Here is a 57,671-nt window from a genome sequence, read left to right as displayed (position 1 = left end):
GACAAAGTATTGTCAAATGTTGTAGCCAATCAATTAATTCACAATCAATACGGAGGTGTTGTTCCTGAATTGGCTTCGCGAGCGCACCAGCAGAATATTGTACCAGTTATAGATGCTGCACTTCGTAAAGCAAATGTACAAAAAGAACAGTTAAGCGCAATCGCTTTTACGCAAGGTCCAGGCTTAATGGGGTCTTTATTAGTTGGGACTTCTTTCAGCAAGTCTTTGTCTCTGGCTTTACAAATTCCGTTAATTGCTGTAAATCACATGCATGCCCATATTTTAGCCCATTTTATTGATGAAGAAGGTTATGACAAACCAGAATTTCCTTTTTTAGCCTTAACGATAAGCGGCGGACATACGCAAATTGTACGAGTAAATAGTTTTTTTGATATGGAAATCATCGGAGAAACAACAGATGATGCTGTGGGTGAAGCATTTGATAAAAGTGCAAAGATTTTAGGACTCCCTTATCCGGGCGGACCTTTGATCGATAAATATGCAAAAGAAGGAAATCCGAAAGCATTTACATTTACAAAACCAAAAGTGCCTGGATTAGACTTTAGTTTTTCTGGACTTAAAACAGCTATTTTATATTTCATTCAAAAAAACAAACAAGCAAACCCAAATTTCATTGAGGAAAACCTGAATGATATCTGTGCCTCAATTCAGCATACGATTATCGAAATTTTAATGGATAAAATTAAAATGGCGGTAAAAGAAACTGGAATTAAGCAAATCGCAATTGGCGGCGGGGTTTCTGCAAATTCAGGAATTAGAAGCACATTAAAAGAAACCGAAAGCAAATACGGCTGGAAAACTTTTATTCCAAAGTTTGAATATACAACAGATAATGCCGCAATGATTGGAATTGTGGGCTATCAAAAATACTTATCTAATCGTTTTGAAACTTCTGCTGTTGTTTCTAAAGCAAGAATTCAATTTTAATCATGCAGTTATTTTTCAATCCTAATATAGACGAAACAACACAAAGCTTTTCTTTTGATAAAGAAGAAAGCCGTCACATTATAAAAGTTCTTCGAAAAAAAGATTCCGACATTCTACATGTTACAAATGGTTCAGGATTATTATTTGAAACCCAGATTACATTGGCTTCAGACAATAAATGTATCGTTGAAGTACTTTCTATATCCAATGCCGAAAAACCAAAATTTCATCTGCATTTGGCCGTGGCGCCAACCAAAATGAATGATCGTTTTGAATGGTTCTTGGAAAAAGCAACTGAAATTGGAATTCAAGAAATAACGCCAATTTTTTGTGATCGTTCTGAACGAAAAGTAATCAACAAAGACCGTTTTGAGAAAATTATTCTGTCGGCGATGAAACAGTGCAACGAAAGTTTTCTGCCAAAATTAAATGAAGCTATTTCGTTTAAAGAATTTGTCAAAAAACAGCATCAAGGCTTACAATTGATTGCGCATTGTGAGGAAACAGATAAAAAATCTCTTAAAGAAGTCTTGCAGCCAAATGAAAATGTCACGATTTTAATTGGACCCGAAGGCGATTTTTCTGAGAAAGAAATTGCACTGGCTTTAGAAAACAATTACAAGCCAGTAACTTTAGGAAATACACGTTTAAGAACCGAAACAGCCGCTATTGTAGCTTGCCATAGTGTTGTTTTTTTTAATGAGAATATCTAGGTGATTCATTACGTAAAATCTTTGTCAAAGTTTCGAACTTTGACAAAGGTAGCTGCGGAGTTTCTTGCGAAGATTTCTCCTCTGTCGAAATGACAAAAACTGGCTTGACAAAGATTAAACACAATCTTGTCATCCTTGAGGAACTAAGGATCACACTCTATTAGATAAAGATTGTCGACAAATTTTGTGGAGTTTCTATTATGATCCTTCGTTCCTCAGGATGGCAAACGGAGACTTAAATCAAAAAGAAAAACGACTAGATAATTATAGTTTATGAAAAAAATATCTTACTTATTATTACTTTTTTCAGTTTCTTCGTTCTCACAAGAAATTGCTTTGCTTAAATACAGCGGAGGCGGTGACTGGTACGCCAATCCAACTTCTCTGCCAAATCTAATCAGTTTTTGCAATGCCAATATTTCTACCCGTATAAAAAGTAAACCTTCGACGGTTGAACCAAGCAATCCTGATTTGTTGTCCTACCCTTTTGTACACATGACAGGTCACGGAAATGTAGTTTTCAGCGACTCGGATGTAACTAATCTTCGAAATTATTTAACAGCCGGCGGTTTTTTGCATATTGATGATAATTACGGAATGGATCAGTTTATTCGAAAAGAGATCAAAAAAATATTCCCTAATAATAGTTTAGTCGAAATTCCAGCCAATCATCCTATTTTTCAAAAACCTTTTCCTTTTCCAAACGGATTACCAAAAGTTCATGAGCACGACGGAACTCGTCCGCAGGCATTTGGTATTTTTGTAGACAATAAATTGGTACTGCTTTACACGTACGAATGTGATTTGGGCGATGGCTGGGAAGATGCAGAAGTCCATAATGATCCTGCAAATGTTAGAGACAAAGCACTAAAAATGGGTGCCAACATTATCAATTATATATTTACTAATTAGTCACTAGTCTGTAGTGATTAGTGATCACTAATTACTAGTTACTAATTACTATTCACTTTTCACCTAAAAAAATGCAGCTTACTCACGAAGAAAATCAATTTGAAAGAAAAACTTTTCCCATAACTTTAGTTTGTGATCACATTTACTTTCAACAGAATATTGGTTCATTATTCAGAATTTCTGAGGCTTTTGGGGTTGAAAATATTATCTTTTTCGGAAAAGATATTCCGCTGACACCTCGTAAAATCAATAAAACTTCGCGCAGCACACATCTTCATGTGCAGCATTCTGTAATTGAAGATTATACAGAACTTCAATCTTTTCTAACGGACAATGATTTTGAAATTATTGCTTTAGAAATAGCTTCAAACAGTAAACCGCTAAAAGAAGTCATTATTCCAGAAAACAAAAAAATTGCACTACTGCTTGGAAGTGAAATCAATGGAATCTCTGATGAACTCTTAAAACTTTCACACCAAATTGTGCATATTAATATGTTTGGCAAAAATAGCAGTATGAATGTTGTGCAGGCGGCGAGCATTGCGCTTTACGAACTTACTTGCAGATAAAAAATTTACTTCTTAAGATTATTTCTAACCATTTTCCTGATTTTAAATAATTTGATTTCTCGAAATAATCGTTTAACGTACAAATATTTACGACTAAATACATTTAAAAAAATAAAAATAAAGTAAAATCTTGTTAATATTTTAAACTTACTTTTTGTAAGAACCAGTGTTTGTAAGGCACTGTAAAAATTCTCACAAAATATTCTTTATAAAATTTTTCTGTAATTCAATTTTGTTATAAAATTGCGCCAATGTTTAACTAATCAACATTTTTATAACAAAAACCCAAATTATTATGAAAAAAGTTATTATTACCGCATTTGCAACATTACTATTGTTTGCATGTCAAAATGAACAATCTGATGCCACTAATTCAGATGCACTTGCCGCTTCTCGTCGCGGATGCGCTACACAAGAAGTTTTAGAAGCTCAATTAAAAGCAGATCCGATGATGGCAATCAGGATGAACGAAATTGAAGCTTTTACTTCAAAACACGCTCTTACTAATTTTACAGGCCGTTTGGTAAATGGAAAAATTGAGATTCCAGTTGTAGTTAATGTTCTCTACAGAACGACTGCACAAAATATCTCGGCAGCACAAATTCAATCACAAATCGATGTATTGAATAAAGATTTTAATGCTTTAAATTCAGATTACAATAATGTACCAGCATTATTTTCAGGAGTTAAGGCGAATATAGGAATTACATTTGTTTTGGATCAGGTTATTAGAAAATCTACTACCAAAACTTCATGGGGGACAAATGATGCCATGAAAAAAACAGCTCAAGGCGGTATCGCTCCTACTTCTCCAACAACTAAATTAAACATTTGGACTTGTAACATTGGAGGCGGTATTTTAGGCTATGCGCAATTCCCTGGAGGTTCTTCTGCTACAGACGGCGTGGTTATTGACCCTCGTTACTTTGGATTATCTGGTTCTGCAAATGCTCCATTTAATTTAGGAAGAACAGCTACTCACGAAGTAGGACACTGGATGAACTTACGTCATATCTGGGGAGATGCAAATTGCGGAAGCGATCTTGTTGCCGACACTCCTACTCATAATGAAGAAAACTATGGAGTTCCTGCATATCCACATTACAGTACTTGTTCTGGTACACCTGTAGAGATGACTATGAACTATATGGATTATGTTGATGATGCAGCAATGTACATGTTCTCAACAGGACAAAAAAACAGAATTTCTGCAATTTTTACATCTGGAGGCGCAAGAGCTTCATTTGCACAATAAATGATACTAAAAATAACCGACAAAGCGAGATGGATTTCATCTCGCTTTTTTTGTTTAAACCTATATTTTAAAAAGCTTTTCGCTATATTTATAGTCTAAAATTAAAACATGATAACGTCAAAAACTATTTCGAACGGAATTTTAAGAGCTTTAGCAACAATCTTAATAATTGGCATCGTATTATACTTCTTATATTCAATTCAAACCGTAATTGTATACTTATGTATTTCATTACTACTATGCCTGCTCGCAAATCCGATGATCTTATTTTTTAAACAAAAACTTAAATTTGGTAATTCGATGGCTGCTGCCACAACGATTATTCTTTTTGTTCTGCTTCTCGTTGGTTTTATCTTTTTGTTTGTGCCGTTAATTATTTCCCAAGCCAATAACTTATCATTGTTAGACACCAATCAGCTGCAATCCCAATTCATGGAAACAGAACAGAGTATTGAAGCTTATTTTAATATTCAACATGTTGATTTAAATAAAGTTCTAAAAGATTCTAAGATCACTTCAATGTTAGATTTCACCTATTTTACAGGCTTTCTAAATTCAATCATAAATTTTATGGCTGATATGGGAATGGGATTAGTTTCTGTTTTCTTTATTACTTTTTTCTTTATAAAAGATCAGGATAATTTTAAAACTACAGTAAGAGAAATACTTCCAGACTCTAATGAGGATAAAATCATCAATTCGGTTATTAAAATAAATCATTTTTTAACTCGCTATTTTATTGGTTTATTGCTGCAATTAACTGTTGTCTTTATACTATACCTAATTGTACTGGTAATATTTGGAAACAAAAATGCATTTGTAATAGCATTCTTGTGTGCTATTTTAAATATCATTCCGTATTTAGGACCAATTATAGGAACTATTTTAGCAGCACTTTTAACAATGATCAGCTTAATCGGACAAGATTTCAGATCTGAAATTCTGCCGACAACTATTTACGTGGTAATCGGATTTTTAGTCGTTCAGGCGATTGATAACAATATCAGCCAGCCAATAATTTCATCAAAAAGTGTAAATTCGCACCCGCTGGAAATATTTCTAATTATTTTAATTAGTGGAATTACTTTTGGAATTGTCGGAATGATTATTGCCGTTCCTCTTTTTACAATGGTAAAAGTTATTTTAAAAGAATTCTTTCCTGACAATAAAATTATATCCGTTTTAACCCAAAGAATTTAGCTTTGAACACTTCTATTTTGCGTCCAGATATTCATGAATTTATAATTCAAAATACTGGTGCAGACATAACGAAATTAGCGTTGCAAAAAAATCCATTTCCCGATGTGGAATGGATTTTAATTTTAAACCAAATTGAGGCGAGAACAAAAGCAAAAGAGAAACTGCCAACTTGGTTTTCGGCTTCTAATATTATTTATCCAAGCAAGATTTCAGTTGAGCAGACTTCATCTGAAAAAACGGCTGCCTATAAAGCTGATTTGATTTCAGGTGAAACTTTAATTGATCTTACCGGCGGATTTGGCGTGGATGATTATTATTTTTCGAAGAAATTTAAATCCATAACACATTGCGAAATCAATCAAGATTTAGCTGCCGTTGTAAAGCATAATTTTAATCAATTAAAAGTTGAAAATTGTACTTTTCATGTTGGAGATTCTACTCATTTATTAGAAGAATCCAATCAAAAATACGATTGGATTTATATTGATCCGTCAAGAAGAAACGATGCAAAAGGCAAAGTTTTTATGCTGAAAGACTGTCTGCCAAATGTTCCTGAACTTCTTGATTTTTATTTTGAAAAAGCAGATTCTATTTTAATTAAAACTGCTCCGATATTAGATATTTCGGCTGGATTAGCTGAATTAAAAAATGTAAAAAACATTCATATAATCGCTCTTGAAAATGAAGTTAAAGAGCTGCTTTTTGAAATTCATAAAAATTATTCGGGAGATATCACCATAAAAACAGCCAATCTTCTAAAAGAAAAAACAGAAACTTTTGAATTTGTTTTAGGCGAAGAAATGTCATTTCCTATATTTGATTTACCCAGAAAATATCTTTACGAACCGAATGCCGCCATAATGAAATCGGGCGGATTTGACGAAGTGAGTATTTCCTTTGAAATTGATAAATTACACAAGCATTCACATTTATATACTTCAGAAAATTTAATTGATTTTCCAGGGCGCAGATTTGAGATCCAAAAAGTTATTTCATACAATAAAAATGAAATGAAACCCGAACTTGCTAATCAGCAGGCTAATATAACGACTCGTAATTTTCCTGAAACAGTTGAAAACATTCGTAAAAAATGGAAAATAAAAAATGGAGGGAATTTGTATTGTTTTTTTACAACAGATGTAAAAGATAACAAAATAGTTTTAATTTGCAGCAAAATAATCTAAACAATGAAACAAGTATTTACTCTAACTCTTTTTTTATTAACTATTACCGCATTTGCCCAAAAACCATGTGAATACAGCGTAAATGTAAATGACTCAATTGGAAGTTATAAAGTTACCAATGAATATTTAATGAGTGAAAAATATTTTGGAGGCAGCTTTAATTATATTTTCTTCTCTCTGGCACAAACAGATGGTTTGCCAACACTGAACCTGCAGTCGATACAAAAAAGTAAAGACTTTATTAAGGCTAACTGTTTTGACAAAAATTCAAAAATATTTTTACAATTAGAAAACGGAAAGATTGTAACCTTAATGCACATTAATCAGGAAAACTGCGGTACATTAATTCGCGATGACAAAGGTTTTGATAACCGTGTAAATACAGGGATCTTTATGTTTATGAAAGATAATTTTGAAGAACTAAAAAAATCACCGATTTCGATCATGCGAATTAAATACCTGACTAATACCGAAGATTATATCGTAAAAGCAGATCTAACTTCTGAATTAAATGGTAAAGTGACACATCCTAATACTTATTTTATCGAAAATATTCGATGTGTTGAATAGTTAATCGCATTTCCATTTTTGATTGGCAACTTTATCTTTTAGACCTGTTTTTAAATTATAATGCCACCATTCTGAATCAAATGAATTAAAGCCGTTTTTAATCATCACTTTTTTCAAATAGGCTCTTTTGGAAAGAATTTCTTTTGAAAGCTGTTTGAAATTATGACTGGCCTGAATTCCGAAAAAATCGAAAGAAGTCCCCATATCAACTTCTTTTCCTGTTACATCAACTAAAGAAATATCTACGGCTCCTCCTCTGTTATGGATGGAGCCTTTTTTTGGATCTGCCACATATTCTGGATTCGACACAATCTCCCACATTTTTTTCTGAATGTCTAAAGGACGGTAACAATCATATAATTTGATTCTGTACCCTTTTTTTAGAAAATCATTATTGGCTGCAATCAGTGCTTTAACGGTTTTTAAACGAAGCATACATTCGGCACAATCGTATACTTTAGCTTTCAAAAAATTGTCTTCCGTTGCATATTTCATATCATATATAAAATCATTGCTGTAATCTCTTAGTTTTACAAATGCAGTGTCTGCAATCTGTGTTTCTGCAGGGGTTATATATGCTTCATTTTGCGCTTGTACTAATGCTGTACAAAAAAGAAAACCGAATAAAATTTTTGAAAAACAATTCATTGTTAGCTAATTTTTTAAAAAATGAAGTTAAACAAAAAAAACTTAATAATGCTTCTTCTCTTAAAATGATAGAGTTATACAAACGCCTCTAATTCTTTTCAAAACAAACATTATTTTAATATCTTTATGTAAATTAGACAATTACGACATCATAAATTCAATTATTAATTCTAAAATCAATTACTATGAATTGCCGTACCAAATCTATTTCTCTAGTAATATTGAGTATTTTCGTTTTGATTTCCTGCAAAAAAGAGATAGTTAAAAGTGTTCCTACAACAGATTCAACCTCTATAATTACACACGCCTTAAAATCAGATTCAGCCATAATTAATCCGACAGATACTCTAAATGATTTGGTTGACAAAAGTGTTATTGGCACTCAGTTTTTAACAAAAAGCAGTCTTGCGCCAAGATTAAAAAAATTATTAGGCCCAGATTACGATCAGATGATTGAATACTGGAATACAGAAACTCCTTTTGAAAAACAGGAAAATATACTTCATGCCTGGGGCTGTAAACAACATGACTGCAGTACGTATTCGTATGATCTTTTTATTGATGTAAAAAACAATAAGATTAATGTCTACAAGTTTGAAAAATCTAAACTAACTGTTTTTAAAGAAGATGATTTTGAAATCGAAATTAAAGATGTGTTTCTAAAAGATCTGGATGTTAAAAGGCAAAACGCTGGTGGTTGATGGCTGATGGTTTATGGTTCGTGGTTAATGGCTATTTTTAATTTTTAATTTTTAATTTTTAATTTTTAATTTCTAATTTCTAATTTTAGCCTAAATCTCTCCCATCCTTAAAATATTTTCTTTTACACCTTTATTCTTCAGCATTCTGAAATGCGAACGTACGGCGTGATAAAAAGGATATGAAGTATAGGGAAGATTATATTCTTCTGCGTAACGTCTTATAATTGGGGTGATGTAAGGATAATAGGTATGTCCGACGCCAGGGAAAAGATGATGCGCTACGTGATGCGTAAAGCCACCGTATAGAAAGTTGGCCAATTTACTTTCTGTACTAAAATCTTTTGTGACAACCATTTGATGCATAGCCCAAGTATCAGAAAGATTGCCTTTTTCATCAGTATTCGGAAAATTTGCATCTTCATCAACATGAGTCGAAACCAGCGCCACAACTCCAATTATGCTTCCAAACATGTGCATAGAAAGCCACGCAAAAAGAACCATATACCACGGCTGATTTAAAAGTACCATTGGCAGGAAAAGTAAATAAAATAGATTGACGATCTTGGCTGCAAATAATCGATAGATTTCCTGCTTTGGGATTTTTTTAACTATTTTCTTGACATAATTATCTTTAGTACCAAAAAAGTCTTTAAAATCTCTGATGTAAATCCAATTAAGGCTGTAAAAGGGATAAATGAACCACATATAAATGTGTTGGTATTTATGGTACTTCAATAAGGGACTGGTGGGAAATATTCGAATAATATCACTTTGTTTAATATCGACATCCCAATCGGGAACATTTGGATAAGCGTGATGCAGACCGATATGGCGGCGCATCCAAAGCCAGTGATTACTGCCAAAGAGTTCTAAAACATATAGAAACCATTCGTTATGCTTTGGCTTTTTAAACAAAGCTCCATGTGCCGCATCATGAAAGGCATTTATAAATAAAACAATCATAGTAATTCCAGACAAAATGTAAAAGAGAAAGAGTAAATAAGTCTGGTTACCAAAAGCTAAAATACAGCCGTAAAATAAAAAGAAAACTACTAAAAGTCCTAGAGACTTTACAACATTCAATACGTATAAAGATGAGTTCTTTAAGACGGTTTCATTCACTTCTAAACGCATCTTTTTAAAAAAATCATCAGTTCCAGGTTTGACATAAACCGGTCGTTTTAATTTTTCCATGTGGTCACTGCTAGAAATTGTCTATCAAATTTACTAAAAAAAACTTAATCTACTACAGTACAATTCTTTAGAATCAATTTCATTAAAATAAAAAGCCGTTCTTGTGGAACGGCTTAAGTTTTATTAATTTTTGTGGTTGTTAGATATTCTGTGGAAAGTTTTTAAACTACTCCTCAAACTTTTTCTCTGCCAAGCGCAGCCTGATATCATGAATACGATCTTCTATATCTTCTAAATCGTTTAGAATATCATGTTTTTCATAAACGGCTCCCGCCTCATTAACCATATTCTGCTCATTTTCTTGAGCAAAAAGGTCATTTAAATCTACGTCAGGAAAATTTTTACTCAAACTAATAATAAATTCGGAACCAATATTAGCTGTACCGTGTAAATATCTCCCAATCATTGCTGGACTAAATCCTAAAATCTGCCCTACCTCTTTTTGCTTTAATCCTTTATCCTTAAAGAATTTGCTTAATTTTTCGTGATACATCATTATTTAAAGTCAAAACAAAATGTAGTAAAAATATATTTTTTAACATTAAAAAGAATGAAAAATATAATATTATTCCTACATTTACTTTTTTATAGAAATTACAAGTTATAAATAGCAAATATATGTCAAAATTAATCAAAAATAGCACTTTTAAAGAAGATAATTCTCACAACATAAAAGCTTATGAATTTATAGACAAGTATTTACCGGCTACGTATGTCGATCTAACGATTGACTGTATGATAAAAAAGGGGCAAACGCCGCCAAGTAAAGCTTTAATTAGAAATGTAAGGAACAAAACAATAGTAAGAAATGATATTTTATTAGCGTTAGTAGAAGTGTCGACTGAAAATAAAGAAATGGTTGAAAGGATTAAACTTTTGACTTCTTAAAATATAGGAATTAAAATCCTTACATTAAAATTTAACGACTATGAAAGACCAAAATAAAAATATGGCAGAGAAATACCAAACCAATTTTGGACAAGATCAATTTGACATTAAATCTTCGAATCTAGAAACTTTTAAAAACCTTCCCAACTTATACGGAATGACTCTCGAACAATATATAGAAGGAGCCGAAATTCATTCCAGATGTTTTGACCAGTTAAAAACAATAAGCGCTGCATCAAATAATTAAACTAAAATCAAATGGGGCAGCGGTTAAAAAACCTTTTTTCTGCTGCTTTTTAAAAAATTCCCATGCCGTCTGGTTTGATTGTAAATCCCAGACGAATCATACTTTTATGCTCCTGATAATCGATTAAACTTTCTGTATAACCCACAAACCATTGCAGAGTGATGTAATAATTCTCCTCTTTATACGGTTTCCAGTTTACTTGTGTCTGCAAAGATCCATAATTGATAAGGCCGCTTCCTTTCCTGAAAAGAACGTCTGCGCTCCATCTTCCCGGCTGGATCTGATAAGTTGCACTTGCTTCGCCATATCCGACATATTTGGTAAGTCCTGGATTATCTTCTTTATCCACCAGTGGAATCCATCCTCTAATTCCTACTCTCCATCTTGGCGAAACTTGCGATTTTAAGGAGAATGCAAGCATATTCCAGGTTCTTGAATAAATAGAATCTCTTCCGTTTGATTCGTGTTCAAATGAAATTGTTCCATACGTCAATCTTCCGCCTTTCAAATAAAACGGACGGACGATCGCGACACCGGGATTAAAATTAATTTCTGAAAATGGTTTTGAACTGGCGTAAATATCCCAAAAGGCTTTTTGAGTATACATTAGATAAGGGAAAAATCCGCCCCATAAAGGTTTTGAATTCAGACGAAGTTTAAAACTTACTTGGTATTTTACATCGGCAGAATTTCGGGTAATGGGATCACTCAACGGTACACCGGTTAAAAAATAATTATCTCTGTGAACAGAGAAGCTATGTTCCTTTAAAAGCGAATCTGCTGCGCGGAAATTCTTTTTCTCTTCTACAATTTGTGCATTCGCTGTAATTGAAAATAAAACAAAACAAGTAAGTAGGTATTTAAAATGCATTTTTATAATTTAAGTTAAAGCTTAATCGGAAGCTTCAGTACTAATGTACGCTATTTTCAATCACCTTGAAAATCGATTATTAGCTCAAAAAAATATTTTTTTAACTGTGTTGTATAATAATTCTTTACAGCTAAAAAATCAAACTTAAAACAGACTTAATAGACCAAAAACTGGGCTTTTAGCAATTAATTTAGTACCTTGGAATATCTTTTTTACACTTTCAGCGGTGTAATTCTTTTTACTTATCCAAAAAATGTAAATCCACAAAACTGTATTTATGAAAAAAATACCTCTAATATTATTTCTTGCATGCTTACTTATTTCATGTGAAAACAAAAAAGAACTTGAACTCCAAAAGAGAGAAAAGGCTTTAAATTTAAGAGAAGAAAAAATAGCCGGAAAAGAGTCAGATTATCAATTACTGGTTTCTTTTCGCGATAGCATTTATGCTTTGAAAGATACTGTTACCAATAATCCATCATTGGTAGTAAAAGAATGGCCTGATGCTATTAAAGGTATTTGGAACAGTAAAATGCTGTGCCGTGAATCCAATTGCAGCCAATACGTAATAGGTGATCAACGCAATGAATCTTGGCAATTTTTATCTGATTCTACAGGGATTTACACGAATGTCTTAAACAATAAAAAACTGACCCGCGTTTTTACAGCAAAATATATTGAAGATAAAATTATGCTCGAATTTAAAGGTGACAGTATTTCTAAAAATAATGTAAAGATGAATGTGGTTCTTGATGATATAAAAGCTAATGTCATTAAAGGAACTCAGACTATAACGGGACAGGATAATTGTTCGGCCAGATTTTCTGTAGAACTTACTCTTCCTCAAAAAAAATAAAATATGTTATTAAGTATACAACACCTCAGCCTGCCTTTAGAAGATCCGCTGTTAAAATTTCTTATCGAACTTATTATAATCTTATGCATTCCGCTATTATTAAATAAGATAAAAGTACCTCATCTTTTAGGGCTTATTATAGCTGGAGCTGTAATTGGTCCAAACGGATTTAATGTGCTTGCGCGAGACAGCAGTGTTGTAGTAACTGGTACTACAGGATTACTTTACATTATGTTTCTGGCCGGTCTTGAGATTGACATGGGCGATTTTAAAAAGAACAAATGGAAGAGTATTACTTTTTCAATCTACACTTTTATAGTGCCGTTTGTACTTGGACTTATCGGCGGTTATTATATTTTACATTTTTCGATTTTAACTTCGGTGTTGTTTGCCAGTTTATTTTCTTCGCATACACTTATCGTATATCCTATGATAAGTAAATTAGGAATTGCCAAAAAACTGGCCGTAAATATTACTGTAGGCGGAACGATGATTACAGATGTGCTCTCACTTGTTGTTCTGGCGGTTGTTGTAGGAATGTCACAGGGAGAAGTAGGAACTTCATTTTGGATCAAATTATCGCTTTCTATGCTGGTATTTGCCTTGATGGTTCTATTGGTGTTTCCTATTATTGCACGCTGGTTTTTTAAGAATGTCGAAGATAAAATTTCGCAATACATTTTTGTTATTGTCATGATCTATCTTGCCGCTTTACTGGCAGAATTGGCGGGAATTGAAGCTATTATTGGAGCCTTTTTTGCCGGTCTTGCCTTAAACAGACTTATTCCGCATACTTCGTCATTGATGAACCGTGTAGAATTTGTTGGAAATGCTATTTTTATTCCCTTCTTTCTTATCAGTGTCGGGATGCTTATAGATTTTAATGCTTTTATTCAGAGCTGGGAAACTTTGGGCGTGGCTTCTATTATGCTTATAGCTTCTATTGGAGGGAAATATGCAGCAGCTATTTTGACTAAAAAAACATTTCGTCTTACTAATGATGAGGGAACACTTATTTTCGGAATGAGCGCAGCTTCTGCAGCTGCAACACTGGCTTCGGTAATGGTGGGTTATAATATTATTTTATCTGAAACGGATGCAGGAGAACCTATTCGTCTTTTAAATGAACATGTCCTTAACGGAAGTATTTTACTGATATTGGTTTCGTGTACTATTTCATCATTCGTTTCTATGGCGAGTGCACAAAGAATAGCAGATTCTGATAAAGAAGAAACTGTTGCGGGGACAAGTCACGAGAAAGAGAATATTCTTATGGCATTAAACCATGAAGATACTGTTGAAAAAATAGTTAATCTTGGTCTTCTGATAAAAACAAAAACGAATAAGGACGGCGTTTTTGCATTGAATATTATTAATGAAGAGAAAAGCGAATCTTCGTCAAAAAATGCAGAAAAACTACTTGGATCGGCTGTAAATATGGCGGCTGGAGCAGATGTCAAAGTGAATCCAATTACCCGACATGATAATGATGTCGTGTCTGGGATAAATAATGTCGTTAAGGAACAGAATATTACAGATCTAATTATTGGTTTAGAAGAAGACAAAGGTTTTTCATCCTCCTTTATTTATAATCTTTATAATGGATACTTGCGCAACAAGGAAATAAATGTGATTATATATCATGCTGTTCAGCCTATCGCTACCATAAAAAAATATACCGTTCTTATTCCGTTTAATGCAGAACGGGAACCTGGTTTTTTTCATTCTTTATTAAGAGTATGGAATATCGGAAAAAACTCTGGAGCAAAAATGAGCTTTTATGCCAACAATAAAACAATTGAAGTTTTAAAAAGCATCATTAAAAAAGCAAATATTGAAGCTGTTTTTAATAGTGTAACTTCATGGAATGAAGCGCAGGAAGCGGCTCATAATTTAGAAACAGATGAAGGTTTGATACTTTTAATGGCAGACAGAAACATGCATTCTTATTTTTCGCAAATGCAGAACATACCTGAACTTTTAAATAAGAACATGAAAGATCACAATTATATTCTGATTTACCCTTTTACAAAAATTGATAAAACTGTTATGGAAAAAAGAGCGGTAAGTAATCTAGATGATTTTGCAGATATTGGAAACATTATCGGAAAACTTTTTAAATAAGATATACTTTTTTGACGAACCTAAAATAAAAAAGCCGCTCAATAGGGCGGCTTTTTGCGAACGCAGAAGGATTCGAACCTCCGACCGTCCCGATTAAAAACCGGGGACTCTATCCAGCTGAGTTATGCATTCGTTTTCTTATATCGGTTTCATTACATCATAAAATATAAAGCTCTTTGAAGAACTTCCAGCTGTTTTTTTTGCATTCTTGATTTTACGAATTTCTTCTGGGGCAGTTTCGGGATTAAATTAGATGATTTTTCGAAACACACCTTTAAATCTTCAAAAATTTCGTTTTTGCTTTTTGAAGCATCTATCAAAATTAAATCCTTTATTTCTTCTATTCTTGTTAAGCTGTTATAGAGATGTTTACTAAATAAACAAACCATAAAATTTGTATTGATACCTTCTAATTGAAAAAAATCTATTAACTCTGAATACTCATATACTACAAATACAGAATGATCAAAACTAGTTGATTTATTCTCATTTTTAAGTAAAAAGGAATCTTCAGAAAAATCAAAGTCAGCTTTGAACTTTCGTTTAAACATTTTTAGAAAAATACCTTTATTATCACGAACCAATACTTTTTCTTTTTTAATCATCTCTTAAGAGTTTGCATTTATCTTTTTAATGGATTACACTTTGATAACATCGAAACATTCTTAGTAATAAAGAAAACTCAGATAGCTTTATCTGGTTCTTTTATTAGAAATAATACAATCTCTTCTTTGTATTGGCATCTTTGTATTAGTCGATTTAATAAACTAAACAACTAATAAAAAAGCAATTCAGGTAAGAAGAATTTGTAATAAAACGGCTCAAATTGTTAAGCCAAATAAGATTGGGGCTGTAAAAAAGTGTAGGAATAAAATTGGATATATCTATTTATTAAATAATATAATAAAGAGATAAGATCCTTAGATAAAGGGATTATTTAAACAAAAAAGAAATTTTATAATTAATCATCAAACTGGAATGATGATTTTTAATTTTGAAAATTCTACTGAATTTCAACACAGGCATGTAATCAAGGCAAATGGAATAAGCTCGATGTATATCGAGCTTATTCCATTGAAATATCTGACTTATTAATTTTTACAAATTAAAAAGCTTTCTAGGAAATTCAACTTAAAAAATCAGTCTTAAACTCCAACATTAACGTTGGTAGTTCCTGAAGGACTATAACTTTTCAGTTTTTTAATTTTATCGTTCAATTTTAGAACACGATCTAATTGTTTTTGCTGAATAGTATATTTTGTATAATATTTATACCATTCTTTTCCAATGAAAAAGGTTGTCACAGAAACTCCTGTGAGTAAACCTATAAGGTAATTAGTAATATCCATGATTATCTGTTTATTAGTTTATTTTTAAATTTATTTTTGGTTTATTTTTCTATTATTTAAAAAGCATTTTTATCTCCTTTTAAGGTAACTATAACTGTTAAGAAACAAATTTTAACATCTTTGATTAAGCTCCAGCGCTGTACATATTCGATATCTGTTGTCACACGGCGTTTCATGTCTGATACTTTTTTTGTTTCCCCTCGAAGACCCGAAACTTGAGCCAGACCAGTAATTCCTGGTTTAACGAAATGACGTACCATAAAATTATTAATATGGTCATTATAGTCTGACGTATGTTTAATCATGTGCGGACGTGGTCCTACGACACTCATATTCCCTATCAAAACATTAAAAAATTGAGGCATTTCATCTAAACTGGTTCGGCGTATAAATTTTCCTATTGGTGTAATTCGGCTGTCTCCTTTTTGAGCCTGTTGGGTTTCGTCTCCAACATTTGTATACATGCTTCGAAATTTATAACACCAAAAGTGCTGATTCTTTTTGCCTGTTCGCATTTGTTTGAATAATACCGGCCCTTTACTTTGTTTTTTAATTATTAAAGCCAATAAAGGATACAGCCATGATAAGATGAAAACTATCACAAAAATGCTGAAAGCAAGATCAAATACTCTTTTTGCCAATCTGTTATAAGCATTTTGTAAAGGCTCAAAACGGGGCTTAATTACATGAAAATTATTTAAATGAGTTGAGTTAAAATGCTTTTTTGAAATGGATGAGAAATCTGGAACAAATTTCAAACGCATACAATGCTTATCACCAAGCTCAAAGAAATAATTCAAATCTGAAATAAAATCAGGTTTTGTAACAATGTATAATTCATTTATATTGTTTTCAGAGGCATTTTCGATTGCATCGAAAAGTGCAAAAGTAAATTCCTCATTAGTTGTGTATTCTATCGATGAATTTTCATTCAGGATTCCAACAAAATTGATAAAGAAGGAATTGTTTTCTAAATGAGAAGCCAATTCTATACTTGTTTTGTTAAAGCCCCAAATTGCAACAGTATATTGTTTAAAAACCCAGCCTTTTATTTTTCCTATTACTACGGTAAACAAGATTCTGGATAATAAAAAATAAGACAGTAAAAAACTCAGCTGAATTAAATTGGCTTTACTGCCAAAAAAATACAAAACATCGTCCTGAAAAATGAAAATGTAACTATGCCATAGAACTCTTTGTGTAAAGAAAGCACGCCAGCTGTTGCGGAAAAATTCATCTAAACTAAAAAGAACGTCTACTCGATACAGTTGAAAATAAGTAACTGAAAACAGCCAGCTTAAAATAGTGATCGGAATCATCTTATTGAGAAACAAGCCATTCCAGCCCATATTCTCTTCTGTCGCAAAATTCAAAAATAGTACAGTACCAAAGACCATCGCGATCATGTCTACTATAGCACAACACATTATGAAAGTAAATTTATGTCTGTTTCGCATTTTTTAATTTTTTCAATAGATTGTACCCTAATGCTCCTGCTATACTTCCGGTAATTCCATAAAAAACATCTGCTAAATCAGGACTTCTTCTTTGAATCACAAATTGCCCGCCCTCAGCTATGCAGACAATTATTGCTGCAAAAACTATATTTTGTATGAAATTCAATTTTTTATTATTATTTAATTCATCTAAACTGCTGTGTTCCGTATAAACTTCTAACAGAAAACCTAAAGCTAAAAATGGAACAGCTGTACGCAAATTATAATATTGATTACTCCAATTTAAAAGCCATCTTGGTAAATAGGTTTCTCCTGCAAAACCTGGATCTGATAACCACGAAAAATAAAAAACAGCTACAATAACTAAGAATAATAACAATAGAACTATTTTATGAAACATTTTATATTATTTAATTTTAGTAAATACACTCTGTATTTCTCAGGCCTCTTTTATAGCAACATTTCTTTTATACCAAGGCTTTTTTACTTTTACTTCTTGATATTGATAACCGTAGCTAACTCCATAACCATATCCGTATGCCGTTTTCATATTTACACCGTTTATAACAACTCCAACATTTTTTAACTGTTCTTTTTTAATTAAATTACTTACCTGCTCTAAATTGCTCTTATCGGTGTAATCGTATTTAACCACAAATACTGTGACATCTGCCAGATAACTAAAGTTGAGTGTATCAGACACTATTTGTACTGGGGCGGTATCTAGAATTATAAAATCATAAATATCTCTTGCCTCTTCAATCAATGATTCAAAATTAGAATTAGTAATTAATTGAGAAGGATTTGGCGGAGTTTCTCCAGCAAACAAAACATCAAGATTTTTAGAAAACTTCGTGTCTGTTTGCAAGAATTCTTTCCAGTCGTCACTTTTATTGGCTAAAAAATTAGAAAGACCTAATCCTTTTCTGTTTACACTGAAATAGTCATGCAATTGAGGATTTCTTAAATCGACCCCTATTAACAGTACTTTTTTATTGAGATTACTAACCGTTATAGCATTATGAAAAGCGCAAAATGATTTTCCTTCTCCTTGAATAGATGACGTAAACAATATTACACTTCCTCTACTGTCCTTTTTCCTTGGCAGTAAATAGGAGATATTTGAAACTAATGCCCTAGAAGCTTCCGCTATCAAAGAACGAGAAGTAGCTGTATTGTCTAATTTTTCGCTGACATTTATTTTAGGAATATGTCCTAAAATAGGGATATCAGTAAATACTTTCTGAATATCTTCTTCATTATGTATTTTGGTATCCAAGTATAAACGAACATAAGTGATTCCAAAAGGAACCAGTAAACCTAACAAAAATGCACCCAGCATAAATGCTTTTGGCTGTGGGAAAATTGCAGAATAATTTGTTTCAGGCGCGTTTAGAGTTTTTAAGTTTGACTCTAAAATAGCACCATTTAAAACTGCTTCTTCTTTCTTTTGTAGTAATGCTACGTAAGTTTCCTCTTTTGTAATAAGGTTACTGTTTATGTTACCCAGCACTTTATCTTTTGTCGGAATACTTTTTACCTTCGCATCAGCGATACTCTGCTCTGATCTATTGGTTCTGCTTGTTTGATTTAAAAAATTTAAATAACCTTCCAAACTATTTAGTATTTCTTGTTTTTGGATCTTTAATTGGGTTACTAAACTAATATATGCCGGATTATTACTTTGCGCCCTTTGCAGGATCAATTGGCTGTCCATAAGTTTTGCATTGTAATTTACAAGCATCTGATTGACTGTAGTAGATTCCAAATTGTAATTTGCACCTACACTTTGAGTAGGACCAGATTGTCTAATATCATTAATTGCAAAATTGGTAAGTGCTATTTGTTTTTCGTTGAGCATTGAGCTCTCCTTTTTCTGACTTCTATCGGAGGTTTGCTCCACAATATAGTTGTCCATTACACCAATATCATTATTTTGCAGGTATTTTTCTTTTACGCTTTCAATCGAATCTTTTTCTTTTGTGAAATTTTTTATCCTTTGATTTAAATATGAAACGGTATTTCTAAATACTTTTTGCTTATTGCTGACAATACTTTTATCTAGCTGAACAATGATTTCGCTCAATATCTTTCTGGAACGATCTGGACTTGATCCAATATGTTTAAGTTCCAGCACTCCTTTTGCATTTTCATCAGATAAAACAACAAGAGATGCTTTTAATTGTCTTAAAGCTTCAACGGTAGACTGAAGACTTACTTTATATTCATTGTCAAAATAGTAAGCTGGATTTTTCTTTGCTTTAGCAGATAATTCAATCTTAAAAGGTAAACCAAAAACAGCTTCTTTTCCTTCATAACCTTTTACATTATAAATTCTTTCTGTGTCTGGGTTAGTTATGATAAAACCGCTTTTATCTATTTTAATTTCATACGAAATCTGCGGTAATGAATCTTTAGAAACAGTAGGTATTAAAACAAAGGGAACTTCATTTATATTATTGTTTTGTACTGTAAATACTTTTTCATAATAAGTGAAATTTAAATTCAAATTCTTAACTACATCCAGCAAAAACTCATTGGATGTTATTAGTCGAATTTCGTCTTCCAATTTATCTTCATTACTTTTTTTATCTGTACTGATAGTAATTATCTTCGTTTGGTCTTCTTGTTTTTTGTCCAGAAAGATCGTAGCTGAAGTTTCGTATGTTGACGGCACTACTTTAATAAAAATAAACGCAGCACCAACAAACAAAATCAAGCTCAGCAAAAACCAAGGCCAATATTGAAAATACTTTAAAAATTCTTTTTTAAAATCCATAACTATTTAATTAATTAAATACAGTTGCTTTACTGCCAACAAGTATATTTTCAAATCCAAAACGGAACTATTTATATACTTTATTTTACACTTTTGTCAATTTTTAATTTGCAATCACTATAATAAGAGCTGCAAGAGAAGCTACTATCCCCAGCAATTGCAATGGATCTTTTATTACTCCTCCGCTATTTACTTTTAGTTTATTTGGGGTTACGACAATAACATCATTTTGTCTGATTCTAAAATTTGGATTTGACATCCAGGAAGCCGTGGTCAAATCAACATGGTAAACCAAACGTTTTCCATCAACTTCTCTTATCAGTTTTATATCTTTTCGAATTCCAGAATAGGTTAAATCTTTCGCCAGTCCCAGCGCATCAAGTAAGCTTATAGATTCTTCTGTAAAAGAAATTACTCCAGGAGCATTTACTTCTCCCAAAATCGTAAATTTATTATTCAAAACTCTTACCTGTACCGTAGGATTAACGAGATAATTCTCGTTAATCAAGCGTTCTTTAATTTTGATTTCTGCATTAGCTGGCGTTAAACCTCCTACTTTAACTTCATTTAAAATAGGCATCATAATAGTTCCTTGAGGATTAACTAAATAGCCTGACAGTTTCATCATTTCTACAGAGCTTTGCTGCGCACTTGTACTACTGGTAATATTAAAAGGTGCCGCAACTAGTGGATTAAGATCACCAACATCAATTTTCAAAATATCGTTAGGTTGTATTTTAGGCGAAGTATAATTTATTGTAGAATTTGTATAGCTGTCCAAATCTTGTAAATACAACATTTGCTTCTTTGTGGTACAAGATTCGAGCATCAATAAAGGCAGTAAAATTATCAAAAGGAAAATTTTCTTCATGTTAATTGTGGTATATATTAGTATTCTTTAATCACTTTAAATTCCGCGAATCCAAATTTTACTGATGCTTTATATACTTCTAAAAAAACGATAATTACAAAAATTAATCCTTTCCTATTAGTGAACTATATACTGTTTCAAGGCAATTGTTTTTTTTAAAAAGACAGTTCCAATTGCAGCTAAGCCGTGAAATTTATAAATTCTATAATCTTCTTTTAAAACCTCAAAAGCCCTTTTAAAACTGGTACTCATGCCTCCCATTCTCATTTTAACTATATAAGAATTGATGTAGCTCATTCTAATTTCGTATTTGTACAAATAACGAAGCAAAAACTCGGTATCAGAAGCTATTTTAAAATCGAGATTATAAAAACCATTTTTATCAATTATGCTTTTCTTTAGGTAGACTGTAGGATGCAATGGCAGCCAGCCTTCTTTAATTTTTTTCAGACTAAAAACACCTCCTATCCTATCTCGAATCAAGCGTTCATTTTTATCATTTGAAACATAAACTCCATCGCCGTAAACTCCGTCTATACTGGGGTCAAAATTAAAACGGGCTGCGATTTTTGAGATGGCGTTTTTGTCATAAAATTCATCATCAGAGTGCATCAAACCAATTACATCTCCAGTAGCCAATTTTAATCCTTTATTTATCGCATCGTACATACCTTTATCAGGTTCCGAAATATATTGGCTTAGCTTATCTTTATAAGTTTCAATAATTTCTTTTGTTCCGTCTGTAGAATTTCCATCAATAATAATATATTCGATATCATTATAATTTTGTTCCAGCACGCTTTTGATTGCTTGCTCAATAGTATTCTTGCGATTGTAACAAACCGTGATTATAGTAACTCTCATAATAATTATTTTTTAAATGATAAATATTTTTCATAGTCTACTGTCTTTCACAATTTCAAGTTAAAATTAAAACAAAGGTGTTTTACTAAAAAATGTTCTCGACGAAGCACCACAATACTCGTTAAAAGCACAAAAACGAAGGCTTGAAATTAGCGGGTGCAAAAATCTGTTTCCTTAATAAGGAAATTAGGAGAAATAAACAGTAGAAATAAATGGTGTATTTTGTAAAAAGAAGTCTACTATTGGTTTAACAATAGTTTGTCAAAGTAATTAATTGTGGTTACCAAACCTTCATTTAATTGTATTTTAGGTTCCCAGCCATTAAGTTTGTTTTTTGCCAAAGAAATATCTGGCTGTCTTTGTTTTGGATCATCTTGAGGCAGATCCATATGAATAATTTTTGATTTTGAGCCTGTCAATTCAATAATTGCCTGAGCCAGCTCAAGCATTGTAAATTCATTTGGGTTTCCAAGATTTACTGGTCCTAAAAATGAAGGATCAGAATTCATCATTCTTACCATCCCTTCTACTAAATCATCAACGTATTGAAAAGAGCGGGTTTGTAAACCATCTCCAAAAATGGTAATATCTTTTCCCTGTAATGCCTGTACAATAAAATTAGAAACTACTCTTCCGTCTGCCGGATTCATATTAGGCCCATAAGTATTGAAAATTCGAATTATTTTAATAGCCACTTTATTTTGATTGTGATAATCCATAAACAAAGTTTCGGCGCAGCGCTTGCCTTCATCATAACAAGAACGAATTCCTATTGGGTTTACGTGTCCCCAATAATTTTCGGTTTGAGGATGTACAAGAGGATCTCCGTAAACTTCACTTGTACTGGCCTGCAATACTTTAGCATTTACACGTTTTGCCAATCCGAGCACATTAATGGCTCCCATTACAGAAGTTTTTATTGTTTTTATTGGGTTATACTGGTAATGTACGGGAGATGCAGGACACGCAAGATTGTATATTTCATCAACTTCAGCATAATATGGTTCTGTAATGTCGTGTCTTACCATTTCAAAATAAGGATTATCCAATAAATCAATAATATTAGATTTTGCTCCTGTAAAGTAATTGTCCAGACAGATCACTTCATTACCTTCATTCAATAATCTTTTGCACAAATGTGAACCTACAAATCCAGCACCGCCAGTTATCAATATTCTTTTCATATTTATTCTATGTTATTTTTGATTGAATTTACTTTAGTTTGAATTTGAAAAAAGTAATGTGATTTAAAACGTGCCAGATAAAAACCTTCTTTACCGTCTAAAAATCCTAGTTTTAAAAAGTAAGCTCCCATGAAATAGACTGCTGGAAGTAAGCCCGTATTAAGAAGACTATATTTAATTTTTTGATTGAACGATAAATGTTCGTTTTTGGATTGTTTTAGCTGCAGATACCTTTGAGCTTCCCAAGTAGAATAAGCATTGTGTTTGGCTATATAATGTTCTAAGTTTTTAAAATCTTTATGAATAACCTTTGCTTTTATAATTCCAACTTTTCCTTCTATAATAGGATGTTCATGAACTTCCATGTCTAAATGACTCCACAAATCTTCTTCAATTTTTTCGTATGATCCTTTGGATTTCTTAAAAAGAGCCGACTTTTGGAATCCATATCCATACTTAAGTTTTCTGCCCATAAAATAGTTTTCAAACTGTATGGTGTAGCCATTATAAGTAGGATCTTGGGTTTTAAATCCCACTTCACTAACAAATTCTTCGGTAACAAATTCATCTGCATCCAAAAACAAAATCCATTCGTGGCGAAGGTTTGCATTTTGGAGTGCCCAATTTCGTTTTTTAGGAAATTTACCGTTCCACTTAAATTGAAGTACTTCGGCTCCTTTAGCGACAGCGATAACTGGAGTATCATCAGTACTTCCAGAGTCTACCACTATGATTTGATCAAATCGCTTTAATTTATCCAAACAAGATGGCAAATTCAAAGCTTCGTTTTTGACAGAAACGATTACAGTAATTGGAATTTTATTCAAAGCTTCTAGTTTTTATAAATTTGGCAGGATTTCCTGCAACTATTGTATTTTTATCGACATTTTTGGTAACTAAACTTCCTGCACCTACAATAGCATTTTCTTCTATTGTTATTCCCGGCATTACAATGGCTCTTACACCAATAAATACTCCTTTTTGAATTGTTATTTTTTTTGTTATTAAGTTCATAGCAGGATTCTCAAATGCATGGGTTCCTGTACATAAGTATACTTCTTGTCCAACAGTGGCGTGCTCAAATATTTCTATAACTCCAAGTGTATAAGCGTTGGCTCTATCTCCCAAACAGGCATGATCATGTAATATTAAATTCCACGGAATTTGAATTCTTGCCCTTTGATGAACAAATGGCTTTCCATAAATTGTGCATCCAAATAATCTGAGCCAGAACAATCTCCACGAATTAGCTGGTTTTGGTGTCCAGCTGCAAAACAATAACCAGACATATTCCCAAAGCAGCATTTTTACTCGATGAGATATAGTCCATGGTGAATCATAAGGCGAATTTTGGCTGTATTCTATAGTGGTACTATTCATTTAATACTGATTGAAAGTCATCAATAAACATTTTGGCTATTTTAGAAGTAGAAAAATCATCAAAAACTTTTCTTCCGTTTAAAGAAATTTTTTCACGAAGTTCTGAGTCAGTCATGAGCCTTATTAATTGGCTGGTAAGCTGTTCTATCTGGTCTTCATTGCTTTGATTAAATCTTAGACAGTTTATTTCGTCAAGAGCATATTCATTAAAACAATCGTGATTAGAAAGAATGGTTGCGCATCCGTACGACATTGCTTCTCGAGGAGCTACGGGACCCGCATCACCAGTTCCGTCCTGTATCGGGTAACAAAAAATTTTAGAATCAAAATAGAATTTGGATAGTGCATCTTGATCGTAAACCGAACCTGCAAAATTTACATTTCCTTTTTTGTTTTTTAAGTTTTGATAGTAAACTAAACCTCCCCCGCCTTCTGCTGCTTCCCAGGGACCTACAATATTTAATGTCCAATTTCTAGAAATATGCTCTGGAATACTGTTAAAAGCATCTATTAAAATATGTACGCCTTTTTCTTTATCGAGGCGCCCAACAAATAAAATACTGTTAGTCTTTTCGGTCTTAAAATCTTTTAATTGAAAAGGAACAGGATTTGGAATGTAAGAGACTTTGTTATGATATTCAGGTTTAATTTTTTCTTTAACTAAATCAAAAATCATTGGAGAGCAGGCTCTAAATTTACTCACGTTTGTATAAAATTTCATCTGCCATTTTGGTCTTCGCTCTACACTGACATAAATTTTACCTTTTGTTTTATTTCTAAAAAAAATAGGCAGCCAAAACGTATTAGACACTACAATGTCACTGTTAATATGTTTTAATGTTCGTAAAGTATATATTAAGTCATAAAACTTTAAAATCAGTAAACTTTTTGGTGTTGAAAAACCTTTAACTCGAATATGTGATACCCCGTTTATGTTTTCTTTATCTTCTAATGATGGATGGGTTCTGCTGATATGTATTACTTCGTGTCCCAAATTCACAAATTCCTGTCCTAACTTAAAGTATATTTTTTCGACTGCTCCGCCTAATATTGGAGGAACTGGTATAAAAGCGCCCTGAACTATAGTTATTTTCATGTCTTAAATGGTATTATATAATTCAATCATATTTTTTCCTATTGCTTTTATGTCGTATTTTTCTTTGACTATATTTTTACCATTACTTCCCATTTGCTTCAACTCATCTATCGATGTATTAAAGACGTTTAATAATGTTGCTTTTAAATTTTCAACCGATAAATCAATCCACCAGCCGCAATTGTAATTTTCCAAATCCTGCCAAGGTGTTCCCGTTGTTGTAATTACTGGAACGCCTACTGCTAATGCTTCGGCTACTACTATACCAAAATTTTCACTATGTGTTGGCAGAACCATTACATCTGCCGAACGGAGAAAATTCCATTTTTCTTCTTCATAAAGAGCACCAACAAAACGTACATTTTCAAGATCCTGAGCGCTCTGGATTAAACTCACTATATAATCTTCGTCTCCGTTCCCGGCAATTTCAAGGTTCCAGTCTTTAGTGTCACAATTTCGCCAGGCTTCTAACAATATTTCAATGCCTTTTTTGGGATGAATGCGAGATAGAAAAACCATTTTACGAGTTCCGTACTCTTCTTTACTGCTTACTGATTCACTTAAATCAATGCCATTAGGAATGATTGTAATATTGTTACTAAATTTTAGTTTTCGAATACTGTCTTTTTCCATCTGGGCAGTGGCATGAATATGGTCTACTTTCTTAATTGCCTTATTCTGAAATAAGAAAAGTGCAATTTTTTTTTTCAAAGGATTGTGCTGAATTATCCAAGATTCTAGCATACCGTGAGGAGACAAAACAACTTTTATTTTTAACTGCTGTGCTGCTTTCTGAAAACCCCAATTTTGCGGGCTCCAGATTCCATTAATATGTACAACATCTGGTTTTTCATTTTGAAGGAAAACACGAAATTCTTTTATTAAAGAAAACCAACGCAATAAGTTTCCATCGAAAAACTTTATCGAAACTCCATCTATATTTATAGGCTGTTTAGAAATTCCTGTCGCGATTATAAAGGAGGTGTCTTTATTTAAAGCTTTACTCAAAAGACGCATATACTCTGTGGTGCCGCCACCGCTTTTATCAATACTGGCTATATAGTGAACTACTTTCATTTATCTTGTAAAATTTCTTGGTAAATGGCTTCTATTGAATCAACAAAACCTTGTGCTGAAAATTCTTTTGAACGCAAAATTGATTTACAGACAGCGTCTCTTCTTTCTTTTGGACTAAAATGAATTACTCTTTCCAACTCTTTGGAAGTAATCATTTTCCAGTCTAATAATTTTTCTGAATCATTAGGTTTTTTTGGAATATAAAAACCTGCATCTGCAGCTACTTCTTTCATTGGGTCTTCATCAGTTGTAATTACTAAACTTCCTGAAGCCATCGCTTCCACTATAGGCCATCCAAAGCCCTCGTATAATGATGGAAAAAGCATAACAGCAGCGCCTTGATATAACTGCTGCAATTGCAAATCGTCACTATTATTTATAAAATAAATAGATTGAGATGCTATGGACTTTTCTTTAAAGGCAATCATTTCTTTTGTAGGAGATTCTCCAGCCAAAATCAATGGTATTTCGACTTTAAAATCTTTAACCAATTGGTCGTAAATTTCAAGAACTCCCAATTTATTTTTATAAAAAGCATTACCGCCAACATGCAGAATATATCCTTCAGATAAATCGATATTATATTGATTTGACAATTTCTCTCTCACAGTATGATAGTCTTTTGCCGGCTCAAAGTTTTGATTCATTCCATTATATACCACTCTGGATACTTCTGGATTTTTTTCTAATAAAGCGTGTAAGTCAACTTGCGTTTTTTTAGAAATTGATATAAAGTTTCTCGCTTTTCTATATCCCGAAAAAATAAATTTCTGATAGTATTTTCCAGTTACTCCTGTTTTATTTTCCTGTAACAGACCAAATGCTGATTTTTGCGCCAAAAAATCATGGCAGTGTACGACATGATATCTTTTTTGTACCAGAGGCACCCATGGCCCCAAAGCATTGTCCGAAAAAACAAAGAGTGTTTCTTTAGAGCAATTCAATAATCTCAATTTGACTTCAATTGGAAAAATAACATACTGATCCATATAACCAAACCACTTTTCGAGAATTGGCTTTTTAAAAGAAAGTTTGAAAAAAAAAGCTTTTGGACTCCATACTGTCAAGTCGTGTCCTTTTTGTTTCATTCCCGCAGTAATCATTTGAGCAAATCGAGGCATGCTTTTATGACCTAAAAAAGACGGATGCGTAAATAATATTATTTTCATTTTTCTGTTTTCAAATTCATATTTAAACTCGCCGCTAAAAGACCTACTGTAAGAACAGAACAACCTAACATACTTGGCTGTGCCCATTGTCCTAAAACAATTAGATACAATGCTGTTCCACAAAGTGTTAATGGTAATATTTTATCTTCTTGGGGCAGTCTTATCGATTTTAAAAACAAATTAACTGCCAAAACCAATCTTAAGAAAATTAGTCCACCTCCTAAAAGAAGACCTTGTTCCCCGCCGACTCTTCCTAACTCATCTTCAGCAATTAAAAAAGTATTGCTTCCAGACAACATCTGCGCACCTGCATTAGTACCCATTCCTAATTTACCAACAAACAATGGCAGGTTTAACAGGTTTACTATTGGCCTAACAAAATCGCCAAGAATTCTTGAGAAGAAAGACTCCTCAAATCCACCGCTTTGACCGCTCGCAGTATCAACCCTGCTCATAAAAACCTCTGTTCCTAAATTAAAAACTGTTGTGGTACTTTGTAAAACAGCGAACAAACCAAACAATACAACAATTGTCAAAACCACTTTCATTATCTTCTTAAAACTTGTTGCAGAACCAATAAAAGCAAAAACGCCTACTAAAATAACTCCTCCAACGGCAGTTCTGCTTACTGTTAAAGGCAGACTGAATATTAATGCTAGTGTACTGGTGTAAAGCAGAATCTTAGAAACAGGCTCTTTTGATAACCAAAAATAAAAGACAAAAACGGAAGCTGTAATGTAAAAAGAGGCAAGTCCTGTAATAAATGAGAAAGTACCCGGAGGCCTAAAATATCCCATTGCACCCGAAAAGCCAGCGCTTCCTTCTCCTCCTATACCTCTATTTATAAAAGCCGTCTGAGGACTTATAAATTGCAGGTAAACAATTACTGTCATCGCGATATTTGCTGCTAATAATGCATAACCCATTTTTAGAATATCTTGTTTTGTAAAAACAGCGCCAATAATAAAAATTAAAGGAAAATGAAGCAGCATTATACGTGCGCCATAAACTCCGACAAACAAATTACCATGACCAAAAGTAAGTGTGACAATTAATGCTAGAAGTGTTATGATGAAAGAGGAAACTACATATCCATTTAAAAATTTCACATTTAGATAAATAGCTCTAGCGATTATAAATATTGCGATAGGGTCACGTACAATAAGCAATGGAGTCGCTAAACTCGGAAGAACCCATTTACGCAGTGCTCCTTCAAAAATCCACAAGAAAAAATACAGCCATATCGCTATTTTTATCGAGCCCAATTTTTTACTATTATTGCTGTTATCTTTCATTTCTAACTAATTGCTTTTAGAGCTTAAAACATTATAAATTTTATCGGCATAGCTGTCCCAGCTGTAAGTATCTGCTAGTTGTTTGGCATTTTTACCCATTTGAAAAATTTTATCTCTATGTTTTAAAAACCAATTTATTTTTTCTGCAATAGCTTCTGGATTTCTAATTGGAACCAAAAAGCCTGTTTCTTCGCTTATTACTAAATCTTCTGCTCCTGTATTTGCTGTAATAATTATTGGCAGACCTTGACTCATTGCTTCTTGAATTACTAAAGCCCTGCCTTCAACAATAGAAGGAAGACAAAAAACATCACAGGATTTCATCAATTCTAAAACTAGATCATGTGATCTTGTAGGCTCATAAGTAAATTGTAACTGGTCGTCATAAAAAGAAAGCGGTGCGGCTAGTGAACCTAGAACTACTAATTCAACTTTTGAAGAATCGACTAATTTTATCGCGTCAAATAAATCACTTAAGCCTTTGCGCTGCGTCATTGAACCTACAAATAAAACTCTGAGTTTTTTGTCAGCGTCCTTTTCTTCCAAATCAAATTGAACGGATGAAAATGGAGTTCCAAAAGGAGATTGGATTATTTTCTTTCCCTTTGCCCAATTAGGAAGTGATTGCCGTACAAAATCACTTGCAACAATTATTGTGTCTGCTAATTCTAATTCTTTTCTTTTTCTTTCTAATTTTTGAACGCTATCATTAATTCCGCCGCCCAATGTAAAAGCCCAATTTGGTTTTCTAGCAGCTTCTTCACGCAATAATTCTTGCAAAAGAGTATGATAGGCAATTGGTAAATCATAAATACATTCTAAGCCTAATTTCTTAGCGGCAGTAAAAGTTTCTAAAGCCCCATCTTCATAAGCATAAACAGCAGTTAATCCATTTTTTTTTGCATTTAGAAGTTTTTTTGAAATTTTTTTATCTAAATTTTGATAGATTCTGTCTACACAAAAAAAACCAGTTTCTGATTTGATTAAAGAACTTAGGCTTAATTTGGAAGCTACCATTCTGCCCAATTCTTGTATCGGATAAACTTCTGTATAAGCCTGTAATCCAGAATCAAAAGAACGTCTTCTTATATCTCCCAAACCTTTTAAATTTGCTATTTTATGCCAAAAATTATTGGGAAAAACAGCAATTGAAGTATGAAATTGATATAGAACCCCCTGAGTTAAAAACCCTTTTGCAATAGCACGTACATTACTGTTTCCTGAAGGATGATAAATAAGAATTTTCATGAGATGGATATTGATTTTATAAACTGATCTGCCAAAGAATTTAAATCAAAAACTTGAACCGTAATTGGGTTTAATTTCAAATTGTTTTTCTCGTATTTAATAATGTTTGGTACATTGTAATGTCCTTTTGTAGGTGTCCATTCGCGAGAAACACAAATAGTATTTAACTGATGTTCTTTGTACGCTGCAAAAACACCGCTTTTTTCGGTTTGGAAATAGGGCGTTGTCGATATTCCGAAATCGCTGTCAATTAGTACCTGAGAAATTACAGTTTCAGGCTGTATACCCATTACTTCGTATTCTATACCTATATTTTCTAATATATTTATATAGTTAAAAAGTTCAGCACCATTTTTTCCGATAAAAACAAATTTTATCGGTTTGCCTAAATTGCTTTTAAGACTTGCTACATCACTTATAAAATCTTTAAAAAAAGCGCCTGGATGAATTGTCCCGAACAATACTAGTTGAGTAAATTTATTCTGTTTACTCTTAACAGCTGTAACAGGTATGTTGCCGCAAATGGGTAAAATGTCTGCCTCTATATTATGAGATTGAAGAAAATACTGGTAAAGCTTATTCTGTGTATTCACATAGTAAGGATTGGTACTGTTAATTACTTTTTTGACAATCCACTGCTGTACTTTACCAATACATTTATGTTTAAATGAAGACTCGGTATCAATTCCCAGCCATAATTCATGAAACATAATATGCCATTTGTGATTTCCTTGTAATTTTTTTAAAAAAGATGGAAGCCAAAAAGGCAGTCCTTTTGGATTAAAACTATAGGGCACATATTGTAGAGAAATCCATTGTGGTTTAAAATTATTTACAACATGTTGCGTCAATTTTAGTCTTTGGAGATTTGTAGCTGCCAAAGGAATTCGATTTACGCTGACTTTGGTTCCTTCAATTTCCTGAAATTCTGACAAAAAAGAAACAGCCTGATGATCACACAACGATAATATGTTTACTACATGTCCTATTCTAATAAGTTCCCCGCATAAGCGGCGTGCATAATCTCCGACACCATCTTTTCCTGGTTCGAGAGATCCACAGATGAAAAGAATTTTCATTTTATATATTTATTTTTATAATATCTCAAGAGATTCCGAAAATGAAAAGGTTCAAAAAACCTTAAATACTCAATTAAATAATCACGATAAGAAAGGTCGTTTCTTAAAGCATGTAATTTGGCTGCCGCATTTGAAAGGAAATGAAACTGATTTTCAAATGACATATATTTTTCGTAGTTCTTTCTTGCATTTATTCCCAATTCCAAACATTCTTCTTCTCTGCTTTTAAGGATATTTTCAATTTGATCTACGTCTTTTTCTTTGATTCGAATAGAACAAGTTTCCCAATCAATCTCTTCACATTCTACCCATTCATCTGAAATTATTACTGGGGCAATTCCCATTTTCATACTTTCATATTGTCTGTAAGAACTTGGACCGATACCGCGCGGGCATAATATGAATTTACTTTGAAATAAAATTTCAGCGTATTTTTCAAAATACTTGTTGCGGTCTTCCTCGTTTAATTCCCAAGAATTGTAATCTTTGGTATCATGTATATTTTCATCTCCATTAAAACGCTTAATTATTTCTTCTCTTACTGCAGGATAAGTTCTGGAAGCTCCCATAAAAGAAAATAAATATTTCTTTTTGTCTATTTTATCAGGAATATATTGAATGTACGGGTTTGTCGAAATCTGCTCCAAATAATGATAGGGATGATGCATTTTTTTATTAAAACTCGAATTGCAGACTGATGGCGAAATAGTTGGCATCAGCGTTAAATGTTCATCACTATCATGATACAAATAGCATTTCTTTTTATATAATTTATATATTGGGTGTTTTAATACTTTAAAAAAATAAGGGTCATCGCCTGGATGGTGTTCGACAAAGATTATAAGATCTGCTGACTCAGGATTATCTGCTAAAACATATTTTTTAAATGGATCGTACTGGCTCGATTTTTTTAAATTTTGAAATGCAAAATTATACTGGCTTTCATCATAGGCGGATAAAATATATACTTTCATAAAATATATTTTTGTTAAATCAATTTATAAACACAATATTCTCGAAAGAAGGTATTCTTTTAGGCTTTATAAAATCTTCCGATAAACTTAGCTGCTTTAATACTTGCCTTTTTTTGACTAATTTTCCATTTAGAATGTGCTGTTATCGGACTGTTTGTATTTTCCCAATAAACAACATCTTCTTTTCTAGGTATTCTTCCACTTAAGGCTCTTACAAAATGTCTTGTTTTCCAAGGTTTAGGACTTCCTAATGCATGATACATTGTTATATGTTTCGATTCAAACCCCATTCCTTCTTTTCCGAGATAGCTGACGTTTTCGGGATAGGCTTCAATAGCAGCATTAAGAGCATCTTGATCTGATTTATCAAAAATGGTAAAACCTTCCATTTTCAATATTGTTGAATTGTAACTTTGATTTGAAAATATAGAATTCTCTAAACCTCCTATTGCAGCTGCCATATGTTTTTGAAGCTGCACCCACAAAGTCACAAAATTAATGTCTTTTTTAAGAAGGCCTATAAAACCACCATTGACATATATTTGATTTTTATATTGTAATTCGATGTTGTATTTTTTAAAGTATTTTCTCCAGCCCATTCTTCGGGGATGAAATTCCTGAAAAGGAGAATCAACATCTTCACAAAGTGCTACACCGCAATTAACCCATTGTTCAAAACAAGTCCATGAATCATTAACCACAATATCTGGATCAAAATAAAATAATGCTTCAGCGTTTTTAGCGGGACCTTCCCATAAATCCAGCATAAAATCTGGTTTATAATTTGTTAGACTATATGTAGTATCTAAGAGTAAAAAAATAAGCTGAATACCTTCAGTTGGAATGAATGTAACTGCTTCTTTCCATTTTCCAATAGATTCTCGTCTTCCATTTTGTGCCCAATTAGGTAATTCTCCACGATAACCTACATAAATGATTCCACGAAATCCTTGATTATACAGCGAATTTGAAAGTGAAGCAACTCCATAATGGTAATGTCCCTCGAATAAGGTGCAAATAGATGAAACCATATTTTATATTCTTTTTTTTATGAAACGTGCGGGTACTCCCGCCCAAACTTCATTCGCGGGTATAGATTTATTTACTACTGAACCTGCCGCTATTATAGAGCCTTTACCTATTGTAACTCCTTGTAATATAACGCATGAAGTTCCAATCCAGACATCATCTTCTAAAATTACTGGTTCGCTGGTTGTTGGCTGCGTATTAATATTGGCATTACTTTTATATTCATGTCCAGTATTATTTATAGTTGTTTTACTTGCAATGAGACAGTTGTTTCCAATTATGATTTTTTCATTGCAGACAAATTCGCAGGCATGACCAATAAATACTTTATTGCCTAATTTTATGTAACAATTATCATTAAAAGGATGCCATATCCTAAAATCGACACCCTTTTGTATTTCACATTCACGACCTAGTAATAATTTGTTGGGCCAATTGCAGGTAACACTTTCTATTTTTGAATCCCTCCCTCCCTGCAGTCCTCTAATTTTCAGGAGAAAAAACGAGAATGAGTAGCTGATACTACTAATTTTATTATAGATCAACGCGACTTTACTGGGATGCTTCGTATTATTCATTTTTGACAAGAAGAATATTATAGGTACAAAACAAAACTGTTTGAATTAATGCAACTAATCCTAAAACAATATTGAAATACAAAACACCTCTCAAACTACCTAAATCCAGCATACCTGCAGATATAATAATGGCCAGTAAATTAATAAGTATTAGTGCAATAGGCGACATAGCCCAGCCTCGTGAACTGTATAAGTTAAAAACAATTCCTCCTAATAATCCAATGCAGCTGCTAACGATACTTAGTAATAGTTCAAATGGAAGTCCTTTGTAAGCATCACCAAGCAGCCATAAAATTGGCGTTGGCAATAAATAAACTATAAGAACAATTATACTTAACAGAATAATCAAAAGTCCCATTATTTGAAAAAAACGTTTCAGTAATAGATATTTATTTGATGTTAATTTTGCAAAACGAGGGATAATTAATGTTGCAATTATTGCACTAAAAATAGACAGCATTACGCTCAATCTGCTCAAAGCGCCCAATTGTGCCAAGGAAGTTGTATTTCCAAAAATAGAAATCAACCAAATAGTAATCTGCCCAGATAGGCAATAATAAATAGAGGTAGGTAAAATACGTTTTACTAAATGTATAATTTCTTTTCTAACTTCTATATCCGTTTGTTGCTCTTTAGCAGCCATAGTGTAAACAATTTTTCTTAAACCAATATTTCCCCAAATTCTAGGGATTCCTGCAGCTATAACAGCTATGAAGGCCCACGGAAAAATAAACATAGTTAAGCCTGATAATATTAATCTTCCAATTCCGACTTCAATTTGATTTCTTTGTAAAGGCAGAATAGTTTGATTTAATTTTGGAATAATTTCCAATAACGAATCGGACAAAGCAGCATAAAAAGCTGGAATCAATGCTATTGCAATAAGAACCGAAACCATCCAGCTTGCTCCATTATGTAATAAGAGATAAAATAGAATTGGCACAGAGACTAATAAGCTTGCAATTGCAAACTTTTTTCTTAAATCTAAACCCGTTGCTAAAACAATTCCCATTTTTTCTTTATCATCCCAAACTTTTCCTCCTAGAGCCATAACTCCTGTTGTAATACCACCATCGGCAAGAACTGTCATTGTTCCTAACATAGTATTGGCTAAGGTGTAAAAAGCATACTCTTCAACAGGCAGTAAACGGATTATTAAGATCCCAGAAGCAAAACCTAGGGCCTGTATAATAATTTGAGCGCTTCCAGTTATCGAAATTAATTTTCCCCAGTTGATGAACGTATCATACTTTGGATGCTGTTTGAGTCTTATTAAAATATTTTTCAAGTAATGGACGTAAATTGATTAAAAAATAGATTCTTTTTACAATAAATAAGTTTAACCTTTTCCGATTCCTTTAATCTGAAAACCAATTGACGCTAATTTTTCAACATCCAAAATATTACGTCCATCAAATACAAATGCAGGTTTGTACATATTGATATAAATCGAATTCCAATCGTAAGTTTTAAATTCATCCCACTCTGTTAAAACAGCAATTGCGTGCGCTTGATGAACAGCTTCTGTTGGTGCTTGATAGACAAAAACTTGTTTTAATTTTGATTCAATTTTCTGATCTGTAAGTCCTTTTTCTTCCCACAAATAACGCATGTCGGCTTTTATTTTTTCTTCAGAAACTTTAGGGTCGTACACATGAATTTCTGCACCATCTTCTATTAGATGTTCTGCAACATAAATTGCAGCAGATTCTCGAGTGTCGTTAGTATCTTTTTTGAATGCCCAGCCCAAAAATGCTATTTTTTTTCCGCTGACGGTATTAAAAAGGGAAGTAATAATTTTCTTTGCAAATCGGTATTTTTGATAGTCATTTAGAATGATGATCTGTTCCCAGTAATTTGCCACTTCGGGTAAATTAAAATAGCGGCACAAATAGACTAGGTTTAAAATATCTTTTTGGAAACAAGATCCACCAAAACCAACTGAAGCTTTAAGAAACTTAGAACCAATTCTACTATCAGTTCCAATAGCTGTGGCAACCTCATCTACATCTGCTTCTGTGGCTTCGCATAAAGCTGATAGTGCATTAATAGATGAAATTCTCTGCGCTAAAAATGCATTCGCTGTTAATTTTGATAATTCTGACGACCATACATTGGTCGTTAAAATCTGTTCTGGTGAAAGCCAATTTGCGTAAATATCAACTAAAGATTGAATTGCTTTTTGGCCGCTTTCCGTTTGTTTTCCACCAATTAAAACGCGATCAGCATTCAATAAATCATTAATAGCTGTTCCCTCGGCTAAAAACTCAGGATTAGAAAGTACTTCAAACTTGTAACCGTTTCCTGTATGATCTAAAATAGTCTGTAAAGTCTCTGCTGTTCGAACAGGAAGAGTTGATTTTTCAACAATAATTTTATCATTCTTAGCAATTCTGGCTATTTGTCTGGCGCATAATTCTACAAATTTTAGATCTGCGGCCATTCCTTTGCCTTCTCCATAATTTTTTGTTGGAGTATTAACTGCTATAAATATCATATCTGCAGCTTCAATAGCACTATCAACATCAGTAGAAAAGAATAAGTTACGACCTCTCGCTTCGTGAACTACCTCGGCTAATCCGGGCTCATAAACAGGAAGATTATCCAAATCTTCTTCGTTCCAAGCTGCAATACGGCTTTCGTTTAAATCTACAACAGTTACCTTAATTTCTGGACATTTCAATGCAATAACAGACATTGTTGGCCCGCCAACATAACCAGCACCTAAACAGCAAATATTTTTGATTTTCATTTATTTTTTAATTAGAAGGAAAAAAATGTTTGTTTTTAGTCATTTATTTTAATCTGTTATTCGAAGTAATTTAAAACAGTAAAACCACATTCTTTTAAAAGCTGCTCTTTTCTCATCAGCTTTAAATCTGACTGCATCATTTCTTGTACCAATTCAGATAATTCATATTGGCATTCCCAGCCAAGTTTAGTCTTTGCTTTCGTAGGGTCTCCTATCAGCAAATCTACTTCTGTAGGTCTAAAATATTCTGGATCTACTGCTAGAACTTCTTGACCTAGTTCAATCTGATAATCGGGGTTACTGCATGATACTACATACCCTTTTTCATCTATACCTTGACCTATAAATTCTAATTCAATACCAACTTCTTCAAAACTCATTCGTACAAATTCTCGAACAGGAGTAGTTTTTCCAGTGGCAATTACCCAATCTTCAGCTTCTTCGGCTTGCAGTATCATCCACATCATGCGGACATAATCTTTAGCATGTCCCCAATCACGCTGTGCATCCAGATTTCCTAAATATAATTTATCTTGCAGTCCCAAAGCTATTCTTGAAGTAGCTCTTGTAATTTTACGTGTCACAAAAGTTTCTCCTCGAATAGGTGATTCATGATTAAACAAAATACCGTTGCAGGCATACATCCCATAAGCTTCCCTGTAATTTACAGTAATCCAGTAGGCATACATTTTTGCTACAGCATAAGGCGAACGTGGATAAAAAGGAGTGGTTTCTGATTGAGGTACTTCCTGCACTTTGCCATATAACTCTGAAGTTGAGGCTTGATAAATACGAGTCTTTTTTTCTAATCCAAGTAAACGAACCGCATCTAAAAGACGTAATGTTCCTAATGCATCTACATTTCCTGTATATTCTGGCGTTTCAAATGAAACTGCCACATGACTCATAGCTGCTAAATTGTAAATCTCATCAGGCTGAATTTCCTGAATTAAACGAGTTAAATTCGTACTATCGGTCATATCCCCATAGTGCAAAATGAAATTCCTGTTTTTTGTATGAGGATCTTGGTATAAATGATCGATTCGATCGGTATTAAATAAGGAAGAACGTCTTTTTAATCCGTGTACTATATAGCCCTTTTCTAATAAAAATTCACTCAAATAGGCTCCGTCTTGTCCTGTCACTCCCGTAATGAACGCTGTTTTTCTTAATAGAGTCATAATCTAATTATAAGGCACAAAGGCATTATGCTGCAATGTTGCAATGTTTTATAAAGTCTTAACTGTAAAGTTTTTTTGGAGATTTCCAGATTAAAAGAATAACTATTAATAAGTCTTTTCTTTTAAATTTTCAATATTTTCTAGAAACCAATTGTAAGTTTTTTGTATTCCATCTTCTAAATTCACTTGGTGTTTCCAGCCAATATTGTGCATTTTAGAAACATCCATTAATTTTCTAGGTGTTCCATCAGGTTTGCTGTCATCCCAAATAATATCTCCCTTGTGGCCTACAATTTTTTGTATTGCAGCTGCTAAATCTTTAATGGTTAGATCTTCTCCTGTTCCTACATTGTATAAATATCCTGGAAGTCGATTTTCTAAAGCAAAAACTACTGCTTCTGCCATATCATCTACAAACAGAAATTCTCTCATAGGTTTTCCTGTTCCCCAAAGTATTACTGAGGCATTATTGTTTTCTTTGGCTTCATGAAATTTGCGAATCATGGCCGGCAAAACGTGAGAACTATTCAAATCAAAATTGTCATGAATGCCGTATAAATTGGTTGGCATTAAACTCACAAAATCTTTTTTAAACTGTTTACGAATAGCCTGGCATAATTTTACACCAGTGATTTTTGCTAAAGCATACCATTCGTTGGTGCTTTCTAGAGAAGCTGTTAGTAAATACTCTTCCTTTAATGGCTGAATTGCCAATTTTGGGTAAATACAAGAACTTCCTAAAAAGATAAATTTTTCAACACCCAGCTTATGAGCTTCATTAATCAGGTTATTTTGAATCTGCATGTTTTCCATCAAAAATTGATACGGAAAATCATTATTGGCTAAAATTCCGCCCACTTTTGCAGCAGCGTCTATAATGACATTAGGTTTTACCTCTTGAAGAAAATTGCGAACTTCATCTTGTTCTCTTAAATCTAATTCTTTGCTCGAAGCTCCAATAAGATTGTTATAACCTTTTGCTTTTAAGGTTCTCCAAATGGCACTTCCAACCATTCCCTTGTGTCCAGCAATATATATTGCAACATTTTTATCAATCATTGTAGGCACTTTTAAATTTATAGAGACTTCAGATTTTATCTCTTAAGTAGTTCTTTTTATAATAATGGAGAAGCAATAGATTCTAACTGCTGGTAAACTTGTTTTACCTCTTGAGAATTTTCTTTTTGCAAAACCATTAAAGCATCAGTAGTATAAATCAATATGCAGTTTTTAACCCCTATAAAAGTGGTATGCAATGAAGTTCCTATGGCAATGTTTTTATTTGCATCGATTGGATGGCCTTTTTGAACTAAGTAATCGTAAACTGATTCAAAAGATCCCAAATCAGACCATTCAAAATGAGCAGGAACTACTTTAATATCATTACTTCTTTCCATAACAGCGTAATCAATACTTATAGAAGGAATATTCATTGACAAATCGTAATCCAAAAAACCATCTTTATTTACATCCCAAACTGCTTTTGAAGCCCAATAAACTTCAGGTTCCTGCTTTTCGAGCTCAACTAAAAACTTAGCTGCTTTGAAACAAAAAAGACCGCTGTTCCAGAAATAATTTCCTTTTTTTAGATAAGTCTCTGCTGTTTTCGAATTTGGTTTTTCATGAAATGCGATTACATTTTCTTTCTCAAATTCGATATAGCCATAGCCCGTTTCTGGTTTTGTTGGTTTGATTCCAAAAGTTACGAGGTAATTTTGATTAGCCAAGGATATGGCTTGCTGCAGAGCTAGTGTATAGGAATTTTTACCTTCTATTATATGATCTGAGGGAGTAATCAATAAAATATCTTCTGGATCTGATGCAAATGCTGCAAATGCAATCGCTGCCGCCGTATTGCGAGGAACCGCTTCAACAATATGAGTAAAGGGTTTACTGAATTTAGACATAATGACGTTACTCATTTTGTAATTTTCAATATTCCCTACGACTATCGTTTTATTAGAAACATTTATATTACGAACCACCGTTTTTTCAAAGAGTGATTCGCCTTCAAAAAGCTCGAGATATTGCTTTGGCAGTGTTTTTCTGGAAAGCGGCCACAATCTGCTGCCAATTCCACCAGTTAAAAGGACATGAGTAACAGTACTAATTGCCATTCGAATGCATTAAAATTTCTTTTTGATACACTTCATTACGAAGATTAGTGCTCGAAAAACGATGATCTCTAGTATTGAAATACAATTCGATTCCTTTTTCTTCGCAATAAGTTCTACCCGTAAAATCTCTATCCTTATATTCATCACCTACAATACGTACGTCAAGAGTAAAAGATTTTAAAATATCTTCTAAATCTTGTTCTGTAGCGTAAGGAACAATTTCATCAACAAACCTGCATGCTTTCAACTGTATGTAGCGTTCTACTACAGTTTGTGTTGGTTTATTTTTTGTCGGACGATCCAACGTTGGGTCTGTTTGTAGACCAACAATTAAGTAATCACAATGTTGTTTTGCTTCTTCCAGCATTTTAACGTGCCCTGCATGTAACAAATCAAAAGCACTAAAGGTTATTCCTGTTCTCATCTGCTTAATGTTTTAAATTAAAAAATATGTTTGTTAATGTAGAAATGTCTGCGTAAAAATTAAAAACCATTTTATTAGGGTTTCTAAGGTTTTTTTTAAATTTTGAAAAAGGGTTCCCCGTGAATAGTTACACTTTAACTACTCAAAAAAGAAAATTTAATGGCATAAAAAACTAAAATAATTATGGTTTTAGAATATTGTAAAAGACTAAAATTGGCTTGCTTAAAAACAATAAATCTTAGTCAATTATCTGATTTTTCTCTAACAATAATTTAAGATAAAATTATGACAATACAGGAGATGAGAAATTGCATTTTTGTTGCTAAATGTCCTTAATAAGGAAATTTTAGGATAAAAATCGATACTAATTTTAAATGCTCAGAATTAAATTTACTTCTTAGTTTATGCATGAAACCATCTACTACTTTTAATGTGGTTTTCTAGAAACTTACTAATATAATTTACCAGAAAAAAACGCTCCTCTTAATAGAATTAAGTGTTACAATTATCCTTAATAAGGAATGATTTTTTTGAAACAAGAATGAAAAATTTGAATATTTTAAAAAAACTATTTACAAATACGATAAATAAATTAAGGATTATGAAATGGTATGTAGTATATACAAAACCTAAATGGGAAAAAAGAGCAGCAGAACAATTAACTAAGTTTAATATCAATTGTTATTGTCCTGTAATTAAAAAAGTCCAACAAAGATCAGATAGGAAAATAAAGGTAGAAGTGCCATTATTTAATCATTACATATTTGTACAATTGGCAGAAAAGGATCGAAATCTTGTATTTCATTCTCCTGGAGTAGTACGCTTTTTATTTTGGCTGGGAAGACATGCCGTTGTAAAGGACCATGAAATAGAAACCATCAAAGAATGGCTAAATACTGGAGATACTTCTTCAGAAATATCAGTAATGCAATATCAGATTGGAGATCAAATACATTTAAACTCTGGTCCCTTTTGTGACCAGAAGGCCGTGATAAAAGATATTACAAAAACACATTATGTTTTGATCTTAGAATCTTTAGGATATGTTTTAAAAGTAAAACATAAGTCGTAAAAAGAAAAGAGTTTTTTTTTAGACCTTAATCTTAAATAAGAACTCTTTTTGAAAATGATTTGTTGTGAAAAATACTAATTACCTAATTGAAAAATTTGGCTTTTTTTGATTCCTAAAATCTTAACTAACTGATCTAGTTTCGATAATTTGAGATCTACCATTCCTTGTTCAATTTTTTCATATTTCTTGACACTAATTTCCATTTGAATAGCCACATATTCAGGGGTGTGATTATTTTGCAATCGATACTCTCTAATCTTTAAATAGTAACTTTCCATAACTAAATTTTTTATTACTAATTCTAATTTATTTAAGTTTCATTAATATAAACTTTCAATTACCTGAGGGAATTTTTATCTGGTTTCACTAAAAAAAACTGAAACATCGAATTTAAATATGAACTCAATTGAGACTTCTAAAACTTTTGAAATTTCGATTAATTTCGAAACCGTTAAATCGACATCGCCTCTTTCAATTTTACCATAACCACTGGTGCTCATTTTTAACTCAGCAGCTACATACTCTCTAGTGAAATTTTTTAATTCTCTTATCTTTCTAATATTTTCGTATACACTATATTTCATAAAAAGTAAAAAATTTAAATAATTCTTTATTTTAAAATTATTGCAGCAAGATGAATCAATCTCTAAAAAAGAGTAATTTCTATTTTTTATCTTATTTGTAAAAAAAACATCTTTTCACTACAACTATTCAATTATTAACAAGGTTTAAAGCTAAATGACTGTTTTTCTTTATCATTCATTTTAAATTTTGATCAAAAATATATAATGTTTCGACTAATTAATAATAAATCTGTTCAACGGATTTTAAAATCGATAAAATACAACATGTTACATTTTAAGGCTCTCAGATGTGTCTTAGAATGTCATGAAAACCTTATTTTATAAGATAATAATCACGTATTTCTACTTGTTTGCATGGCCTATATTAGGAGATTTCACCAAAAATGAATAAGAAATTTGAATTGTTTGAAAATGAAGTCTTATAAACTTAAAAAAAAGATTTTAGTACATTTTGATAAATAGATAATAATTCTATAAAAAAATAAAGGCTCAGAATAGTTAAACTAATCTGAGCCTTATATCGATGTTTTTATTTTATTTATTGCGTTACCAAAAGCTGCGGATATGCATTTGAAGTTGTATTAATAATAACAGTTGGAACCCCCGCTTTTACATTAACCAATAATTTACTAAGATTTTGATTGGCTAAAAACGTACTGTTTACATAAACAGCAGATTCTAGTCCGTAACCTTGATTCGCTGGAATTACAGTGACAATATTCCCTGTAATTGTTGAGTTTACGATATGATTGTTTAAAGGATTGAATAATACCGGCGAAAATGGCGGAGTATTATCCAAAAATTGACATCCTTCAATATTAGTACTAATTGAATTTATTGTTGAACCAGTAATTCTGTTGTTATATATATTAGAGTTGTATAATGAGAATACATTACTTGTTATAATATTTACTCCAGTATAATTAGTAAAATCACAATTGGCCGCTAAAGGAGCGTTTTGACCTCCTAAAGCAAGTGCTATTTTACCTCCATCAAATTTACAATCTACCCATGCATCTAAATTATCTGCTCTAGTAGCTAACATAGAAACTGCCGTACCGCAGTTAATGAATTGGTTTTTATAAAACATGGTTTTGTCGACAAAACTTGAAGTATCAATATCATTTGCATAAGGAGTAAGAGGATTTTGGAAAAATCCAATATTACAATCAACAAAACCTAAATTATCTAGGAAGTTATTATCAAATCCTCTAATTTGTTTTAACTGTATAGCGTAATTTTGGTTTCTAAAGACAACAAACTTAATGTTTTGATAAGACATGTGCTGTGTTCCATAATCTTGAGATGAATATATTCCAACACTTCCACCCTGAAGAGTCAAATAACTTAATATAAAATTAGCATCCTGACCTCCTGTTAGAGATATTAGAGGAAAATCATCTGTTAGGCCAACTATAACTGTTTTTCCTGTTCCTTGACCTACAATTCCATGATTAGAGTCAATAGGAAGTTTCAATGTCGATCCAATATAAAAAACACCTTCTGGTAATTCCGCAACTCCTTTAGTATTAATTAGATTTTGGATATAACTTGTCTGATCTGGTTTCCCCTCTCTTTCTGCTTTCCAGTTTGCACCTAAAGGGTTTGGTAGTGTTTCCCAAGTCGGCCTATTCCAAGGTGTAAATTTTGTTCCTAAAATAGAATTTGAAATAGTGTTAACCGCTGTACTATTTGACATAGCAGTTGTTTGATCTACTCCATTATACCTTACAGTGTTACTAGCATTTAAATTAGCCTGAAGGTCAAATCCTGTAACTGTTCCTGATTTTCTAACATATGTTCCTCCTCCATTTACCACAAACATATTTGCTCTTACGGATAATGCATCTGTTGGAAGATTCATAGATTTATCTAAGAAGAAAACATTTTCGGCGTCAATATCAAAAGATGGGGTTCTAACAGCAGAATAACTATTCGCGCCATTAAAATCGGTTATTTTTACATTACCAATATTAGTAGCGGTAATCATAGCCTTTGTTCCTTCACCAGTAAGATTCCATCCTTCGGCATCTAAACCAACAAAAGTAAGTGATCGCAAACCATCAATATCCGTTGTATTTCCATGAGGAGTTAAAAAATTGGTATGCAGACTCACATTTCCATAACTAGGAGTACCGCTATTTCCTTTTAAAACAAGCATATTAGAACCTCCTTGCGACTGATGTTTAATTATTTTAGTATTTCTTATGTATCCTGACTGACTGCAGTCAATGCGTATCGGTCCCATAAAATTTATAAAAGAATTATTCTCAAGCGTTACATTTGTGCCTACTAAGGTTGCCCACTTAATAGATTTGAAAGTACAATAAGAAATTACGCCTCCTGACTGCAATGTTATTGTCTGATCTGCTGGAAGCAGTGATTCTAAAACAACTCCCGTACTTCCTGCAGCTATCGTAATATTTGATACTTTATTTAAAGATGCATGTCCATATAGCTTTTGATTACTTTTCATGACAATGTTCACTCCCGAATAATCTCCTTTTTCTAATCGTACAGCTCCGTATTTATCTAAAGCTGACTGAATAGTAGCTTTTTGCGTAAGAGGTAATAAGTACGCTTTAAAATATTCAATCTCTTCAAGCTGGTTATTTACGCCTGGTGCTTCAGGAGTTGTCACAGCAACCTCTTCAATTGCATATTGATAATTTTGCGAAAAAACTGATGTCGAAAAGAGTAAAAAATAAATTAGATGTTTCATTGTCCAGAAATGATATACGAATTTGTACCTATTTTTCTAAGAAATCCAAACCTTACATTCCCAGCTGCACTGGTAAATCTGGCACTTGCACCAGCATTATAATTAATAGTTACGCCAGAAGCAGCTTGTATAGTTAAGATTGCACCATTGTGAGCCTCCAAATTAATAGTCTCACCCACCACCATATTTCCAAAATCAGAAGTTAGTGTTAATATGGCCGATGAAGTACATTCAATTGTATTGTTTATATCTCCTGCCGCAATATTTCTTGATGAAGTAAATGAAACAATTGCAGACCTGAACGGCGTAGATGACGTTCCTCCTGATGTTTTTGCATACAAAGCATAAGGTACACTCAAAAGCTGTGTAACACCTGTAATATTATAATTGGTCCCTCCCTTAACATCCACTTGTGTTTCAATATAATAAGGTCCTTTATCCCAAGCAATTTTACTAAAATCTCCCGTGGCAACTGTTCCTGTCCCAAGTTCAAGAGAAACCAAACCATTAACATTTGTAGTAACAGAATGCGTTTCTTGATAAACATTTGTACCCGTTGCTGCGCCTTGATGAACAACAACTTTAAGGCTTATCCTAGAGTTAACAACTAAGCTATTATCTTGAGCTCGAATAATGGCTTGATAACTCATTTTTTCAGGTGCTTGTGCAAATACCTTAAACGTAACAGTCACAAATAATAATAATAAAAGGGTATGTGCAAGTTTCATTAGATCTATTTTTTTAATTTTTTATTATTTTAAACGATTTCAAAATTTTATTATCATTATACACTACAAGTATATAAATGGATGGACTTAGATAATTAAAGCTCACTTGTGCTTCTGTTTGATCAATTGTATTTTGTTTTAAAAGCCTTCCTTGAATGTCATAAAGCTTATAAGATCTTTGTCCGCTCTCTAACTCTAAACCAGTCATACTTATGGTAACAAAATCTATTGTCGGATTTGGGAAAGCTAATATTTCTGTTGTAGGTGTTTCAACTTCGGGTGTTCCTAAGTTTCCATCTTTTTCTTGATGCTGTATTCCTTGGGCTACATTATAAACTGATTCTACTCCAATATAAGTATAAAATACTTGTCCAATTGAGTAGGTAACTGTTCCAGAACTGCCTGTTGCATTACTTCCAGATGTAATTATGGTCTCCATAATATCGCTGGACTGCGTCTGACTATTCCCTAAAAAAGGAAAAAATAACATCGTAATTATAAGTAGGTTAATGTATTTTAATCTTAGATACTTCACAGTTTAATTTCTCTATATTTGTTATACTGCAAAAATATTTAATTTCAAAAAATAATCGATATAATATAGTTTATATCCGATAAAACACATCAAATGTAGTATTTTAATGACTTTTTACTTACATTGAAAAAGTTAATTTTTTTTATTGTTTAACATATTATCTAAGAAAACTACATTATGTTATAATAAGTGACAATAAAAGATGAAATATGATTGGTTTTGCAATCTAAACAATGGTTATCCATAAAATAACGCTGATATACTTCATAAATTATCTGTGCCCCTCATTTTTACCTATTCTTCAATTCAGCAGCCCAAATTACTATTATTTCATAATTGTACGGCATCAAAAAAAGCAAATCTGTTATTTTAACAAGCTTTTATATTATTGATTTTAAATCAATTACACCATCGAATAAATTATTTTTTTTATTTTAAAAATATAATAATTACTGTAGATTTTTTGAAAAAAGATAGAGTTTCAACTTTCGCTGATCTATTTTAAAATAAAGTAAAAAGAAGTTAACGAGAGAAAATTAACTCTAAATGACTATCAACAATTATAAACAAAATTTGTCTGATTCAATTCAAAATATGCTTTTCATCGATAATAATAGCTTTATACAGAATATGCAAGTATTACTGAAATTTTTTTCCTTTTTTTGATCAACTTATTGAATAATAAGCTGTAAATATTATTTTAATATAAAGACAAAGTAAAGGCTAAAACCAATCAAAATTCTTACATCTATTTATTTTTCAAGAAGCTCCATAAATAAAAAGTGTAAAATTCCCTACTAACAAACTATAAGCCAGTATTTTAAATTCTTTTCTTTTTAGCACAACGCTAATATTATCATATTATTTTGCTCAACTTTAATTTTAATACAATTTAAAATGAAAAGACCTAACAACAATAATCTGGAAAACAAAATAAACTGGACAAAAATGAATTATCCAACAAGTCCGCTGCATGAACTTTTTTCAGAGCAGGCTAAAGCATCTCCTGATTCAACAGCTCTTGAATTTGAGAACCAAAAAATCAGTTATGCAGAATTGGATACACTTGTAAATAGAATGGCTAATTACTTTTCGCTACAAGGTTTATCTTCTGGACAAATTGTTGCTGTATCAATGGAAAGAAGCCCAAATTTAATTGCTTCTCTTTTTGCAATTTTACAATGCGGTGCTGCATATCTGCCATTAGACCCTAAATTTCCTGCTGAACGTTTGGAATTTATGCTTATAGATTCTGAAGCAAGTTTTTTATTAACCACAAAAGCCCTTTCAGATTCATTACCCAATTCTTCCAAAAAAATAGTAATAGAAGATGTAATATCTTCACTTGATGAATATCCTGTTTTACCACTTCCAAATGTTGTTTCCAATAAAGCTGTTGCATATATGATGTATACTTCTGGATCTACAGGAAAACCTAAAGGAGTTACTGTCACTCATAAAAATTTAGTAAACTTTCTTTATAGTATGGCAATTGAGCCAGGTATAAAAGCAGCAGACAAATTATTATCAATTACTACAATCTCCTTTGATATTGCTGGATTAGAATTGTTTCTGCCATTAATAAAAGGTGCCGCAGTAGTTTTTGCAGATTACGAAACTACCCGCGACGGTCAGTTATTATTAAATCTTTTAAAGAAAAAAGAAATCACAATAATGCAGGCTACACCAACCACATGGCAATTGTTACTTGATTCTGGATGGGAAACACCACTGTCTTTAAAAGCACTTTGCGGTGGTGAAGCGATGCCATTGAACCTTGCACGCCAGCTCACTTCACGATGCGACTCGCTTTGGAATATGTATGGGCCAACTGAAACTACTGTATGGTCTGCCGTAAAACAAATTTTTGCTGATGATGATTTAATAACCATTGGACATCCTATTGCAAATACACAAATTTATTTATTAGATGAACAAGGTAAAATTGTTGCACCAGGAACAATTGGAGAAATAGTAATTGGCGGGGATGGAGTCGCAGAAGGTTACTGGAAACGCCCCGAACTTACAGCTGAAAAATTTGTACCAAATCCTTTCTCAACTGAAGCCAATTCTATTCTTTATCGAACTGGTGACTTAGGAAAATTATTGCCAAATGGAGAGTTTCAATGTTTAGGACGTATAGATCATCAGGTAAAAATTAGAGGTCATCGTATTGAGTTGGGTGAAATAGAAGCCGCCTTAAATACTTTGCATGGAATAAAACAATCTGCAGTTATTGTCAGCAATCTTTTTGGTAATGAAGACAAACTTGTAGCTTATTTAAAATCTAAAGAAGAATCACAAGATGAAAAATTAATTCAGGAGGCTCTTTCTAAAATACTTCCTGAAATATTAATTCCTTCAAAGTATATTTGGATCGATGATTTTCCGATAACACCAAATGGAAAAATTGATAAAAAGAATTTACCAGTTCCCGAATATAATAGACCTGATTCTGCTCCTCTTTTCAAAAAACCTAATACGCAATTAGAAAAAAATATTGCAAAAATCTGGAGCGAAGAATTAAAAATATCAAGTATAGGTATTGATGATGACTTCTTTGATATGGGAGGCAGTTCTGTATTGGCACAAAAAGTTACTACCTTAATGAGACAGAATTTATCTAAAGATATACCAGTTTCTAAAATATATATTCATCCCACAATTAGAGAACTTGCTGCAACTTTAGAAGAGAATATTAATGATGAAGATTTGTTTGCTTTTAAAGAAACGAATAACTACAAAACAACTTCTGCAGATATCGCTGTAATTGGAATGGCAGGAAGATTTCCTGGTTCCGATACAATTGATGAATTATGGGAAAATCTAAGAGATGGTAAAGAAACCATTTCCCTTTTCACAAAAGAAGAATTAGACAGCAGTTTACCCGAAAGCCTTCGTAAAGATCCACTTTATATAGGCGCTAGAGGAATATTGCCTTCTGCCAAAACATTTGATGCCAACTTCTTTGGATTAAATCCACAGCTGGCCGCAGCAATGGATCCGCAAATACGAATATTTCTAGAAATTTCATTCGAAGCTTTGGAACAAGCTGGGCATCTTCCTAAACATTATAAAGGAAGCATCGGAGTATATTCTGGAAGTGAAATCAATTCATATTATGAAAACAATATTTTTTCCAATAAAGAATTAAAAAGCTCAATAGGTGACTTACAAATTTATACCGTAAACGGAAAAGATTTTATTGCTCCTCGTACTTCCTATCATTTAAATTTAAAAGGACCATCTGTCAGCGTACATTCCGCCTGCTCTACCTCACTATTGGCAGTTGCAGAAGCGGTGAAAGCAATTAGAACTGGAATGTGTGATATTGCTCTTGCAGGAGGTTCAAGCGTGACAGCTCCTATAAATAGCGGTCATCTTTATGACGATGGCTTTATTAAAAGTCCTGATGGCTCTACAAGGTCTTTCGACGCTTCGGGAAAAGGCACCGTTTTTAGTGACGGAGCTGGAGTAGTTTTACTTAAAAAATTAGAAGAAGCCGAAAAAGATGGTGATATAATATATGGTGTAATTAAAGGTGTTGGGGTCAATAATGACGGAGGAGATAAAGGAAGTTTTATGGCTCCGAGTCCTAAAGGTCAAGCTGGAGCAATTATTAATGCATTTAATGATGCTCAAATATCACCTTCAACAATCACTTATATGGAGGCGCATGGTACCGCAACTCCAATTGGTGATCCAATAGAGATTGAAGGACTAAAAATAGCTTACGGGAAACAAGAAAAAAACAATTATTGCGCATTAGGCACTATTAAAAGTAATATGGGCCATACCACAGCAGCAGCTGGAGTTGCAGGTTTGATTAAAGTAATGCTGGCAATGCGATACAAGCAAATACCGCCAATGGTAAATTTTACCAAACCAAATCCAAATATAGATTTTGACAACAGCCCTTTCTATATCAATAATACATTAATTGATTGGAAAGCAGATGGTATAAGAAGAGCCGGTATAAGTTCTTTTGGTATAGGAAGTACCAATGTTCATGCTATTGTTGAAGAATATGAAGCAAAACCAAAACAATCTTCCAGCGGTCGACCTTTTGAAATACTAATGTGGTCCGCAAAAAGTCAAAATAGTTTACTGGGTTACGAAAATGCACTAGGTCATTTTATTGATAAATCAAAAGATATTGCATTAGCAGACATGTCATATTCTTTGAATACGACACGAGATGATTTTAATCATAGAAGTTTTTTAATCGCTGATTCTACTAAAAGTGCTGCCGAAAAATTACTTTGCTTAAAAACTAAAAGTTCTAAAAGCGCAATATTAAAAAGTGTACCAAGTGAAATTGGATTTCTTTTTCCTGGACAAGGAGCGCAATATTTACAAATGGGTAAAACACTTTATGATAACGAAAAAGTATATCGTGAGTCCATAGATAAATGTGCCGATTTATTGATGGAAGATCTAAAAATGGATATCCGAGATATAATTTATCCGAAAAATAATTCTACTGAAGCCGAAGAACTCCTAAAAGATACTCAATTAACACAGCCTGCTTTATTTGTTACCGAATATGCATTATCGCAATTATGGCTGAGCTGGGGAATAAAGCCAACTTTTCTTTGTGGACATAGTATTGGTGAATTTGCTGCTGCACATTTAGCTGGAATCCTAAGTCTAAAAGATGCATTACATATTGTCGCCATAAGAGGAAAATTAATAAGCGAACTTCCTGGCGGATCTATGTTAATTGTTCGAGTATCTATAGATAAACTGAAAGAGCTGCTTCCTGACACACTTTCAGTTGCTGCTATAAATGCAAATCAGTTCTGTGTTGTTTCTGGGACAAAAGAAGACATTGTAGCCTTTAATGAGAAACTTGACACTCAAGAAATTCCAAATAAATTACTTAATACAAGCCACGCATTTCACTCTTTTATGATGGATCCAATTTTAGATACCTTCAAAAATGAGTTAGAAAAAATAACGCTGAACATTCCTCGATTACCAATTATTTCAACAGTTACAGGAACATGGCTTACAGACACCGATGCTACAGACCCAATGTACTGGGTTAACCATTTGAAAAACACAGTTAGATTTGCAGACGCAATGGATACTGCATTTAAATTAGAAGATTTTATTTTACTGGAAGTTGGCCCTGGTCAAACGCTGACAACTTTAGCACGTCAACAAGCTGCTGGTAAAATTATCTCGGCATTCCCTAGTTTAACTTTTCCAAAAGATGAGCAAGAAAATGAATATTTTACAGTACTAAATGCTTTAGGCGATTTGTGGATGCGAGGTGTAAATCCTGATTGGAAATCTTTTTACAGTGAACAGCAAAGACAAAAAATTGAATTACCTAGTTATGTATTTGATCGTAAACATTGCTGGATTGAGCCTTTAGAAACAAGAGAAACAGCAATAATTCAAAAAGCATCAGTATCAGAAAGCCCAATAATTTCAATAGAAACTGAAAGTAAAAATGTGCATATTAAAGATTCCAAAAAAGATTCAATTCTTTTTAAGATCTCAGAAATTATAGAAAATGCATCAGGGATAACTTTTGATTCTGATTCAGCTTCTAATACTTTCTTAGAGCTTGGTCTAGACTCTTTATCGCTTACTCAATTATCAGGAAAATTAAAAAAGGAATTTGATTTGCCAATTACTTTTAGACAACTTAATGAAGGTTTTTCAACTCCATCACTATTAGCAGATTATATAGAACTTAATCTCCCTGAAGAGCATTTTATTAATGCGAGCAAGGAAGTAGAAATAACAACTAATCACATTATTGAATCAAATACTTTAGTTAAGGATCAACAATTATCACTAAATCAAAATCAAATTTCGCTAGAACAAATTGTACAGCAAATTCAGCTTTTGAGTCAGAAAGTAGATCAATTACAAAATTATCAAAGCTCTTCAGCAAACGGAAATACTTCATTTGCGAATCTAAAAATAGAACATTTTGAGTCGATTAAATTTAGTCCCAAAAATGGAGTCGAAACAAATGGGACAAATGGCGTGCATAAAAAAGAAAAGTCAATTGATACTTCAAAACTTAATAATCAAAAATCAGCACCGACTATTACTGCTGACAAAAAGTATACAATAATGGCAAATGAACCTCCTGTACAAGGAAGTAAACTTGGAAGAGATGAAAATGGAAATCCGGCATGGTTTATCAAAGACCCCAATCAAAACGGGGATTTTGTAAAGATAAAACTATAAGGATCAAGTAATAAGAGATAATTAATGTTTTTAAATTGTCCACTTCAAAACTGTGCAATTACATTTAAAATAAGTAATAATGAAAAATCAACCTCAAATACAAACAGAAATGGAAACTGAAACTGAAATTCAATTTAATCCATTTTCGCCTGAAATTGAACGTGTAATTCATACAACAAATTCGCAGCAGGAAATTTGGACAGATTGTATTTTTGGAGGCAGCGATGCTAACAGGGCTTACAACCTATCTGTATCTATTGACTTTCAAGGTAATTTAATACTAGATACATTTGAGAAAGCAGTAGATACTTTAGTACAGCGTCATGAAGGTTTGAGAGCCGTCTTTAGTCCAGACGGACGCTTTATGTGCATTTACAAAAATATTAATTTCGAAATTTCCCATAATGATTTTTCCATTCTGCCAGCGAAAAAAAGAGCACTATCTAAAGATGCGTTAGTAAGAGAAGAAGTAAATGCTCTTTTTGACCTCGTTAATGGTCCTCTCTTTAGAGTTAACTTAGTGAAAATTGATGATTTTGAATATACAGCAACGTTAACAATCCATCACATTGTTGGTGACGGGTTAAGTATCGATATTATACTGGAAGAACTTGGTACAATTTATTCTGCATATATAGAAAATAAAGAACCAAAACTTCCAACTCCAGAACTTTTCAGTGAATTTGCCGAAAGAATAAATTCATTCACAGAAAGCACTGATTATAAAACTTTAGAAGATTTTTGGATTAATATTTATAAAGAATCAGTTCCTACAATTGAATTACCATTGGATCATTTACGACCTTTATTACGAACGTATAATAGTGACCGTATAGATTTTCCTTTCAATGATACGATTATAACCGACTTAAAAAATATCGGAATAAGTGCAGGATGCAGTTTAGTAACCACTTTGCTTGCGGCTTTCGAGATCTTCTTAGCTAAAACTACAAAGCAAAATGATTTAGTTGTCGGATTTCCTTCTTCAGGAAATACTTTGTACGACATGAGACAGTTAATTGGCGATTGCGTTAACCTGCTTCCCTTACGCAGTAAAATCAATCCGAATATTAACTTTATCACGTATTTAAAACAAAGAAACTCTGAATTATTTGATGCTTATGAGCATCAGCAAGTTAGTTTTGGCCATCTTTTAAAAAGTTTTGCTATTGCCAGAGATCCGTCGAGAATTCCTTTAGTTCCTGTTATACTAACAGTTGACCTAGCAAGAACCATAGAAAATGAGTTTTCGTTCACAGGTCTTTCTCATAGTTTTAATGCCAATCCTAGACAATATGGAACTTTTGAAATTCAGCTTCATATATTTAGAGCAAAAGAAGGTCCAATATTTCAGTGGACTTACAATACTACATTATTCAAACCAGAAACTATAAAGGAAATGATGATTTCATTTGAAGACATCATCAATAAAATAATAGCTGATAAAAGCACTTCTTTATCAGATTTTGTTGGAGGAAATTATTTAGCAGATTACAGTGCTTTAAATAATACTGAAATGCACTATCCAGATGTAACTTTAACTGAATTGCTTAGAAAGCAAGCAGAAATTACACCATATAATGTAGCATTAGAGTTTTATGAATCTAAAACTACCTACCTTGAATTACATAAAAAAGTAAATCAACTAGCACATTATTTAAAAGCCCAAGGTATACAATCCGGTGATTTTATTGCCGTTTCTTTTCCTAGAAGTCCAGAATTGCTTTATACATTACTAGCTATTATGCAATGTGGGGCCGCATACCTGCCATTGGATCCTGAATATCCAAAAGAACGTTTAGAATTTATGCTAAATGATTCTGGCGCTAAAGTATTAATTACCAGCAAAACACTATTTGCATCTTTACCATCTTGGCCTCAAACATTATTTATAGAAGATTCAATTGAAGCGTTAAATCAATATTCACCTTTGCCTCTTCCTTTTTCGCTTAGTTCCGAAAGTACTGCATATATACTATATACATCAGGCTCAACAGGTAATCCAAAGGGAGTACCTATTACTCATAAAAATTTAGTCAACTTCCTTTTTAGCATGGCTTTAGAACCAGGCATCAGCGAAAATGACAGACTGCTTTCTATAACTACTATTTCATTCGATATTGCTGGCTTAGAACTATACTTGCCACTTATAAAAGGCGCAACATTAATATTAGCTGATCATGAAACAGCAAGAGATGGACGTCTGCTGCTAGAATTACTAAAAAGCGAAAAAATTAATTTTCTTCAAGCTACACCCACAACTTGGTCTATGCTTTTAGATTCTGGATGGTCTGAAAAATTACCGATCAAAGCATTATGCGGCGGTGAAGCTATGCCTCAAGATCTTGCAAAAGAACTTCTTTCTAAATGCGATACGCTCTGGAATGTCTATGGTCCAACAGAAACTACAATATGGTCATCTATAAAACAAGTAAAATCTGACGACAAACTAATTACGATAGGCAAACCAATTGGTAATACACAAATTTATATAATAGATGAGCAAGGCCAGCTTGTGGCACCAGGAAACATTGGCGAAATTGTAATTGCGGGTGATGGTGTTGCAAAAGGTTACTGGAACAGACCAGAACTTACAGCCAAGAAATTTATTGAAAATCAATTCTCCACCAACGATGATATAATTTATCGTACAGGTGATTTGGGAAAAATACTTCCAAACAACGAAATAGAATGTTTAGGACGTGTAGATCAGCAAGTTAAAATTAGAGGCCATCGTATTGAACCTGGCGAGGTAGAACAAGCTTTGTTATTACTTGACGGAATAAAATCTGCAGTTGTACTAGCAAATGAGAATTTTCTTGTAGCTCACATTGTTCCAGATTCAGATTTAGAAAATGCAGAAAATCAAATACCCTTATGGCGCGAAGCCTTGGCAACAAAATTACCAGCACAATTGATCCCTCATGATTTTAATTTATTAGAAAAAATTCCAACAACGCTCAATGGGAAGATAGATCGTAAAGCATTATCAGAATATAAAGCAAATAAAAAACTCACTTATACTGCCCCTCGAACAGAAGAAGAAAACATAGTTGCTTCAATTTGGAAAGAAAGCCTAGGTCTTGATGCTATCGATATTTTTAGTGATTTCTTTGAAATGGGCGGCCATTCAATCAAAGGAGTTAAGGTTATGATTGAAATAGAGAAACATACCGGTAAACGAATCCCTTTATCTGCATTGTTTAAATATTCAACAATTGAGAAATTTGCCAAATTGCTAAATACGGGAACCGAAATATATTCTGATTGCTTGGTTCCAATAAAGCCTCATGGAAACAAAGCACCTTTATTTATCGTACACGGAGCGGGACTAAATGTTCTAAACTTCATCAATTTAAGTAAACATTTTGATGATGATCAGCCTATTTATGGTATTCAAGGTACTAAACCTAAAGGTTTTGAAGGGTGGTATGAATCGATTGAAGCAATGGCTGCTCATTATATAGATGCCATCACAAAAGTAAATCCAAAAGGGCCTTATGCCTTAGCAGGTTTTTCTTTTGGCGGTATTGTGGCTTTTGAAATGACACGTCAATTAAGAAAACAAGGAAAAACGGTGAGCCTTACTGCATTGCTTGACTCTTATGTCGATTCTTCTTATTACTATGGAAATTATAGAAGAAAACAACTTGTTAGATACTTCGATATTACACATAGAAGGTTAGATTTTTTAAAAGAAATGTTATTGAGCTGGAAAGCTTTTAAAATGCGTATCAATGGAAAAAAAGAATACATCTTACAAAGACATTTTGGTAAAAAAACAATAATGACAGAACAAGAAGAACTGGCTCTTCAGCAATTTATAGAAGCTGATGGAATGGTCAAAAAAATTGTTGACCGTTATCATCTTAAACCACAAAGTTTTCAAGTAGATTTATTTAGATCGAAAGATGATGATAACTATAAATTAGATCCAACACACTTAGGATGGAAAAAAGCTGCATTAGGTGGCGTTAGAATTCATAATATTTCTGGTAACCATTTAGATATTGTAGCACCACCAAACGATAAAGTATTAGCGAGATTGCTTCAGGACATTTTAGATGAGAAACATGAAAATATCTAATTCTATCATTGAGTACTTAACTATACAGGATCTAAAATTGATTCCTATTAAAAAAAAATCTTTAGATACTGATGAGATAATCATTTATACAATTTATCTGCCAGATTTCATTGACTTAAAATCTGATTTATCTCAATTCCTAACCTCAAAGGAACTTAAGAAAGCACAGCGTTTTTTTAAAGAATTAGACAGAAACCGATTTATTATATATAGATCGATCTTAAAATTTATTTTAGCAGCACATACTAAATTGAATGTAAAAAATATTTATCTTGATTATCATTTTAATAAAAAGCCCTATCTAGCTTCACATCCTTGGCTTTATTTCAACGTTTCACATTCAGAAGACTATGCTGCAATTGCAGTTTCGCGAAAAAATGTTGGATTGGATATTGAATACATGTCTAGAGATTTCAACTTTACAAGTCTTCTTCCAGATGTTTTTGATGATAACCAAGTTTTAGAGATTCAAAATGCAGTTGATAAAAAACATGCTTTTTACACTTCATGGACACGTAAAGAAGCCTTTGTAAAAGCCTTAGGAAAAGGCATTGACGAAGATTTTAAATATATTCCCAGTTTAGATGGACAGCACAGTATAGATTTTCACCTCACTAAAAACTCAAAAAACTGGCAGGTATATAGTTTTAATCTTACCGATCATTACTTAGGTGCAGTAGCTGCAGAGGCTTTGTCAACAATTCCTAGAAAAATACTATTGTACACTGTACCAAATAATATGGAAAATTTATTAGATATGATTAAGGTAAAAAAGTAATTGATCCGTAATAATTTGTCAAACTGAATTAGTAAAAATTAGGGATCAAGAACAAATCTTGGGGAGGAAATGTCAAAATAAAATAAGAGATTTGCGCTATAAGAATTTAAGATGGATCCTATAGAGCTTTTAAAATTTATGCTTCCTGATTTTTTAGTCGACCATTTTG

General features: G+C 32.7%; 51 protein-coding genes and 1 tRNA gene (1 of these 52 running past the window's edge). 17 read left to right on the top strand and 35 right to left on the bottom strand.

What is annotated here, in order from left to right; all coding sequences use genetic code 11:
- The 8 genes from tsaD to BSF42_RS17205 form a co-directional block, all read left to right on the top strand.
- Window positions 1-948, top strand: partial view of a tRNA (adenosine(37)-N6)-threonylcarbamoyltransferase complex transferase subunit TsaD gene (tsaD, locus tag BSF42_RS17240; RefSeq protein WP_095954341.1) — the 3' portion only. 75 nt of this gene lie to the left of the window's left edge; the window shows 948 of its 1,023 coding nt (coding positions 76-1,023); its start codon lies off the left edge, out of view; the stop codon is at window positions 946-948.
- 2 nt (window positions 949-950) lie between these two features.
- On the top strand, window positions 951-1,661 hold the full coding sequence (locus BSF42_RS17235; protein WP_095954340.1) for a 16S rRNA (uracil(1498)-N(3))-methyltransferase: 711 nt from the start codon (window positions 951-953) through the stop codon (window positions 1,659-1,661).
- 273 nt (window positions 1,662-1,934) lie between these two features.
- Complete coding sequence (locus tag BSF42_RS17230; RefSeq protein ID WP_095954339.1) at window positions 1,935-2,573, top strand: DUF4159 domain-containing protein; 639 nt, start codon at window positions 1,935-1,937, stop codon at window positions 2,571-2,573.
- Between the two features lie 71 nt (window positions 2,574-2,644).
- Window positions 2,645-3,142 (top strand): TrmH family RNA methyltransferase, encoded by a 498-nt coding sequence (locus tag BSF42_RS17225; RefSeq protein ID WP_095954338.1) that lies wholly within the window; start codon window positions 2,645-2,647, stop codon window positions 3,140-3,142.
- A gap of 295 nt (window positions 3,143-3,437) precedes the next feature.
- Complete coding sequence (locus BSF42_RS17220) at window positions 3,438-4,397, top strand: zinc metalloprotease (RefSeq protein ID WP_095954337.1); 960 nt, start codon at window positions 3,438-3,440, stop codon at window positions 4,395-4,397.
- 108 nt (window positions 4,398-4,505) lie between these two features.
- A complete protein-coding gene (locus BSF42_RS17215; protein ID WP_095954336.1) occupies window positions 4,506-5,597 on the top strand; it encodes an AI-2E family transporter in 1,092 nt (363 codons plus the stop codon).
- A 2-nt stretch (window positions 5,598-5,599) separates the two neighbouring features.
- Entirely contained in the window at window positions 5,600-6,781 is a 1,182-nt protein-coding gene (locus BSF42_RS17210) for a class I SAM-dependent methyltransferase (RefSeq protein WP_095954335.1), read from the top strand.
- Window positions 6,782-6,784: 3 nt separating this feature from the next.
- Complete coding sequence (locus BSF42_RS17205; protein WP_095954334.1) at window positions 6,785-7,351, top strand: hypothetical protein; 567 nt, start codon at window positions 6,785-6,787, stop codon at window positions 7,349-7,351.
- On the opposite strand, the gene BSF42_RS17200 is transcribed toward BSF42_RS17205, so the two are convergent.
- Complete coding sequence (locus BSF42_RS17200; RefSeq protein WP_095954333.1) at window positions 7,352-7,999, bottom strand: M15 family metallopeptidase; 648 nt, start codon at window positions 7,997-7,999, stop codon at window positions 7,352-7,354.
- A gap of 185 nt (window positions 8,000-8,184) precedes the next feature.
- Between BSF42_RS17200 and BSF42_RS17195 the strand changes: the two genes are divergently transcribed.
- A complete protein-coding gene (locus BSF42_RS17195; RefSeq protein ID WP_141248474.1) occupies window positions 8,185-8,700 on the top strand; it encodes a hypothetical protein in 516 nt (171 codons plus the stop codon).
- A 90-nt stretch (window positions 8,701-8,790) separates the two neighbouring features.
- On the opposite strand, the gene BSF42_RS17190 is transcribed toward BSF42_RS17195, so the two are convergent.
- Together BSF42_RS17190 and BSF42_RS17185 are read right to left on the bottom strand one after the other, a co-directional pair.
- Window positions 8,791-9,894 carry an acyl-CoA desaturase gene (locus BSF42_RS17190; RefSeq protein ID WP_095954331.1) on the bottom strand — a complete coding sequence of 368 codons (1,104 nt, stop codon included), beginning with the start codon at window positions 9,892-9,894 and terminating at the stop codon, window positions 8,791-8,793.
- 166 nt (window positions 9,895-10,060) lie between these two features.
- Window positions 10,061-10,390 (bottom strand): helix-turn-helix domain-containing protein, encoded by a 330-nt coding sequence (locus BSF42_RS17185; RefSeq protein ID WP_095954330.1) that lies wholly within the window; start codon window positions 10,388-10,390, stop codon window positions 10,061-10,063.
- A gap of 122 nt (window positions 10,391-10,512) precedes the next feature.
- Between BSF42_RS17185 and BSF42_RS17180 the strand changes: the two genes are divergently transcribed.
- Both BSF42_RS17180 and BSF42_RS17175 read left to right on the top strand, forming a co-directional pair.
- A complete protein-coding gene (locus tag BSF42_RS17180) occupies window positions 10,513-10,782 on the top strand; it encodes a hypothetical protein (RefSeq protein WP_095954329.1) in 270 nt (89 codons plus the stop codon).
- Between the two features lie 40 nt (window positions 10,783-10,822).
- Window positions 10,823-11,029 (top strand): hypothetical protein, encoded by a 207-nt coding sequence (locus tag BSF42_RS17175; RefSeq protein WP_095954328.1) that lies wholly within the window; start codon window positions 10,823-10,825, stop codon window positions 11,027-11,029.
- Window positions 11,030-11,078: 49 nt separating this feature from the next.
- On the opposite strand, the gene BSF42_RS17170 is transcribed toward BSF42_RS17175, so the two are convergent.
- Window positions 11,079-11,900, bottom strand: coding sequence for a phospholipase A (locus BSF42_RS17170; RefSeq protein ID WP_095954327.1), 822 nt, complete (start codon window positions 11,898-11,900; stop codon window positions 11,079-11,081).
- Between the two features lie 277 nt (window positions 11,901-12,177).
- Here BSF42_RS17170 and BSF42_RS17165 point away from each other — a divergent pair, with 277 nt between their 5' ends.
- Together BSF42_RS17165 and BSF42_RS17160 are read left to right on the top strand one after the other, a co-directional pair.
- A complete protein-coding gene (locus BSF42_RS17165) occupies window positions 12,178-12,756 on the top strand; it encodes a hypothetical protein (RefSeq protein WP_095954326.1) in 579 nt (192 codons plus the stop codon).
- 3 nt (window positions 12,757-12,759) lie between these two features.
- On the top strand, window positions 12,760-14,880 hold the full coding sequence (locus tag BSF42_RS17160) for a cation:proton antiporter (protein WP_095954325.1): 2,121 nt from the start codon (window positions 12,760-12,762) through the stop codon (window positions 14,878-14,880).
- 57 nt (window positions 14,881-14,937) lie between these two features.
- Here BSF42_RS17160 and BSF42_RS17155 read toward each other — a convergent pair.
- The 26 genes from BSF42_RS17155 to BSF42_RS17030 form a co-directional block, all read right to left on the bottom strand.
- A tRNA-Lys gene (locus BSF42_RS17155) sits at window positions 14,938-15,012 on the bottom strand.
- Window positions 15,013-15,032: 20 nt separating this feature from the next.
- On the bottom strand, window positions 15,033-15,485 hold the full coding sequence (locus BSF42_RS17150) for a hypothetical protein (RefSeq protein ID WP_095954324.1): 453 nt from the start codon (window positions 15,483-15,485) through the stop codon (window positions 15,033-15,035).
- 540 nt (window positions 15,486-16,025) lie between these two features.
- On the bottom strand, window positions 16,026-16,229 hold the full coding sequence (locus BSF42_RS17145) for a hypothetical protein (protein WP_095954323.1): 204 nt from the start codon (window positions 16,227-16,229) through the stop codon (window positions 16,026-16,028).
- Between the two features lie 56 nt (window positions 16,230-16,285).
- The gene (locus tag BSF42_RS17140; protein ID WP_141248473.1) at window positions 16,286-17,686 is read right to left on the bottom strand and encodes an exopolysaccharide biosynthesis polyprenyl glycosylphosphotransferase; all 1,401 of its coding nucleotides are present in this window, start codon (window positions 17,684-17,686) and stop codon (window positions 16,286-16,288) included.
- Window positions 17,670-18,086 carry a VanZ family protein gene (locus tag BSF42_RS17135; RefSeq protein WP_095954321.1) on the bottom strand — a complete coding sequence of 139 codons (417 nt, stop codon included), beginning with the start codon at window positions 18,084-18,086 and terminating at the stop codon, window positions 17,670-17,672. The genes BSF42_RS17140 and BSF42_RS17135 overlap by 17 nt, the downstream gene beginning before the upstream one ends.
- 39 nt (window positions 18,087-18,125) lie before the next feature.
- Window positions 18,126-20,465 (bottom strand): polysaccharide biosynthesis tyrosine autokinase, encoded by a 2,340-nt coding sequence (locus tag BSF42_RS17130; RefSeq protein ID WP_095954320.1) that lies wholly within the window; start codon window positions 20,463-20,465, stop codon window positions 18,126-18,128.
- A gap of 103 nt (window positions 20,466-20,568) precedes the next feature.
- Entirely contained in the window at window positions 20,569-21,336 is a 768-nt protein-coding gene (locus tag BSF42_RS17125) for a polysaccharide biosynthesis/export family protein (protein ID WP_095954319.1), read from the bottom strand.
- A gap of 117 nt (window positions 21,337-21,453) precedes the next feature.
- Window positions 21,454-22,200: a glycosyltransferase family 2 protein gene (locus BSF42_RS17120; protein ID WP_095954318.1), complete on the bottom strand. Its 747-nt coding sequence runs from the start codon at window positions 22,198-22,200 to the stop codon at window positions 21,454-21,456.
- Between the two features lie 239 nt (window positions 22,201-22,439).
- On the bottom strand, window positions 22,440-23,384 hold the full coding sequence (locus BSF42_RS17115; RefSeq protein WP_172426716.1) for a UDP-glucuronic acid decarboxylase family protein: 945 nt from the start codon (window positions 23,382-23,384) through the stop codon (window positions 22,440-22,442).
- Between the two features lie 2 nt (window positions 23,385-23,386).
- A complete protein-coding gene (locus tag BSF42_RS17110) occupies window positions 23,387-24,211 on the bottom strand; it encodes a glycosyltransferase family 2 protein (RefSeq protein WP_095954316.1) in 825 nt (274 codons plus the stop codon).
- Window positions 24,204-24,764: a DapH/DapD/GlmU-related protein gene (locus BSF42_RS17105; RefSeq protein WP_095954315.1), complete on the bottom strand. Its 561-nt coding sequence runs from the start codon at window positions 24,762-24,764 to the stop codon at window positions 24,204-24,206. Before BSF42_RS17105 ends, BSF42_RS17110 begins: the two co-directional genes overlap by 8 nt.
- Window positions 24,757-25,860, bottom strand: coding sequence for a glycosyltransferase family 4 protein (locus BSF42_RS17100; protein ID WP_095954314.1), 1,104 nt, complete (start codon window positions 25,858-25,860; stop codon window positions 24,757-24,759). Before BSF42_RS17100 ends, BSF42_RS17105 begins: the two co-directional genes overlap by 8 nt.
- A 3-nt stretch (window positions 25,861-25,863) precedes the next feature.
- A complete protein-coding gene (locus BSF42_RS17095) occupies window positions 25,864-26,937 on the bottom strand; it encodes a glycosyltransferase (protein WP_095954313.1) in 1,074 nt (357 codons plus the stop codon).
- The gene (locus BSF42_RS17090; RefSeq protein ID WP_172426715.1) at window positions 26,934-28,106 is read right to left on the bottom strand and encodes a glycosyltransferase; all 1,173 of its coding nucleotides are present in this window, start codon (window positions 28,104-28,106) and stop codon (window positions 26,934-26,936) included. Before BSF42_RS17090 ends, BSF42_RS17095 begins: the two co-directional genes overlap by 4 nt.
- The gene (locus BSF42_RS17085) at window positions 28,103-29,401 is read right to left on the bottom strand and encodes a hypothetical protein (protein ID WP_095954311.1); all 1,299 of its coding nucleotides are present in this window, start codon (window positions 29,399-29,401) and stop codon (window positions 28,103-28,105) included. Before BSF42_RS17085 ends, BSF42_RS17090 begins: the two co-directional genes overlap by 4 nt.
- A 6-nt stretch (window positions 29,402-29,407) precedes the next feature.
- The gene (locus BSF42_RS17080; RefSeq protein ID WP_095954310.1) at window positions 29,408-30,649 is read right to left on the bottom strand and encodes a glycosyltransferase family 4 protein; all 1,242 of its coding nucleotides are present in this window, start codon (window positions 30,647-30,649) and stop codon (window positions 29,408-29,410) included.
- A complete protein-coding gene (locus BSF42_RS17075) occupies window positions 30,646-31,728 on the bottom strand; it encodes a glycosyltransferase (protein WP_095954309.1) in 1,083 nt (360 codons plus the stop codon). Before BSF42_RS17075 ends, BSF42_RS17080 begins: the two co-directional genes overlap by 4 nt.
- On the bottom strand, window positions 31,725-32,702 hold the full coding sequence (locus tag BSF42_RS17070; protein WP_095954308.1) for an exostosin family protein: 978 nt from the start codon (window positions 32,700-32,702) through the stop codon (window positions 31,725-31,727). Before BSF42_RS17070 ends, BSF42_RS17075 begins: the two co-directional genes overlap by 4 nt.
- Window positions 32,703-32,761: 59 nt before the next feature.
- Window positions 32,762-33,733 carry a hypothetical protein gene (locus BSF42_RS17065; RefSeq protein WP_095954307.1) on the bottom strand — a complete coding sequence of 324 codons (972 nt, stop codon included), beginning with the start codon at window positions 33,731-33,733 and terminating at the stop codon, window positions 32,762-32,764.
- Window positions 33,734-33,736: 3 nt separating this feature from the next.
- A complete protein-coding gene (locus BSF42_RS17060; RefSeq protein WP_095954306.1) occupies window positions 33,737-34,309 on the bottom strand; it encodes a DapH/DapD/GlmU-related protein in 573 nt (190 codons plus the stop codon).
- Window positions 34,302-35,597, bottom strand: a complete 1,296-nt coding sequence (locus BSF42_RS17055; protein ID WP_095954305.1) for a polysaccharide biosynthesis protein — start codon at window positions 35,595-35,597, stop codon at window positions 34,302-34,304. The genes BSF42_RS17060 and BSF42_RS17055 overlap by 8 nt, the downstream gene beginning before the upstream one ends.
- 51 nt (window positions 35,598-35,648) lie before the next feature.
- Window positions 35,649-37,061 carry a UDP-glucose 6-dehydrogenase gene (locus tag BSF42_RS17050; protein WP_095954304.1) on the bottom strand — a complete coding sequence of 471 codons (1,413 nt, stop codon included), beginning with the start codon at window positions 37,059-37,061 and terminating at the stop codon, window positions 35,649-35,651.
- Between the two features lie 56 nt (window positions 37,062-37,117).
- A complete protein-coding gene (gene gmd / locus BSF42_RS17045; protein WP_095954303.1) occupies window positions 37,118-38,242 on the bottom strand; it encodes a GDP-mannose 4,6-dehydratase in 1,125 nt (374 codons plus the stop codon).
- A gap of 105 nt (window positions 38,243-38,347) precedes the next feature.
- Window positions 38,348-39,301 (bottom strand): GDP-L-fucose synthase, encoded by a 954-nt coding sequence (locus BSF42_RS17040; RefSeq protein ID WP_095954302.1) that lies wholly within the window; start codon window positions 39,299-39,301, stop codon window positions 38,348-38,350.
- A 56-nt stretch (window positions 39,302-39,357) separates the two neighbouring features.
- Complete coding sequence (locus BSF42_RS17035; RefSeq protein ID WP_095954301.1) at window positions 39,358-40,359, bottom strand: mannose-1-phosphate guanylyltransferase; 1,002 nt, start codon at window positions 40,357-40,359, stop codon at window positions 39,358-39,360.
- Window positions 40,349-40,783 (bottom strand): adenylyltransferase/cytidyltransferase family protein, encoded by a 435-nt coding sequence (locus BSF42_RS17030; protein WP_095954300.1) that lies wholly within the window; start codon window positions 40,781-40,783, stop codon window positions 40,349-40,351. Before BSF42_RS17030 ends, BSF42_RS17035 begins: the two co-directional genes overlap by 11 nt.
- Before the next feature lie 601 nt (window positions 40,784-41,384).
- Between BSF42_RS17030 and BSF42_RS17025 the strand changes: the two genes are divergently transcribed.
- Window positions 41,385-41,855, top strand: coding sequence for a UpxY family transcription antiterminator (locus tag BSF42_RS17025; protein WP_095954419.1), 471 nt, complete (start codon window positions 41,385-41,387; stop codon window positions 41,853-41,855).
- Between the two features lie 74 nt (window positions 41,856-41,929).
- On the opposite strand, the gene BSF42_RS17020 is transcribed toward BSF42_RS17025, so the two are convergent.
- The 5 genes from BSF42_RS17020 to BSF42_RS17000 form a co-directional block, all read right to left on the bottom strand.
- Complete coding sequence (locus BSF42_RS17020) at window positions 41,930-42,133, bottom strand: helix-turn-helix domain-containing protein (RefSeq protein ID WP_095954299.1); 204 nt, start codon at window positions 42,131-42,133, stop codon at window positions 41,930-41,932.
- Between the two features lie 75 nt (window positions 42,134-42,208).
- Complete coding sequence (locus BSF42_RS17015; RefSeq protein ID WP_095954298.1) at window positions 42,209-42,439, bottom strand: helix-turn-helix transcriptional regulator; 231 nt, start codon at window positions 42,437-42,439, stop codon at window positions 42,209-42,211.
- 538 nt (window positions 42,440-42,977) lie between these two features.
- Window positions 42,978-45,161, bottom strand: a complete 2,184-nt coding sequence (locus BSF42_RS17010; RefSeq protein WP_095954297.1) for a hypothetical protein — start codon at window positions 45,159-45,161, stop codon at window positions 42,978-42,980.
- Window positions 45,158-45,811, bottom strand: coding sequence for a hypothetical protein (locus tag BSF42_RS17005; RefSeq protein ID WP_141248472.1), 654 nt, complete (start codon window positions 45,809-45,811; stop codon window positions 45,158-45,160). Before BSF42_RS17005 ends, BSF42_RS17010 begins: the two co-directional genes overlap by 4 nt.
- 91 nt (window positions 45,812-45,902) lie before the next feature.
- Window positions 45,903-46,424 (bottom strand): T9SS type A sorting domain-containing protein, encoded by a 522-nt coding sequence (locus BSF42_RS17000; protein ID WP_141248471.1) that lies wholly within the window; start codon window positions 46,422-46,424, stop codon window positions 45,903-45,905.
- 897 nt (window positions 46,425-47,321) lie between these two features.
- Here BSF42_RS17000 and BSF42_RS16995 point away from each other — a divergent pair.
- The 3 genes from BSF42_RS16995 to BSF42_RS16985 all read left to right on the top strand — a co-directional run bounded on the left by BSF42_RS16995 (window position 47,322) and on the right by BSF42_RS16985 (window position 57,502).
- A complete protein-coding gene (locus tag BSF42_RS16995; RefSeq protein ID WP_095954294.1) occupies window positions 47,322-52,637 on the top strand; it encodes a type I polyketide synthase in 5,316 nt (1,771 codons plus the stop codon).
- A gap of 79 nt (window positions 52,638-52,716) precedes the next feature.
- Window positions 52,717-56,724: a non-ribosomal peptide synthetase gene (locus tag BSF42_RS16990; RefSeq protein WP_095954293.1), complete on the top strand. Its 4,008-nt coding sequence runs from the start codon at window positions 52,717-52,719 to the stop codon at window positions 56,722-56,724.
- Complete coding sequence (locus BSF42_RS16985; RefSeq protein ID WP_172426714.1) at window positions 56,711-57,502, top strand: 4'-phosphopantetheinyl transferase superfamily protein; 792 nt, start codon at window positions 56,711-56,713, stop codon at window positions 57,500-57,502. Before BSF42_RS16990 ends, BSF42_RS16985 begins: the two co-directional genes overlap by 14 nt.
- Window positions 57,503-57,671 lie beyond the last annotated feature (169 nt).

The sequence above is a fragment of the Flavobacterium sp. ACN6 genome (assembly GCF_002304005.1).
Taxonomy (GTDB): domain Bacteria; phylum Bacteroidota; class Bacteroidia; order Flavobacteriales; family Flavobacteriaceae; genus Flavobacterium.
Note: the sequence above shows the minus strand (reverse complement) of the source record. Positions and strands in the feature narration are given on the sequence as shown.

Excerpts from the sequence above, each read along its gene's own strand:
- BSF42_RS17090 (WP_172426715.1), bottom strand. The coding sequence starts at position 28,106 with ATGAAAATAATATTATTTACGCATCCGTCTTTTTTAGGTCATAAAAGC.
- BSF42_RS16985 (WP_172426714.1), top strand. The coding sequence starts at position 56,711 with ATGAAAATATCTAATTCTATCATTGAGTACTTAACTATACAGGATCTA.
- BSF42_RS17005 (WP_141248472.1), bottom strand. The coding sequence starts at position 45,811 with ATGAGTTATCAAGCCATTATTCGAGCTCAAGATAATAGCTTAGTTGTT.
- BSF42_RS17160 (WP_095954325.1), top strand. The coding sequence starts at position 12,760 with ATGTTATTAAGTATACAACACCTCAGCCTGCCTTTAGAAGATCCGCTG.
- BSF42_RS16990 (WP_095954293.1), top strand. The coding sequence starts at position 52,717 with ATGAAAAATCAACCTCAAATACAAACAGAAATGGAAACTGAAACTGAA.
- BSF42_RS17175 (WP_095954328.1), top strand. The coding sequence starts at position 10,823 with ATGAAAGACCAAAATAAAAATATGGCAGAGAAATACCAAACCAATTTT.
- BSF42_RS17200 (WP_095954333.1), bottom strand. The coding sequence starts at position 7,999 with ATGAATTGTTTTTCAAAAATTTTATTCGGTTTTCTTTTTTGTACAGCA.
- BSF42_RS17215 (WP_095954336.1), top strand. The coding sequence starts at position 4,506 with ATGATAACGTCAAAAACTATTTCGAACGGAATTTTAAGAGCTTTAGCA.
- BSF42_RS17015 (WP_095954298.1), bottom strand. The coding sequence starts at position 42,439 with ATGAAATATAGTGTATACGAAAATATTAGAAAGATAAGAGAATTAAAA.
- BSF42_RS17130 (WP_095954320.1), bottom strand. The coding sequence starts at position 20,465 with ATGGATTTTAAAAAAGAATTTTTAAAGTATTTTCAATATTGGCCTTGG.
- BSF42_RS17075 (WP_095954309.1), bottom strand. The coding sequence starts at position 31,728 with ATGAAAATTCTTTTCATCTGTGGATCTCTCGAACCAGGAAAAGATGGT.
- BSF42_RS17150 (WP_095954324.1), bottom strand. The coding sequence starts at position 15,485 with ATGATTAAAAAAGAAAAAGTATTGGTTCGTGATAATAAAGGTATTTTT.
- BSF42_RS17135 (WP_095954321.1), bottom strand. The coding sequence starts at position 18,086 with ATGTTTCATAAAATAGTTCTATTGTTATTATTCTTAGTTATTGTAGCT.
- BSF42_RS17195 (WP_141248474.1), top strand. The coding sequence starts at position 8,185 with ATGAATTGCCGTACCAAATCTATTTCTCTAGTAATATTGAGTATTTTC.
- BSF42_RS17095 (WP_095954313.1), bottom strand. The coding sequence starts at position 26,937 with ATGAAAGTAGTTCACTATATAGCCAGTATTGATAAAAGCGGTGGCGGC.
- BSF42_RS17170 (WP_095954327.1), bottom strand. The coding sequence starts at position 11,900 with ATGCATTTTAAATACCTACTTACTTGTTTTGTTTTATTTTCAATTACA.
- BSF42_RS17230 (WP_095954339.1), top strand. The coding sequence starts at position 1,935 with ATGAAAAAAATATCTTACTTATTATTACTTTTTTCAGTTTCTTCGTTC.
- BSF42_RS17030 (WP_095954300.1), bottom strand. The coding sequence starts at position 40,783 with ATGAGAACAGGAATAACCTTTAGTGCTTTTGATTTGTTACATGCAGGG.
- BSF42_RS17080 (WP_095954310.1), bottom strand. The coding sequence starts at position 30,649 with ATGAAAATTCTTATTTATCATCCTTCAGGAAACAGTAATGTACGTGCT.
- BSF42_RS17010 (WP_095954297.1), bottom strand. The coding sequence starts at position 45,161 with ATGAAACATCTAATTTATTTTTTACTCTTTTCGACATCAGTTTTTTCG.
- BSF42_RS17185 (WP_095954330.1), bottom strand. The coding sequence starts at position 10,390 with ATGATGTATCACGAAAAATTAAGCAAATTCTTTAAGGATAAAGGATTA.
- BSF42_RS17125 (WP_095954319.1), bottom strand. The coding sequence starts at position 21,336 with ATGAAGAAAATTTTCCTTTTGATAATTTTACTGCCTTTATTGATGCTC.
- BSF42_RS17035 (WP_095954301.1), bottom strand. The coding sequence starts at position 40,359 with ATGGCAATTAGTACTGTTACTCATGTCCTTTTAACTGGTGGAATTGGC.
- BSF42_RS17105 (WP_095954315.1), bottom strand. The coding sequence starts at position 24,764 with ATGAATAGTACCACTATAGAATACAGCCAAAATTCGCCTTATGATTCA.
- BSF42_RS17235 (WP_095954340.1), top strand. The coding sequence starts at position 951 with ATGCAGTTATTTTTCAATCCTAATATAGACGAAACAACACAAAGCTTT.
- BSF42_RS17020 (WP_095954299.1), bottom strand. The coding sequence starts at position 42,133 with ATGGAAAGTTACTATTTAAAGATTAGAGAGTATCGATTGCAAAATAAT.
- BSF42_RS17165 (WP_095954326.1), top strand. The coding sequence starts at position 12,178 with ATGAAAAAAATACCTCTAATATTATTTCTTGCATGCTTACTTATTTCA.
- BSF42_RS17065 (WP_095954307.1), bottom strand. The coding sequence starts at position 33,733 with ATGGTTTCATCTATTTGCACCTTATTCGAGGGACATTACCATTATGGA.
- BSF42_RS17220 (WP_095954337.1), top strand. The coding sequence starts at position 3,438 with ATGAAAAAAGTTATTATTACCGCATTTGCAACATTACTATTGTTTGCA.
- gmd (WP_095954303.1), bottom strand. The coding sequence starts at position 38,242 with ATGACTCTATTAAGAAAAACAGCGTTCATTACGGGAGTGACAGGACAA.
- BSF42_RS17190 (WP_095954331.1), bottom strand. The coding sequence starts at position 9,894 with ATGGAAAAATTAAAACGACCGGTTTATGTCAAACCTGGAACTGATGAT.
- BSF42_RS17140 (WP_141248473.1), bottom strand. The coding sequence starts at position 17,686 with ATGCGAAACAGACATAAATTTACTTTCATAATGTGTTGTGCTATAGTA.
- BSF42_RS17060 (WP_095954306.1), bottom strand. The coding sequence starts at position 34,309 with ATGAATAATACGAAGCATCCCAGTAAAGTCGCGTTGATCTATAATAAA.
- BSF42_RS17205 (WP_095954334.1), top strand. The coding sequence starts at position 6,785 with ATGAAACAAGTATTTACTCTAACTCTTTTTTTATTAACTATTACCGCA.
- BSF42_RS17085 (WP_095954311.1), bottom strand. The coding sequence starts at position 29,401 with ATGAAAGATAACAGCAATAATAGTAAAAAATTGGGCTCGATAAAAATA.
- BSF42_RS17120 (WP_095954318.1), bottom strand. The coding sequence starts at position 22,200 with ATGAGAGTTACTATAATCACGGTTTGTTACAATCGCAAGAATACTATT.
- BSF42_RS17070 (WP_095954308.1), bottom strand. The coding sequence starts at position 32,702 with ATGAAAGTATATATTTTATCCGCCTATGATGAAAGCCAGTATAATTTT.
- BSF42_RS16995 (WP_095954294.1), top strand. The coding sequence starts at position 47,322 with ATGAAAAGACCTAACAACAATAATCTGGAAAACAAAATAAACTGGACA.
- BSF42_RS17115 (WP_172426716.1), bottom strand. The coding sequence starts at position 23,384 with ATGAAAAGAATATTGATAACTGGCGGTGCTGGATTTGTAGGTTCACAT.
- BSF42_RS17025 (WP_095954419.1), top strand. The coding sequence starts at position 41,385 with ATGAAATGGTATGTAGTATATACAAAACCTAAATGGGAAAAAAGAGCA.
- BSF42_RS17145 (WP_095954323.1), bottom strand. The coding sequence starts at position 16,229 with ATGGATATTACTAATTACCTTATAGGTTTACTCACAGGAGTTTCTGTG.
- BSF42_RS17100 (WP_095954314.1), bottom strand. The coding sequence starts at position 25,860 with ATGAAAATAACTATAGTTCAGGGCGCTTTTATACCAGTTCCTCCAATA.
- BSF42_RS17050 (WP_095954304.1), bottom strand. The coding sequence starts at position 37,061 with ATGAAAATCAAAAATATTTGCTGTTTAGGTGCTGGTTATGTTGGCGGG.
- BSF42_RS17180 (WP_095954329.1), top strand. The coding sequence starts at position 10,513 with ATGTCAAAATTAATCAAAAATAGCACTTTTAAAGAAGATAATTCTCAC.
- BSF42_RS17225 (WP_095954338.1), top strand. The coding sequence starts at position 2,645 with ATGCAGCTTACTCACGAAGAAAATCAATTTGAAAGAAAAACTTTTCCC.
- BSF42_RS17040 (WP_095954302.1), bottom strand. The coding sequence starts at position 39,301 with ATGATTGATAAAAATGTTGCAATATATATTGCTGGACACAAGGGAATG.